The organism is Mycobacterium sp. (assembly GCF_004298145.1).
Classification (GTDB): domain Bacteria; phylum Actinomycetota; class Actinomycetes; order Mycobacteriales; family Mycobacteriaceae; genus Mycobacterium.
Genome location: NZ_SCRH01000039.1, coordinates 1 through 57,671, shown reverse-complemented (window position 1 = coordinate 57,671; position 57,671 = coordinate 1). Strand labels below are relative to the sequence as shown.

The 57,671-nt window shown below is 68.4% G+C and carries 36 protein-coding genes and 2 pseudogenes (1 of these 38 running past the window's edge); 29 read left to right on the top strand and 9 right to left on the bottom strand.

All coding sequences use genetic code 11. The annotated features are described in order from the left end of the window. Together uvrB and EPN51_RS15645 are read left to right on the top strand one after the other, a co-directional pair. On the top strand, nt 1-1,111 hold the 3' portion of the coding sequence (gene uvrB, locus EPN51_RS15650) for an excinuclease ABC subunit UvrB (RefSeq protein WP_293044176.1). It extends 1,061 nt beyond the left edge of the window; only the last 1,111 of its 2,172 coding nucleotides appear in the window; its start codon lies off the left edge, out of view; it ends in the stop codon at nt 1,109-1,111. Between the two features lie 57 nt (nt 1,112-1,168). Then, on the top strand, nt 1,169-2,590 hold the full coding sequence (locus tag EPN51_RS15645) for an MFS transporter (protein WP_293044175.1): 1,422 nt from the start codon (nt 1,169-1,171) through the stop codon (nt 2,588-2,590). 59 nt (nt 2,591-2,649) lie between these two features. Here EPN51_RS15645 and EPN51_RS15640 read toward each other — a convergent pair whose 3' ends face one another. Beyond that, nucleotides 2,650-4,227 (bottom strand): hypothetical protein, encoded by a 1,578-nt coding sequence (locus EPN51_RS15640; protein WP_293044173.1) that lies wholly within the window; start codon nt 4,225-4,227, stop codon nt 2,650-2,652. 284 nt (nt 4,228-4,511) lie between these two features. Here EPN51_RS15640 and EPN51_RS15635 point away from each other — a divergent pair, with 284 nt between their 5' ends. Further along, on the top strand, nt 4,512-4,955 hold the full coding sequence (locus tag EPN51_RS15635; RefSeq protein WP_293044172.1) for a universal stress protein: 444 nt from the start codon (nt 4,512-4,514) through the stop codon (nt 4,953-4,955). A 20-nt stretch (nt 4,956-4,975) separates the two neighbouring features. Here EPN51_RS15635 and EPN51_RS15630 read toward each other — a convergent pair whose 3' ends face one another. Next, the gene (locus EPN51_RS15630; protein ID WP_293044171.1) at nt 4,976-5,674 is read right to left on the bottom strand and encodes an MBL fold metallo-hydrolase; all 699 of its coding nucleotides are present in this window, start codon (nt 5,672-5,674) and stop codon (nt 4,976-4,978) included. 134 nt (nt 5,675-5,808) lie between these two features. Between EPN51_RS15630 and uvrA the strand changes: the two genes are divergently transcribed. Together uvrA and EPN51_RS15620 are read left to right on the top strand one after the other, a co-directional pair. Further along, nucleotides 5,809-8,727, top strand: a complete 2,919-nt coding sequence (gene uvrA / locus EPN51_RS15625) for an excinuclease ABC subunit UvrA (RefSeq protein ID WP_293044169.1) — start codon at nt 5,809-5,811, stop codon at nt 8,725-8,727. A gap of 101 nt (nt 8,728-8,828) precedes the next feature. Next, on the top strand, nt 8,829-9,200 hold the full coding sequence (locus tag EPN51_RS15620; protein WP_293044167.1) for a PaaI family thioesterase: 372 nt from the start codon (nt 8,829-8,831) through the stop codon (nt 9,198-9,200). A 52-nt stretch (nt 9,201-9,252) separates the two neighbouring features. On the opposite strand, the gene EPN51_RS15615 is transcribed toward EPN51_RS15620, so the two are convergent. After that, nucleotides 9,253-9,498 carry a hypothetical protein gene (locus tag EPN51_RS15615; RefSeq protein WP_293044165.1) on the bottom strand — a complete coding sequence of 82 codons (246 nt, stop codon included), beginning with the start codon at nt 9,496-9,498 and terminating at the stop codon, nt 9,253-9,255. Nucleotides 9,499-9,871: 373 nt separating this feature from the next. Between EPN51_RS15615 and EPN51_RS15610 the strand changes: the two genes are divergently transcribed. Further along, nucleotides 9,872-10,588, top strand: a complete 717-nt coding sequence (locus tag EPN51_RS15610) for a hypothetical protein (RefSeq protein ID WP_293044163.1) — start codon at nt 9,872-9,874, stop codon at nt 10,586-10,588. 118 nt (nt 10,589-10,706) lie between these two features. Continuing rightward, nucleotides 10,707-10,796: pseudogene (locus tag EPN51_RS15605) on the top strand (SAM-dependent methyltransferase); the annotation flags it as partial. Nucleotides 10,797-10,854: 58 nt separating this feature from the next. Here EPN51_RS15605 and EPN51_RS15600 read toward each other — a convergent pair. The 5 genes from EPN51_RS15600 to lysX form a co-directional block, all read right to left on the bottom strand. Further along, nucleotides 10,855-12,768: an EAL domain-containing protein gene (locus tag EPN51_RS15600; protein WP_293044161.1), complete on the bottom strand. Its 1,914-nt coding sequence runs from the start codon at nt 12,766-12,768 to the stop codon at nt 10,855-10,857. Nucleotides 12,769-12,871: 103 nt separating this feature from the next. Then, complete coding sequence (locus tag EPN51_RS15595) at nt 12,872-14,998, bottom strand: Rv1355c family protein (protein WP_293044159.1); 2,127 nt, start codon at nt 14,996-14,998, stop codon at nt 12,872-12,874. A 104-nt stretch (nt 14,999-15,102) separates the two neighbouring features. After that, on the bottom strand, nt 15,103-15,768 hold the full coding sequence (locus EPN51_RS15590) for a helix-turn-helix domain-containing protein (RefSeq protein WP_293044338.1): 666 nt from the start codon (nt 15,766-15,768) through the stop codon (nt 15,103-15,105). A 249-nt stretch (nt 15,769-16,017) separates the two neighbouring features. Further along, entirely contained in the window at nt 16,018-17,502 is a 1,485-nt protein-coding gene (locus EPN51_RS15585) for an alpha/beta hydrolase-fold protein (RefSeq protein WP_293044157.1), read from the bottom strand. A 78-nt stretch (nt 17,503-17,580) separates the two neighbouring features. Continuing rightward, complete coding sequence (lysX, locus tag EPN51_RS15580; protein ID WP_293044155.1) at nt 17,581-20,895, bottom strand: bifunctional lysylphosphatidylglycerol synthetase/lysine--tRNA ligase LysX; 3,315 nt, start codon at nt 20,893-20,895, stop codon at nt 17,581-17,583. Between the two features lie 505 nt (nt 20,896-21,400). Between lysX and infC the strand changes: the two genes are divergently transcribed. The 4 genes from infC to EPN51_RS15560 all read left to right on the top strand — a co-directional run bounded on the left by infC (nt 21,401) and on the right by EPN51_RS15560 (nt 23,546). Further along, the gene (gene infC / locus EPN51_RS15575) at nt 21,401-22,009 is read left to right on the top strand and encodes a translation initiation factor IF-3 (protein ID WP_293044336.1); all 609 of its coding nucleotides are present in this window, start codon (nt 21,401-21,403) and stop codon (nt 22,007-22,009) included. Between the two features lie 36 nt (nt 22,010-22,045). Further along, nucleotides 22,046-22,240 carry a 50S ribosomal protein L35 gene (gene rpmI, locus EPN51_RS15570; RefSeq protein ID WP_293044153.1) on the top strand — a complete coding sequence of 65 codons (195 nt, stop codon included), beginning with the start codon at nt 22,046-22,048 and terminating at the stop codon, nt 22,238-22,240. A gap of 88 nt (nt 22,241-22,328) precedes the next feature. Next, nucleotides 22,329-22,724, top strand: a complete 396-nt coding sequence (gene rplT / locus EPN51_RS15565) for a 50S ribosomal protein L20 (RefSeq protein ID WP_293044151.1) — start codon at nt 22,329-22,331, stop codon at nt 22,722-22,724. Between the two features lie 30 nt (nt 22,725-22,754). Beyond that, a complete protein-coding gene (locus EPN51_RS15560; RefSeq protein ID WP_293044149.1) occupies nt 22,755-23,546 on the top strand; it encodes an RNA methyltransferase in 792 nt (263 codons plus the stop codon). On the opposite strand, the gene EPN51_RS15555 is transcribed toward EPN51_RS15560, so the two are convergent. Next, the gene (locus EPN51_RS15555; RefSeq protein ID WP_293044147.1) at nt 23,533-24,600 is read right to left on the bottom strand and encodes an oxygenase MpaB family protein; all 1,068 of its coding nucleotides are present in this window, start codon (nt 24,598-24,600) and stop codon (nt 23,533-23,535) included. The genes EPN51_RS15560 and EPN51_RS15555 overlap by 14 nt on opposite strands. A gap of 208 nt (nt 24,601-24,808) precedes the next feature. Between EPN51_RS15555 and EPN51_RS15550 the strand changes: the two genes are divergently transcribed. The 18 genes and pseudogenes from EPN51_RS15550 to EPN51_RS15465 all read left to right on the top strand — a co-directional run. Continuing rightward, a complete protein-coding gene (locus EPN51_RS15550; protein ID WP_293044145.1) occupies nt 24,809-25,729 on the top strand; it encodes an adenylate/guanylate cyclase domain-containing protein in 921 nt (306 codons plus the stop codon). A 9-nt stretch (nt 25,730-25,738) separates the two neighbouring features. Then, the gene (locus EPN51_RS15545; RefSeq protein ID WP_293044143.1) at nt 25,739-26,566 is read left to right on the top strand and encodes a rhomboid-like protein; all 828 of its coding nucleotides are present in this window, start codon (nt 25,739-25,741) and stop codon (nt 26,564-26,566) included. 162 nt (nt 26,567-26,728) lie between these two features. Continuing rightward, nucleotides 26,729-27,772, top strand: a complete 1,044-nt coding sequence (pheS, locus tag EPN51_RS15540; protein WP_293044141.1) for a phenylalanine--tRNA ligase subunit alpha — start codon at nt 26,729-26,731, stop codon at nt 27,770-27,772. Then, a complete protein-coding gene (pheT, locus tag EPN51_RS15535; RefSeq protein WP_293044139.1) occupies nt 27,772-30,258 on the top strand; it encodes a phenylalanine--tRNA ligase subunit beta in 2,487 nt (828 codons plus the stop codon). The genes pheS and pheT overlap by 1 nt, the downstream gene beginning before the upstream one ends. A 46-nt stretch (nt 30,259-30,304) precedes the next feature. Beyond that, a complete protein-coding gene (argC, locus tag EPN51_RS15530) occupies nt 30,305-31,348 on the top strand; it encodes an N-acetyl-gamma-glutamyl-phosphate reductase (protein ID WP_293044137.1) in 1,044 nt (347 codons plus the stop codon). Next, nucleotides 31,345-32,565 carry a bifunctional glutamate N-acetyltransferase/amino-acid acetyltransferase ArgJ gene (argJ, locus tag EPN51_RS15525; RefSeq protein ID WP_293044135.1) on the top strand — a complete coding sequence of 407 codons (1,221 nt, stop codon included), beginning with the start codon at nt 31,345-31,347 and terminating at the stop codon, nt 32,563-32,565. The genes argC and argJ overlap by 4 nt, the downstream gene beginning before the upstream one ends. Next, on the top strand, nt 32,562-33,512 hold the full coding sequence (argB, locus tag EPN51_RS15520) for an acetylglutamate kinase (protein ID WP_293044133.1): 951 nt from the start codon (nt 32,562-32,564) through the stop codon (nt 33,510-33,512). Before argJ ends, argB begins: the two co-directional genes overlap by 4 nt. After that, nucleotides 33,509-34,711, top strand: a complete 1,203-nt coding sequence (locus EPN51_RS15515; protein ID WP_293044131.1) for an acetylornithine transaminase — start codon at nt 33,509-33,511, stop codon at nt 34,709-34,711. The genes argB and EPN51_RS15515 overlap by 4 nt, the downstream gene beginning before the upstream one ends. Further along, nucleotides 34,704-35,630: an ornithine carbamoyltransferase gene (gene argF / locus EPN51_RS15510; protein WP_293044129.1), complete on the top strand. Its 927-nt coding sequence runs from the start codon at nt 34,704-34,706 to the stop codon at nt 35,628-35,630. Before EPN51_RS15515 ends, argF begins: the two co-directional genes overlap by 8 nt. Continuing rightward, nucleotides 35,627-36,121, top strand: coding sequence for an arginine repressor (locus EPN51_RS15505; protein ID WP_293044127.1), 495 nt, complete (start codon nt 35,627-35,629; stop codon nt 36,119-36,121). Before argF ends, EPN51_RS15505 begins: the two co-directional genes overlap by 4 nt. A gap of 26 nt (nt 36,122-36,147) precedes the next feature. Next, nucleotides 36,148-37,353 carry an argininosuccinate synthase gene (locus EPN51_RS15500; RefSeq protein ID WP_293044125.1) on the top strand — a complete coding sequence of 402 codons (1,206 nt, stop codon included), beginning with the start codon at nt 36,148-36,150 and terminating at the stop codon, nt 37,351-37,353. Nucleotides 37,354-37,424: 71 nt separating this feature from the next. After that, complete coding sequence (gene argH, locus EPN51_RS15495) at nt 37,425-38,855, top strand: argininosuccinate lyase (protein ID WP_293044123.1); 1,431 nt, start codon at nt 37,425-37,427, stop codon at nt 38,853-38,855. A gap of 111 nt (nt 38,856-38,966) precedes the next feature. Continuing rightward, the gene (locus EPN51_RS15490) at nt 38,967-40,028 is read left to right on the top strand and encodes a 3-oxoacyl-[acyl-carrier-protein] synthase III C-terminal domain-containing protein (protein WP_293044121.1); all 1,062 of its coding nucleotides are present in this window, start codon (nt 38,967-38,969) and stop codon (nt 40,026-40,028) included. 139 nt (nt 40,029-40,167) lie between these two features. After that, nucleotides 40,168-46,584, top strand: a complete 6,417-nt coding sequence (locus tag EPN51_RS15485; protein WP_293044119.1) for a type I polyketide synthase — start codon at nt 40,168-40,170, stop codon at nt 46,582-46,584. After that, on the top strand, nt 46,565-53,008 hold the full coding sequence (locus tag EPN51_RS15480; RefSeq protein ID WP_293044334.1) for a type I polyketide synthase: 6,444 nt from the start codon (nt 46,565-46,567) through the stop codon (nt 53,006-53,008). The genes EPN51_RS15485 and EPN51_RS15480 overlap by 20 nt, the downstream gene beginning before the upstream one ends. A 1-nt stretch (nt 53,009) precedes the next feature. Continuing rightward, on the top strand, nt 53,010-56,117 hold the full coding sequence (locus EPN51_RS15475; RefSeq protein WP_293044117.1) for an acyltransferase domain-containing protein: 3,108 nt from the start codon (nt 53,010-53,012) through the stop codon (nt 56,115-56,117). 160 nt (nt 56,118-56,277) lie between these two features. Further along, nucleotides 56,278-57,339 (top strand): 3-oxoacyl-[acyl-carrier-protein] synthase III C-terminal domain-containing protein, encoded by a 1,062-nt coding sequence (locus EPN51_RS15470; RefSeq protein ID WP_293044115.1) that lies wholly within the window; start codon nt 56,278-56,280, stop codon nt 57,337-57,339. 171 nt (nt 57,340-57,510) lie between these two features. After that, nucleotides 57,511-57,671 (top strand): annotated as a pseudogene (locus tag EPN51_RS15465) (hypothetical protein); the annotation flags it as partial.

Below are 57,671 nucleotides of genomic sequence, written 5' to 3'. Positions count from 1 at the left end.
CTTCCCGGAAGACTTCCTGATGGTCATCGACGAGTCGCACGTCACCGTTCCGCAGATCGGCGGCATGTACGAGGGCGACATGTCGCGCAAACGCAACCTGGTCGAATACGGGTTCCGGTTGCCGTCGGCGTGCGACAACCGCCCGCTGACCTGGGAGGAGTTCGCCGACCGCATCGGACAGACGGTGTACCTGTCGGCCACCCCCGGCCCCTACGAACTCAGCCAATCCGGCGGCGAGTTCGTCGAGCAGGTCATCCGGCCCACCGGCTTGGTGGACCCGAAAGTGGTGGTCAAGCCGACCAAGGGGCAGATCGACGACCTGATCGGCGAGATCCGGAAGCGCACCGAGGCCGACCAGCGGGTGCTGGTCACGACGCTGACCAAGAAGATGGCCGAAGACCTCACCGACTACCTGCTCGAGATGGGAATCCGGGTGCGCTATCTGCACTCGGAGGTCGACACGCTGCGGCGGGTGGAACTGCTGCGCCAGCTGCGGCTCGGTGAGTACGACGTGCTGGTCGGCATCAACCTGCTGCGTGAGGGTCTAGACCTGCCCGAGGTGTCGCTGGTCGCGATCCTGGATGCCGACAAAGAGGGCTTCCTGCGGTCGTCGCGCAGCCTCATCCAAACCATCGGGCGCGCGGCCCGCAACGTCTCCGGCGAAGTGCACATGTACGCCGACAGGATCACCGAGTCGATGAAGGAGGCCATCGACGAGACCGAACGGCGCCGGGCGAAGCAGGTCGCGTACAACGAGGCCCACGGCATCGACCCGCAACCGCTGCGCAAGAAGATCGCCGACATCCTCGACCAGGTCTATCGCGAGGCGGACGACAGCGAAACGGTGGAGATCGGCGGGTCAGGGCGCAACGCGTCCCGCGGCAGGCGCGCGCAGGGCGAGCCGGGCCGCGCGGTCAGCGCCGGTGTGTTCGAGGGCCGCGATACGGCCGGCATGCCCCGCGCCGAACTGGCCGACCTGATCAAGGACCTCACCGCGCAGATGATGGCCGCGGCCCGTGACTTGCAGTTCGAGCTGGCCGCGCGGTTCCGGGACGAGATCGCCGACCTCAAGAAGGAACTGCGCGGGATGGACGCCGCCGGCCTGAAATGAGTTTGCTGGCAACCGATCTCCGGCGGCTACCCCCGCGCCACCCCATACGGTAGAGGGGTGACCGACGCGGCGACTATCACCGGCGGCTGGCGAGAGCTGCTGGGCGCCAGGTATCTGAGGACGTCAATCCTGCTGGCCGGCGGAGTAGCGCTGTACGCCACAAACGAGTTCCTGACCACCAGCTTGTTGCCCAACACCATCTCCGAAATCGGCGGAAGTCGGCTCTATGCCTGGGTGACGACGTTGTATCTGGTCGGGTCGGTGGTCGCGGCGACGATGGTCAATCCGATGCTGCTGCGCATCGGGGCGCGGTCGTCATATTTGTCCGGACTCGCCGTGTTCGGCGTCGCCAGCCTGGTTTGCGGTGCGGCGCCCAACATGCACGTTTTGATCGCCGGGCGCGCGATGCAGGGGGTGGCCGGCGGCCTGCTGGCCGGGCTGGGCTACGCCGTGATCAACTCCGCCCTGCCCCGCTGGCTGTGGACGCGGGGCTCGGCGCTCGTGTCGGCGATGTGGGGAGTCGCGACCGTGGTGGGGCCCACGACGGGCGGCCTGTTCGCACAGCTCGGGATTTGGCGGTGGGCTTTTGTCGTGATGGCCGTTCTGACCGCCTTGATGGCCCTGCTGGTGCCGGTCGCGCTGGCCCGTGTCAACGACCCGACGAACGGCATCCCCAGGATGAAGGTGCCCGTCTGGTCGCTGCTGATCATCGGTGCCGCCGCGTTGGCGGTCAGCGTCGCGCAGATTCCGCGCAACACCGTCGCGACGTATGGGTTGCTCGCGGCCGGCATCGCGCTGGTCGGCCTGTTCGTGATCGTCGACTGGCGCATGCACGCGGCCATCCTGCCGCCCAGCGTGTTCTCTCCGGGGCCGTTGAAATGGATCTACCTCACCATGGGCGTCCTGATGGGCGCCGCGATGGTGAACACCTACGTGCCGCTGTTCGGGCAACGGTTGGCCCACCTGACGCCGATCGCGGCCGGCTTCCTGGGCGCGGCGCTCGCCGTCGGCTGGACGGTCAGCGAAATCGTCAGCGCGTCGCTGGAAAACCCGCGAACGATCGGGCGGGTGGTCATGGTGGCGCCGCTGGTGGCCGCGTCCGGCCTGGCGCTGGGTGCCGTGGCCCGGCACGGTGCCGGGTCCGCCTTGACCGCCGCGTTGTGGGCGGTGGCGCTGCTGGTCGCCGGCACCGGGATCGGGATGGCCTGGCCGCACCTGTCGGCCCGCGCGATGGCCTGCGTCAACGACCCGGCCGAGGGCGGCGCCGCTTCGGCGGCGATCAACACCGTCCAGCTGACCTCCGCGGCGATCGGCGCCGGGCTGGCCGGTGTCGTCGTCAACACGGCCACCGGTGGCGAGGACGTGGCGGCTCACCTGCTGTTCACGGTGTTCACCGCGTTGAGCGCCGCCGGTGTGGCGGTGTCGTACGCCGCGACCCGCGCCACGCGCCAGGCGCAGCCGGTCGCCAACGTGGCCTGAGCGGCCGGGCCGTCCAGCGTCGGGCGCCCTGCGCGGTCGGTCATGGCGCCCGTACGCGATTACCGCGTGGACTTGACGACCTGCGAGTAATGGAATTGCCAACGCTCGACAATGTGGAAGCCGAGGTAGCCCGGGAATCGGTATGCCGGGGCGCGCCCGAATGCGCTTCCGGGCGGCAGCCGTTGTCCCGATTGATGGTCGGGCAATGAGTTGTCTTTATTGGTAATGGTCCAGATTGTGGAGCATTTGTTGATTTTGGCCGTGGTCAGCCATACGGCGACGTGGCCGTCCCACAGCGATCCGACCTTCGGGCCGTAGACGCCGCGTTCGACGTCGATCAGCGACCGGAAGGCGGCCGGCCGGGTGGCCAACAGCGCGCGGATCGGCCCGGGCCTCCAGGGCACGGTGTTGTCCACCATCAGACAGTCGCCGGGGGCGGCGTGCGAGCTGATCAGATCGGCGACCTGGCTGTAATCCCACCCCTCTTTGGCATACGGCCAGCGCTGGATGAACAGGTAGTTCGGCATCGCGGCGATGCCGAACAACAGCACCGCGCCGGCGATGGGCCAGGGCCGGCGGGCGAGCGTGACGATGCAGACGGCCAGGACGACGGCCATCGCGGGCGCGGTGAAGATCAGATAGCGCGGGTAGTAGATCGGTTCGTTGACGGCCGAATAGATGACGATCACCGCGGTCGGGATGACCATCCACGCCGCACAGATCGTCAACAACCGGCGCAGGTCGCCGGCGGGCACACCGACCAGCCGGGTCACGACCGCCGCGACGATCAGCACGGCGCTCAGGATGGCGAAGCCGACGCTGTGGTCGAAATACTGCCGCAGGACGATGTCGAATGCGTAATGCCAGCTCACCGGGTAGATCCAGTTGACCTGCCACACCTGGCCATGGGCAAACAGGAGGAACGGCGTCATGGCCCCGACCGCGACGGCCGAACTGGCGGCCCACCACAAGACCGGAGACCGGCGGGAGCCCGCGGGGACCAGGAGCGGCAGCATCGCGCCATAGACCGGCACCAGCAGGACCAGGTTGAGGTTGAGCAGGATCGACAGCATCAATCCCAGCGCGTACCAAACCCACCAGCGCGGCCTGTTGCGCCGGACGGCGGCGACGAACAACACCGTCAGCCAAACGGACGCGGCCGCCACGAAGGCGTACGAACGCGCTTCCATCCCCGCCCACGTCGTGCGGGGCAGGATGGCGAAAACGGCACCCGCGCACACCGCTGTCGGCCGCGTCGCGAACTGCTTGGTGAACACCGTGACCCCGGCGGCGGCGGCGCCCACGGCCAGGGCGCTGGGGAACCGGGAAAAGAACTCGGTTGGCGGAAACAGCGCGAACCAACCGTGCATCACCAGGTAATACGCCCCGTGTACGGCGTCGATGTGGCCCAGCAGCCGCCACAGCTCGGGCAACGTCCGGCTCGCCGCAGCCGAGATCGTGGCCCCCTCGTCGAACCACAGCGACGGCCGGCAGGCCCACGCCGCGCTGACCACGGTGGCGAACAGGGCGATCGCCCACGGGTCGAGCAATCTGCCGCGCGGGCGCGCGGCTACGGGCTCGTCGACGACATCCCCGGCGCGCGGCTGGAAAATCGGCTCGAGGGTGGGCATGGACATGATGCTTGTTACTGTAGGACCCGGTCGGTCGAACCGGTCACAAACAGCACCCGACGCATTCGCGGTTCCCGCCCATATTCGCGAAAAGCCGCATAATGCAATGCTTTCCGTCGTCACCCCGAGCAGCTGATTGTTTTGTCATTCTCGATATTGTCGGTTCGGTCAGCCAGACGCCGCAAATTGCGGGTGCGCCACGCCACACTGTGTCGCTGATCTAACTCCTCTGCATCGAGCAAACGCGATACTGTCTTGGGTTGGCTGACCAACCGAAACTGGGAGGGTAAATGGGCGCGTATCGAACTGTGGTGGTAGGAACCGATGGCTCGGACTCGTCTATGCGGGCGGTGGAGAAGGCGGCGCAGATCGCCGGGCCGGACGCCAAGCTGATCGTGGCCTCGGCGTACCTGCCTCAACATGAGGACGCCCGGGCCGCCGATGCCCTGGGGGATGAAAGCTACAAGGTTTCGGGCACCGCGCCGATTTACGCGATTCTGCGCGACGCCAAGGACCGCGCCCTTGCTGCCGGCGCGCACAACATCGACGAGCGCCCCATCGTGGGGGCGCCGGTCGATGCGCTGATACACCTAGCCGAGGAAGAGCAGGCCGATCTGCTCGTGGTCGGCAACGTCGGCCTGAGCACCATCGCCGGCCGGCTGCTGGGATCGGTGCCGGCCAACGTCTCGCGGCGGGCCAAGACCGACGTCTTGATCGTGCACACCACGACGTAAAAGCTCGACCTGCTGCGCCGCTACCAGCCCCGCTCGCGCCATTCGCTCAGGTGGGGGCGTTCGGCGCCTAACACCGTGTCGTCACCATGGCCGGGGTAGATGACGGTGGCGTCGTCGTACACGTCGAACACCTTGGTTTCGAGGCCGCTCATCAACGAATCGAAATCTTCGGGGCGTGTTGTACGGCCAGGACCGCCCGGGAACAGGCAGTCGCCGGTGAACAACTGGGTGACCCCGCCCGTCGCGGGCCCGTCCAGGGCCAGTGCGATCGACCCGGGGGTGTGCCCGCGCAGGTGGATGACGTCGAAGCTCAGCTCGCCGATCTGCACGGTGTCCCCGCCCGCCAGCAAACGGTCCGGTTTGAGGGGCAGCGCCTCCGCGTCGATCTCGTTGGCGGCGGTCGGCGCCCCGGTGGCCTTCGCGACGGCCTCGAGCGCCTGCCAGTGATCGAAGTGCTGATGGCTGGTCACGATCAGCGACACCTTCGGTGCGTGCTCCCGGATCAGGGCGATCAGATCGTCGGCGTCGTTGGCGGCGTCGATCAACAGTGTTTCGCCGGTGGCGGAACACGTCACCAGATACGCATTGTTGTCCATGGGGCCCACCGACGCCTTTATGATCGTGGCGCCGGGCAGGGTCCGGCGGGCCGCGGTACCAGGGTCGACGTGTCCGGTGTAGTTGTCGACCAGCTTGACAGTGGGGCCGTCCTGGGCAGTCATACCGGCCACGTTACTGGTCAGAAGTTGCTTGTCGGTACGGGCACATAGCATGGAATGCGCCGTGCGCAATTCTGATCTCGGATGCGCTTTGCGGCTACGGAGAAGTTGCCGGATCGTTCCTGAGAGGGGCAGCGTTGGCTGACCGTCTGATCATCAAGGGCGCCCGCGAGCACAACCTGCGCGGCGTCGATCTCGACCTGCCGCGCGACGCGTTGATCGTGTTCACGGGGCTATCCGGATCGGGTAAGTCCTCGCTGGCGTTCGACACGATTTTCGCCGAGGGGCAGCGGCGCTACGTGGAGTCCTTGTCGGCCTACGCCCGCCAGTTCCTCGGGCAGATGGACAAGCCGGACGTGGACTTCATCGAGGGTCTCTCCCCGGCGGTGTCCATCGACCAGAAATCCACCAACCGCAACCCGAGGTCGACGGTCGGCACCATCACCGAGGTCTACGACTATCTGCGCCTGCTCTACGCGCGCGGGGGCACCCCACACTGCCCGGTGTGCGGCGAGCGGATCGCCCGTCAGACACCGCAGCAAATCGTCGACCAGGTGCTGGTCATGCCGGAAGGCACCCGATTCCTGGTGCTCGCCCCGGTGGTGCGCACCCGCAAGGGGGAGTTCGCCGACCTCTTCGAGAAGCTCAACGCCCAGGGTTACAGCCGGGTCCGGGTCGACGGTGTCGTGCACCCACTGACCGATCCGCCGAAGCTGAAGAAGCAGGAGAAGCACGACATCGAGGTGGTGGTGGACCGCCTCACCGTGAAAGCCAGCGCCAAACAGCGACTCACCGACTCGGTGGAAACCGCGCTCAAGCTGGCCGACGGCATCGTCGTGCTGGAATTCGTCGATCACGAACACGACGCGCACAATCGCGAGCAGCGGTTCTCCGAGAAGCTGGCCTGCCCCAACGGGCACGCGCTGGCCGTCGACGACCTGGAACCCCGGTCCTTCTCGTTCAACTCGCCGTACGGCGCCTGCCCGGAGTGCAGCGGTCTGGGCATCCGCAAGGAGGTCGACCCCGACCTGGTCGTGCCCGACCCCGAGCGCACCCTGGCCGAGGGCGCGGTGGCGCCGTGGTCGACGGGCCACACCGCCGAGTACTTCACCCGGATGATGGCCGGGCTCGGTGACGAGCTCGGCTTCGACGTCGACACCCCGTGGCGCAAACTGCCGGCCAAGGCCCGCAAGGCGATTCTCGAGGGATCCGACCATCAGGTGCATGTGCGGTATCGCAACCGGTACGGCCGGACCCGGTCGTACTACGCCGATTTCGAGGGTGTGCTGGCGTTCCTGCAGCGCAAGATGGCGCAGACCGAATCCGAGCAGATGAAGGAACGCTACGAAGGCTTCATGCGCGACGTGCCCTGCCCGGTCTGCGAGGGCACCCGGCTCAAGCCGGAGATCCTGGCGGTGTCGCTGGCCGCGGGGGATCGCGGCAAGAAGTCCATCGCCGAGGTCTGTGAGCTGTCGATCTCCGACTGCGCCGACTTCCTCAACACGCTCACCCTGGGGCCGCGCGAGCAGGCGATCGCCGGGCAGGTGCTCAAGGAAATCCAGTCGCGGCTGGGCTTTTTGCTCGACGTCGGGCTGGAGTATCTGTCGCTCTCGCGCGCCGCGGCCACCCTGTCCGGCGGTGAGGCGCAACGCATTCGGCTGGCCACCCAGATCGGGTCCGGTCTGGTGGGTGTGCTCTACGTGCTCGACGAGCCGTCCATCGGGCTCCATCAGCGCGACAACCGTCGCCTCATCGAAACCCTCACTCGTCTAAGGGGTTTGGGCAACACGCTGATCGTCGTCGAGCACGATGAGGACACCATCGCGCACGCCGACTGGATCGTGGACATCGGCCCGCGGGCCGGCGAGCACGGCGGTCAGATCGTGCACAGTGGCACCTACAGCGAGCTGTTGGCCAACAAGGACTCGATCACCGGCGCCTACCTGTCGGGCAAGGAAAGCATCGAGATGCCGGCGATCCGGCGTCCCGTCGACCGGCGCCGGCAGCTCACCGTCGTCGGCGCCCGCGAGCACAACCTGCGCGGCATCGACGTCTCGTTTCCGCTCGGCGTGCTCACGTCGGTGACCGGCGTGTCCGGTTCGGGCAAGTCGACTCTGGTCAACGACATCCTCGCGGCGGTGCTGGCCAACCGGCTCAACGGCGCCCGGCAGGTCCCGGGTCGTCATACCCGGGTCACCGGGCTGGACCACCTGGACAAGCTGGTGCGGGTGGATCAGTCGCCGATTGGCCGCACACCGCGGTCGAACCCGGCCACCTACACCGGCGTGTTCGACAAGATCCGCACCCTGTTCGCCGCCACCACCGAGGCCAAGGTCCGTGGCTACCAACCGGGCCGGTTCTCGTTCAACGTCAAGGGCGGCCGCTGCGAAGCGTGCACCGGTGACGGCACCATCAAGATCGAGATGAACTTCCTCCCCGACGTGTATGTGCCCTGCGAGGTGTGTCATGGCGCCCGCTACAACCGGGAAACCCTCGAGGTGCACTACAAGGGCAAAACCATTTCCGAGGTGCTGGACATGTCCATCGAGGAAGCGGCGGAGTTCTTCGAGCCGATCACCGGCATCCACCGCTATCTGCGCACCCTGGTCGACGTCGGCCTGGGTTATGTGCGGCTCGGCCAGCCGGCGCCGACGCTGTCCGGCGGCGAGGCGCAGCGCGTCAAACTGGCCGCCGAACTGCAGAAGCGCTCCACCGGACGCACCATCTACATCCTGGACGAACCCACCACGGGCCTGCATTTCGACGATATCCGCAAGTTGCTCAAGGTGATCAACGGCCTTGTCGACAAAGGCAATACGGTCATCGTCATCGAACACAACCTGGACGTCATCAAGACCTCGGACTGGATCGTCGACATGGGGCCGGAAGGCGGCGCCGAGGGCGGAACGGTTGTCGCGGAAGGCACTCCGGAGGACGTCGCGGCGGTGCCGGAGAGCTACACCGGGAAGTTCCTCGCCGAGGTCATCGGGCGCGGCGCGGCGGCAACAAGTGCTCCCGTGCGCCGATCGGGCCGGCGCCGCAAAGCCACCGCCTGACCCCGCTTCGCGATACTCTCCGGGCTATGTGCCCCTCTTTCGAGCCCCGTGATGCGGACTACCGGCAGCGAGTGCGGGAAAGCTTCGCGCGGCAGGGGATCATGGCCACCTTCGGTGCTGAACTTCGAAGCGTTGAGCCGGGTTCGGTCGAGATCGAAGTGCCCTTCGTCCCGGGTCTGACCCAGCAAGACGGGTTCTTCCACGCCGGGGTCGGCATCGCGATTCTCGACAGCGCGTGCGGCTACGCGGCGTTCACGCTCATGGCGCGGGGGATGGCCGTACTGACCGTGGAATTGAAGGTCAACCTGCTCGATCCCGCCGTCGGCGATCGCCTGCGGGCGCATGGCGAGGTCCTGCGCCCCGGTCGAAACCTCACCGTCTGTCGAGGTGATGCCTATGCCGTCACCGGAGAAAATTCCACACACGTGGCCACCATGCTCGCTACGATGACCGCCATCAAAAAAGCCGAGTAACCTTGTCGGGCAAGAACTCTGGTAGGCCCTGAAGGATGACGACGTGCGCCGCTCAGGTATCGTGGCCCGGTTGCATCGACTCGCGGATCTGGGCCAGCCGCTCGGCGGCGGCGCGCCGGCGTTCGTCGTACTGTTCCTCGGCCGACCGGCCCTCGGGTGACTCCGCATCGAGCTCGGCGGCGCCCTGCGCCGTCGCGTACCGAGCCTCGATCTTGTCGCGCACGGACTCGAACGTCGGCACTCCGGCGTCGTCGTATCCGGAATCGGTGGCGCCGGGCGCGGTCGGTTCGTCGGGCATGCCGTCACGTTACTGCGCCTGGCGGTCGGAATAGGCAACATCCGTTGTCAGTGTTCGGCATCCATATTCGCTGCACCGAGATTGCGGCGGATTCGTCGCTGCACGTCGCATTTCCCGTGCTTGAGCGCGGACGGACGTTAACCATAAACCGGGCACCGGCCGTGGTTACTGAAGAGTAGCCGCGCTATTCGCCAAATCCCATGCGCCGCTGCCCAAACGCGATTTGCAAGTTTCTGCCGCGCTGCGGGCTCGCAATTTGCTACTTATGTCACAATCACCATGGTTATTTGTCGCGAGTCAAATTACGAGATGATTCACGACCCGTAGAAAACAATTAGCTTGGATCGCGCGGTAAATGAGTGGAGGTACACCAATGGAAGCGGCTCAGCTCGACGCAAGAGTGTTTGGCGACCCGTGGTCGGAGAGCGGGTCCGGCTGGCGCGACCACGCGACGGGATGTTGGGTGGTCGCGGCCACGCCGAAGGCGGAACCTGATCTGTGGAATCAATACCTCGAGGGCGCGCTACACAGCTATCGAAGGCACGGGTTGGATTGGGTGCTCGACGTCGACGCTATCCAGGATGGTGTCGACACGGCGCTGTTCTTTGCCGCGCTCGACCCGCAGGGGCGCGTGGTCGGGGGGACCCGTGTCGTGGGGCCCTTGCGCACGCCGGAGGATTCCCACGCTCTCGTGGAGTGGGCGGGTAACCCGGGCCTTGCCCTGCTTCGGCATATGATCGCCAACCGGCTTCCCTTCGGTGTCGTGGAGGTGAAAAGCGCCTGGGCCGATTCCCGCGAATACGGCAATCAGTCGCTCTCTCGAGTGCTGGCCCGCACCGCCCTGCCGACGATGACGCTGCTGGGTGCTCAATTCGTGATGGCAACCGCGGCGGCCCATGTGCTCGAGCAATGGCAATCCTCCGGAGGCGTCGTGGCCGCACGCGTACCGGCAGCGGCCTATCCCAATGAGAACTACCGAACCAAAGTGATGTGGTGGGATCGTCGCACCCTTTCCACCCATGCCGAGCCGGGACAATTCAAGCTGATGTGCGCCGAGAACGCCGAAATCCTCAACCGCATTTCGGCTTAGGAGAAATCACGTCGATGCGGCGGCAGTCACGCGAACCGTCACCGATGAAGTCGTCTCGTGCGAGATGATGTGGAAGCAGCGAGTCGAGTCGCCGTCTCGCCGCGTTCCCTCCCGGGACAGGCTAGGCGTGCCGGGCATCGACTACACCGCGTTGGAACGACGATTCACCCCAAGCTGGACGCTCGTGTCCAGCGGTGACGAACGGTAGCTCGACAACAAGACTCCGTCGTACTAACACCTGTTTCAAGGCTGCCCGTAAGCGCCGATTACAGCCTTCGCTGCCCGCGGATCTGAACCACCTTCTCTCCCGTAGGCCCATTGTCCGGTGGCGCGGCCGGCCCGTCGGAGAAGTCCATGGGTATGACGCGTCGCGCGAGCAGCGCCTCCATTGCCGCGCTGTCTAGCGAGCGGGACAGCAGAAAGCCTTGCGCCCGATAGCACCCCAGTTCGAGCAGCATCTTGGCCGCCGCTACCGTTTCGACGCCTTCCGCGACGGCGTTCAGGCCGAAGGCGTCCGCTAGGGCCATAGTGGAGCGTACGATCGCCAGATCGCCGGCGTTGGTGTCGAGATTGAGGACAAAGCCCTTGTCGATCTTGAGTGTGTCGACGGGGAGCGATTTCAGATACGTCAGCACACTGTAGCCGGTACCGAAGTCGTCGATGGCTATCTTTACCCCAATGTCCTTCAAACCGAAGAGCGTTCTACGTGTGGCGTCGATGTCCTGGACCACAACGCTTTCGGTGATTTCTAGACATACCGAGTTGGGATCGAGGCCGAACTCGTCGAGGGTTGTCGCTACCGTGTCGACGATGCCATCGGTGACGAGTTGCACGGGCGAGACGTTGATACGCAGCACCGTGCCGTGCCCGACGCCGTGTGATTGCCACAGCGCAAACTGCGCACACGCCGAACGCATGATGTGGCGGCCGAGTTTGGCACCCAAATTGACGGATTCGACCACGGGGATGAACGAATCGGGCATCAGTAGGCCGAGATTTGGGTGTTGCCAACGGATTAATGCCTCGGCGCCGAGGATCTCGCCGGTGCGCATGTCGAACTCCGGGAGGTAATGCAGCATCAGGGCGCCGCTGTCACCATCGATCATCCCTTGCAGATGCAGCTCGATGTCGTTGCGGATCGTATCTGTTCGAGACATTCCCGGGCTGAACGTTGCGACCTTGTTTCCGCCGGAACTCTTGGCGGACCGGGTGGCCAGATCGACTCGGTGGAGTAGATCCGAAGTGCTGTCATGTCCCGGTAGACCCGCGGCGACACCGATACTGACAGTGCGACTGAGCATTTCACCGTCGATCATGACCTGCTGGTCGACTCGTCTGTGTAGCGACCGAGCGAACACTTCGGCAGCTTCGACATCCATCGATGCGGCTGGCAGGACGACGAATTCATCACCGCCGAAGCGGGCGATGACGGAGGGAACATCGGTGGCCTCACGCAGCATTTTGGCAAAAGTCTCGATGAACCGGTCGCCGGCGTTTTGACCAAGGTGATCGTTGATGACCTTGAAGCGGTCCAAGGCAAGGAACACTACCGAAACCGAGCCGGGCTGCCCCTCGGCCAGCCGCTGGTCCAGGTACTCGATCAGCGCCCTGCGGTTGAGGAGGCCGGTGAGGTCATCATGTTGTGCGAGATAGTGGAGTCGCTCTTCGGCGACGGTGCGGCCCTGCAGTTGCGCGAACAGCGCGGCAATCGCCTGCAGCGCGTTGAGTTCTTCTGGAAGCCATTCGCGGTCTCCGAGCTTGACGAAGGCCAACGTCCCGGTGGTGATGTCCCCCGACACTAGCGGTACGGCGGCCAGGGTGACCGCAGGAAACCCGGTGCCCTCTTCGATATTGCGTTGATAGTCGGCAGTTTCCGGCTCGGGACGTACAACCTCGGGCACTTTGAGGTGTTCGGCCCTGGCGAAGACCGAGTCGGCGCCGGCGAAATAGACAACACCGATCGGGTCGGGCTCCGGAACATCCGGGCGCTGCGGCCATTCGGCGACGAGCACCGTCGCGTGGATCGCGTGATCGTTGTGGCGCAGGAAGCTGAAGTCCACCCCGAAGTGGCTGACCAAGTCGTGGAGCACCCGTTGACTGATCGCTGCAGAGTCAGCTGCGGTGGCCGCCATCAACTCGGCGGCGGCCGCAGTGACCAGGTGGTCCAAGGTGCCCGACATTGCCCTTACCGTAGCTGTAAAGGGCCCTGATGGCGCGCATTGCGTAGCGCGTCAAGCATCTTCGCCGGACTACATCGGCAGGACGATCCAGAAAACGAACCACTCAACTCTGCACCCGGGCCCGATCAAGGCTGCGGCGGCTCGGCACGGATGCGGGTGGCCCGGCAGCCATCCGCAATATCAGCACGATTGAATCACCGGCAGGTGTGTTGGTCAGAGTTCGGAAGTCGCGCTGCAACTGTGCTAACGGGTCGGCGAAGCGGGGTGACAATTCATCGAAATCGGGGCGGCTGTGGGCGTAGAGGAAGGCCGGCGAGACCGGTTGAACCGATAGCCCTTGTTTTTGGGCGAGGATCCAGACCAGCTCGACGGCCGACCCGCCCTTGGCGTAGTGGCGAAGGCCATGACCAGGCACGCTGATAACGGCCAGCGCCGAACTAGCGAGTATGCGGTCGCGGGTGGGCTCGCCTAGCGCGCTGCCCGCGTCCCATTGGGTGAGCTGGGCCATGACGTCGGGGCGGCGCAGGATGCCGAGTACGGCCAATTCGCCGGCTTCTAGCTCGAGACTGCGGATGTCGATGCCCGTGTCGGGATCTGAGTCGCCGGGCCAGCGTAATTCGGAGATCATTTCTTTGTGCAGGTGCGGTGTCAGGTAGCGGATGCGATCGGATGCGGCCAGGACCTTTGCGGCGTCTGCGATGTCGTTTCTGTCGGTGAGCAGGTGCAGTCGGGCGCCTTCTTGTTGTGCTGCGGCGCTGAGGGCTGCGATCGCGGCGGCGTCCATGGGTTCGGGACTTCCCTGGTGGCGGTTGGTTTCGCGATCAAGCATTGGTTGATAGAGCTCGGCGAGTTTCGGGTTGGTGCCGTCGCTGAGTTTCAGGGTGGCACGCAACGGCGATCCGCCGATGTGATCGGCGACGGTGGCAGGCCCCAGAACGTGGTGAGCAGCAGCAGCGATTCTGGCGTTCAACAACGCGGCGCCAACAGCCACGGCGCTGGCGCGGAATGCGACGTCCATCGTTGAAGTGTGTTGGACGGCAACCTCGATGGTGACGTCGGTGGGCGTGGCGTTGATATGCCATGGCTGTACGTTTCCGCCGGATGGGGCTCGCACGGCCGCTGCGGCGATGACACCGGGTATCCCCGCTAGCTGCGCTGTTTCATGGCGCTCTGTCGGCGGGGGGCGGTGCTCGTCCATGGTGGGTTCGTCGAGTTGGTTCAGTGCCCAGCCGATATCGATACGGGTGCGACCGGAGCGTAGTGATTCGCCGAGCCCGATCCTGCGTACGGCCTCTGCAAGGGCCGCCGCGCCCAACACGACATCTGAGGCCAGTTGTGGCCAGGTTGTCAGTGAGCGGTCGACCTCAATCAGTGACGCCGCCCCGCGAGGCGACAATCGTTCAGCCTCAAGGAGCCTCAGGACGTGTCGAACTTTTTCACCACTGCTCATGCCTGGAAGCAACCCGAGGTCGAGATCGCTCAGGAGACCATGCAGAAGGGGGCGCAGCGGCTCTTTGTCGAAGCGTTCGACATCGACGAGTCCACGATCGCTGGTAGCCATCAACACCGGAATGCCGCGGGCACGGGCGGCCTGGCGTAATGCGGCCTTCATATCAAGCGAATCGCACTCCTCAATGACGATGTCCAGGCCTTCGACGAACACATCGACGGTGTCTACCGTGAGGCCGGCATCGAAGACCTCGAGGGTCAGATAGGGATCGAGCTCGGCGACCCTACGCGCCGCCACATAGGCCTTGTTGATCCCGAGGTCGAACACGGTGGCTGGCACCCGATTTAGGTTCGATAGTTCGAGGTGATCGAAGTCGGCCAGACGAAGGTGGCCGCACAATCCCTGGGCAGCCAGCGTGTGCACTATGACGTGCCCAACGCTGAGGCCAGCGACGCCGATGCGGAGTGCGGAAAGTCGGGCCTGTTCTTGCGCGGTGATGTTATTGCGATTTCGGTCCAGGCGTACCGTGCGGTAGCCCTGCGGGCCCAGCACTGCTACGACTGCCCGCCGCCAGGGATAGTTCGCCCACCGGGCCCTTTCGCCGAGGAGCTTAGGATCCGGTGGTGGCCGAAGGCTGTGCAGGCTGGCCAATTGCGCGTCGAGCTGGTCGATGACCGCGATGTTGGGATCGGCTCGTAGCCGCTGCAACGCCACCCTGTCGTCGGACTCATCGGGGTCGAGAACCTGCGCGGTGTAGGCGGTTACGTCAGGCTTGTCCATGGTGTTTCGTGTATAGCACCTGACCGGCCGGCGGGTGGGTCAGCCGGAGCGCTCAGGCGAAAATTCCGATGTCGTCGGCGTCCGGCATCCCCGACGCCCATCAGTCACCAGGCAATGATGTCCCCGTCCGTGGGTTCCGCCTGCTCGACGAAGTGTCCTCGGCGTATCAGGCTGGTGACGGCTGCATCCCAGCGCCGCAACTGCGACTCGGTGAAGAACGACTTGCCTAGGTAGAGCTCGATGTACGGATGCAAGATGATGGCGCCGACGCGCAGAATAATCGGGTTCAGCATCGCCCAATCAAGGTCAAGGTCGGGTCGGGCGTTGCCCTGCCTCACGAACTGGTCGCCCTGGCCTGAACTGATGCCCACCAGGCCATTAAAGATGACCGACCCGAACGCGCTACCCTCGGCGAGCGCGCGCCCGAGGTAGGTGATTACGTCGGTGCGTTCGGCCATCAGTGCGGTCAGTCGGTACCCGGCTTCGTCCAGCGCGTCGGATGGCGGCTCGGGTAGCGCTGTCGACTCCAGTGCCTTACTAAGCACCTGTAACACGTACTGATCGACGGCGGCGATTAGGGCGGCCTTGGTGTGGAAGTGATGCTGCACGAGCCCGATTGACACTTCGGCCGTCTCGGCGACCGCGCGCAGCGGCGTGGCGGCGATGCCGCGAACAGCGAAGCAGCTCAAGGCGGCGTCGCGGATCCGCTCCTTGGGTGACGGCTCGGGCGGAGGGGGCGGTTCATAGGGAAACAGCCGGGGAGGATCCACGGCGGACAATATACCGACATCGCGCTGCGATACGGCGTTATCGGTTTGCCATATTTGCGTATCGTCCCGCCCGTCTGCGCTCCGTCTGAGCGCGCGGTGGTCGAACCGATACTTGGGGAGGCCGCGACATGGTGATGTCATTTATCTGGGCGCCGCGCCGGTATGGCCTATTCCACACCGCAGGCGGAGGACGCCTGGCAGCGGATCCTGACCTTCTTCGACGCGCACCTCAGGTAGCGCTGATGGCGCCTAACGCCTCGAGGTGTTGGAGTCCTTGGCCGCGACGATCGCCGGGGCACCGGGGGCGGTCGCGGATGGGGCGGGCAACGGCGTCCGCGAAACCCCCGGGGTGCCCAGCGCGCCCGCCAGCCAGGGCAGCGCCGCCGTGAACACCCGGTCCGCGAACGGCCAGTCGTGCCTGCCGGGCTGCGGGACCACGGCGCAGTCGATTCCGTTGGCGCGGCCGAGCGCACAGAGCGAATAGGCGGCCGCGGTCTGATTGGCGGGGTTGGCGGCCGCCTCGCGTCCGGCCAGCCGGATGGCGCCGCTGTCGGTCAGCTGGACGTCCCGGTGTGCTCCACGCGGGCCGTCCGACGAAATCGCGAACCACCCGGCCACGTCGCGGTACGGTCCGTGCCGGCTGATCACCGTGGTCGGATCGAAAGCCGCCCAGGCGTCGGCGTTTCCGCCGAACAGCCTGGCGATCGTTTGGGCCTTGTTGCCGGCGTTCGGGAAGAAGTCGCCGGCGACATCGACGAACGCGCTGAACATGTCGGGATGCATGACGGTCAAATCGACGGCGCAGGTCCCACCCATGGACCAGCCCGCCACACCCCAGTTGGACCGGTGCGGGCTGACGCCGAAAGCCGAAACCATATAAGGCACGACGTCTTTGGTGAGATGGTCGGCCGCGTTGCCCCGAACCCCGTTGACACATTCGGTGTCGTTGTTGAAGGCGCCGCCGGAGTCCACGAACACCAACACCGGCGCCTTACCGTCGTGCGCGGCCGCGAAATCATCGATCGTCTTGACCGCGTCGCCCGCACGCGTCCAGTCCGCCGGAGTGTTGAACTGCCCGCCGATCATCATCACGGTCGGCAACGGTGGCGGCGGGGTAGTGGCGAACCATTCGGGCGGCAGGTAGACGAGCTCGCCGCGGTGCTTGAAGTGCGACCCGTCCGAGGGGATCGCGACGGGTACCACGGTGCCGTGGGGTGGTCGGGTTCCCTTGGCGGCCATCGCGGTAACGGTCGCCTGGTCGGTCTGGTCGGGCAGCGGGCCGGACGTCAGCTGGCTCCACGCGGACTGGACGGTGGGGAAGTAGCCCACCCACAGGTTGAGCACCAGTGCCGCGCTGAGCAAGCACAACGGCACCGCCAGCACCGCCGCGCCACGCCGCCAGCGGCGCGCGCTGCCCCATCCCAGAACCAACACCGCCGCCGCCGTACCCGTCAGTGCGATCCACAGCCACAGCGCCGCCGGCGCCGGTTCCTCGGAGAGCCCGTGGTCGACGATGTACCAGTGCGTCAGGTAGGCCGCGGCTCCGCCGATCAGCGCGGCCGCGGGCATCCGCACCGTCCGCCAGCGACGCGACCGCCAGCCGGCCGCCAGTATCAGCACGACGGCGGCCAGCACCTGGATCACCGTCGGCACCCAGCCATGCATCAGCGAGGTGTGACTAAGCGCCAGGAACTGCGCGGGGGCACCGTTCGTCGAGGCTGTCACGTCACTCATTGTGATCTATTGTTAACCGGCCTGGAACCTATTCACCGAATGTTCGCCGACGACGGACTGAATCTTCCCGGGCCTCGATTAATGCGGTTTGGCCAGCGGAAACGGCAGCGTCTCGCGGATGCTGCGGCCCGTTATGAGCATGACGAGTCGATCGACGCCCATTCCGAGCCCGCCGGTGGGCGGCATCGCGTATTCCATCGCCTGCAGGAAGTCTTCGTCGAGCTCCATCGCCTCGGGATCCCCGCCGGCGGCCAACAGCGACTGCTCCTGCAGGCGGCGGCGCTGTTCGACCGGATCGGTGAGCTCGCTGTAGGCGGTGGCCAGCTCGACACCCCACGCCACCAGGTCCCATCGCTCGGCGACTCCCGGTTGGCTGCGATGCGGCCGGGTCAGTGGCGACACCGACGTCGGAAAGTCGATATAGAACGTCGGTGCCTCGGTCCGGTCCTCGACCAGGTGCTCGTACAGCTCCAGCACCACAGCGCCGGCATCCCAGTGCGCCCGATACGGAATGTGCACGGCATCGGACAGCTTGCGCAGGGTGGGCAGTGGCGTGGCGGGGTCGATGTGCTCGCCGAGCGCTTCGGATACGGCGTCGTACACGGTCTTGACCGCCCAGGCGCCGGAGATGTCGACAGGTTCCAGGCGGCCACCGGTGCCTTGGCCGCCGTCGCGTTGCCGCATCACGGTCTGCTCGCCGTGGGCGGCCTGGGCGGCGTTCTGGATCAGCTCACGGCACCCGTCGATCCACACCTTGTAATCGGCGTGTGCCTGGTAGGCCTCCAGCAAGGTGAACTCCGGGTTGTGGCTGAAGTCGACGCCCTCGTTGCGGAACGCACGGCCCATCTCGAAGACTCGCTCGACGCCGCCGACGCACAACCGCTTGAGGTAGAGCTCCGGCGCGATGCGCAGGAACAGGTCCATGTCGTAGGTGTTGATGTGCGTGACGAACGGCCGGGCGGTGGCGCCGCCGTGGATCTGCTGCAGGATCGGGGTCTCGACTTCGATGAATCCCTTGGCGAACAGCGTCTGCCGGACCGAGCGCAGCACCTCGCTGCGTACCTTGATCACCTCACGCGACTCGGGATTGACCGCCAGGTCGACGTAGCGGGTCCGCACCCGGGCCTCCGGGTCGGTCAGCCCCTTCCACTTGTTCGGCAACGGCCGCAGGCATTTCCCGATCATCCGCCAGTCGCCGGCGATCAGCGAGCGGGTTCCCTTGTTGGAAAAACCCATGTGGCCGGAGACCTCGACCAGGTCGCCGAGGTCGATGGCCGCCGTGAAGTCGGCCGTCCGTCCGCGCTGCAAGCGCGAATTGTCCAGCAGCACTTGCATTTCTCCAGACCAGTCACGCAGCTGGGCGAACAGCACTCCGCCGTAGTCGCGTATCCGCAGTATCCGGCCGGAGACCGTGATTCTTTCCCGGTCGTCCGCATCGAGCGCTGCGGCGACGGTGTGGCTGGGCGGACAGCCCACCGGATACGCGTCGATGCCGTTGCGCCGCAATGCCTTCAGCTTGGCCAGGCGCACCCGAACCTGTTCGGGCAGCCGGGCTCTCGCCTCTTCTTCGTCGGCCGACGCCTGGCGTCTCTGCAGCGCGCTGACATCCGGCGCGCTCCCGTCGTGATGCAGCAGGCCGGACTGGGCCAGCCGGGCCGGGACGGCCGGGTGGTGACCGGTGTGCGGCTTGCGCCGGCCGAAAGGCAGGACCAGGAAGCCCTCGGCGAGGGCCGAGGCGACGCCGACCCGCGGGATCAGGCGGGCATCCTCGTAGCATGCATAGCGCGGCACCCAGTCGGGTTGGTATTTCATGTTGGAGCGATACAGCGTCTCCAGTTGCCACCACCGCGAGAAGAACAACAGGAACCCGCGCCACAGCCGGGCGACGGGACCGGCGCCGAGTTGGGCACCCTGCTCGAATGCCGACCTGAACATCGCGAAGTTCAGTGAAATACGGGTGATGCCAAGGGCTTCCGCGTTGAGGGCGAGATCGCTGACCATCAGCTCGATGGTGCCGTTGGGGGAGTTCGGCGAGCGGCGCATCAAGTCCAGGGAGACGCCGGTGGTCCCCCACGGAACCAGCGACAGCATCGCGACGACGGCGCCGTCTCGATCCAGCGCTTCGACCAGCAGGCAGTCCCCGTCGGCGGGATCGCCGAGCCGGCCCAACGCCATGGAAAAGCCGCGTTCGGTTTGAGTATCGCGCCAGGCGTCGGCGCGGGTGATGGTGTCCGCCATCTCGTCGGGGTCGATGTCGCGGTGCCTTCGGATCCGCATGGTCAGCCCCGCCCGCCGGGCCCGGGTCACGGCCTGGCGGACCCCGCGCATATCGGGGCCGGACAGCTTGAAGTCGGCGGTCCGCAGGATGGCCTCGTCGCCGAGCTCCAGCGCGTTCAGGCCGGCTTCGCGATATGCCCGCGCGCCCTGGGTGCTGGCGCCCATGACACCGGGAGCCCAGCCGTAGGTCTGGCACAGGCCCAGCCACGCATCGGCGGCCTGAGACCATGCCCTGGGGTCGCCGATCGGGTCACCGCTGGCCAGGCAGACGCCGACCTCGACCCGGTAGGTGATGGCGGCGCGCCCGCTCTGGGCGAAAACCACGGACTTATCGCGGCGGGTGGCGAAGTAGCCCAGGGAGTCGTTCTTGCCGTACAACTCGAGTAGCCCGCGGATGGCCGATTCGTCCTCGCCGGTGAGCGCGTTCTCCGCGCGCTGGGATTGAAAGAGCACGATGGTCGCCATGATCAGCGCGAGCGCGCCGAACAGACCGAAGATCGCGTTGAGCAACACGTGTGGCCGGCCGCTGAACAGGTCCGGATCCGCGAGCGCGAATCCGACCACCCGGTTGGCCACATACGGCAGGCGGTCCTGGCGGGCCAGCGTTCCGGGGAACAACTCGACCAGGCCCCAGGACACTCCGATCCCCACCACATCCCCGGCCACCAGCACCCCGGCCGCCTTGACCAGCGCGCCTTTGCGGACCTTGGCCCAGAACTCCCGATAGGCCAGCACCAGCAGGACGATCGCGACGATGTGCACGGCGAACCCGAGGTTCTCGCCGAAGATCTCGGCGGCGGTGTTGTCACCGGCGGCGATATCGGCGGCGTTCAGGGCGGCGGCGAGAATCATGTTGCCCAGCAACAACAGCCAGGCGATCCGCTTACGCGCGGTCAAGGCCGCGGCCAACAACGCCAACACGAACGACCACGCGATGCTGGTGTCGGGGAAGTTGAACAGATAGTCGTTGATGAACTCGCGCGGGACCCTGATCAGATAACGGATCAGCGGGGACACACTGCCCAGCAACGAAACGGTGGCGATGACACCCACGGTCCATCCGGCCGCTGCCGGCACCCAGCGATACCGCGAGTTCGACCGGCTACGAGGCCCCAAGCGCGGCCCCGAACGAGGACCCGAACGAGGAGAAGCGAGTGTCACAGACCGCGAGGATATTCCCTCAATCCGTGAAAAGCTTGCGGAAGCGCTCAGAGTGGCGGGCACTAGTTTGCACGCGTTTTCGGGCCTGGTTGATGGCCGCTGCTGCGCCGGCGTCCGGCCGAAGTGCTAAAAGGCACCTCAAGGCTGCTAAACTAGCGCCTGCGACCATCCCGGCGAATGCCAGGAACAGTTAAGTGGAGTCCCACTCCCACCGCGAGCCGATGAGATCCCTGTGCGGATCTTCCGAAGGTTTGGCGGTCCGGTCACAGGCAACGTGTATGCCTGTTCCGCGTGCAGCGCGGGCGGCCCGAGTAGACCTCGGCCGCGATCGGTCGGCATTGGGCCCTGCTTGTGCAGGGCTTTTTTGCTAGTGGTGTGGTGTCTCCGCCGCTGATTCCCGACGGACCCGGGCAACCGGTCGTCATCGCAGGACATACAGAAGCCCAACAAGGGAGGCCCCATCAGCACTGAGACCCGCGTCAACGAGCGCATCCGCGTACCTGAAGTCCGATTGATCGGCCCAGGGGGAGAGCAGGTAGGCATAGTGCGCATCGAAGACGCACTGCGCGTCGCTGCGGACGCCGATCTCGACCTTGTCGAAGTTGCCCCGAACGCCAGGCCACCGGTCTGCAAGATCATGGACTACGGCAAGTTCAAATACGAAGCGGCGCAAAAGGCGCGCGAATCCCGCCGGAACCAGCAGCAGACCGTCGTCAAGGAACAGAAGCTGCGACCCAAAATCGACGATCACGACTACGAGACCAAGAAGGGCCACGTCATCCGCTTCCTGGAGGCGGGATCGAAGGTGAAGGTCACGATCATGTTCCGCGGACGTGAGCAGTCGCGGCCCGAGCTGGGCTATCGGTTGCTCCAGCGCCTGGGAGGCGACGTCGCCGAATACGGTTTCGTGGAGACGTCCGCCAAGCAGGACGGCCGCAACATGACGATGGTGCTGGCACCGCACCGCGGCGCGAAGACTCGCGCCAGGGCGCGGCATCCCGAGGAAGTGGGGACCGACTCCGCGCACGACGCCGACGAAAGCGGCGACACCGCTGCTTCACCGAACTGACCTAACAGCGAGAACCAAGCGAGAACCAGAGGAAACATGCCCAAAGCCAAGACCCACAGCGGGGCTGCAAAGCGCTTCCGGCGTACCGGAACCGGCAAGATCGTGCGGCAGAAGGCCAACCGCCGGCACCTGCTCGAGCACAAGCCGTCGAAACGAACCCGGCGGCTCGACGGTCGCACCGTCGTGTCGGCCAACGACACCCAGCGTATTAACCGCCTGCTGAACGGCTGACCACCGCGCCGGCCAGACCCGCATCGCGAGCTGGCACGGCAGACCCATTTATCGACCCATTACGCATGAACGAGAGTAGGAACATCCAATGGCACGCGTGAAGCGGGCGGTCAACGCCCACAAGAAGAGGCGCAGCATCCTGAAGGCCTCGAAGGGCTATCGCGGCCAGCGATCCCGGCTCTACCGCAAAGCCAAAGAGCAGCAACTGCATTCGTTGAACTACGCCTACCGCGACCGTCGTGCCCGCAAGGGCGAGTTCCGCAAACTGTGGATCTCGCGCATCAACGCGGCGGCGCGCGCCAACGACATCACCTACAACCGGCTGATCCAGGGCCTCAAGGCCGCCGGTGTGGAGGTGGACCGCAAAAACCTGGCCGACATCGCGGTCGCCGATCCGGCCGCCTTCACCGCGCTGGTTGACATCGCCCGCGCGGCGCTGCCCGCGGACGTCAACGCCCCCTCGGATTCGGGAGAAGCCGCCTAACCGGTCCTCACCGGCGAGGTGGACCGGCAGGTGCTGACCGAACGTTCGGCCAGGGTCGCTGCGGCGGTCAAGTTGCATCGCCACGTCGGCCGCCGGCGGGCGGGGCGCTTTCTCGCCGAAGGACCCAACCTGGTCGAGGCCGCCGCCCGTCGCGGGTTGGTCCGCGACGTCTTTGTCACCGAAACCGCGCAGCAGCGCCATGCGTCGCTGCTGGCGGCCCTGGATTGCCCGGCCCACCCGGTCACCGAGCGCGCCGCCAAGGCCCTCTCCGACACCGTCACCCCGGCGGGGCTGGTCGCGGTGTGCGACCTGCCGACGACTCGCCTCGACGACGTGCTGTCCGGCTCGCCTGCGCTGGTCGCGGTCGCCGTGGAAATCAGCGAACCGGGCAACGCCGGCACCCTGATCCGCCTCGCCGACGCGATGGGCGCGGCCGGCGTGATCCTCGGTGGCCACAGCGTCGATCCGTACAACGGCAAATGTCTGCGTGCCTCGGCCGGCAGCATCTTCTCGGTCCCGGTCGTCGCCGCCCCGGACGTCCTCGCCGCCGTCGACGCGTTGCGTGCCGCGGGTCTGCAGGTGCTCGCCACCACCGTGGACGGCGCGCAACGGTTGGACGAGGCCGGCGAACTGCTCGGCAAGCCGACCGCCTGGCTGTTCGGTCCCGAATCGCACGGCCTGCCAAGCGAAATCGCGGCCGCGGCCGACCACCGGCTGCGCATCCCGATGTCCGGCGGTGCCGAGAGCCTCAATGTGGCGTCGGCCGCGGCCATCTGTCTGTATCAGAGCGCGCGGGCACTGAACCTGCCTACGCGGCCTTGACGGGTCGCTTCGGGCGGCCCCGCCCGGCCCGCAGGCCGGCCAGCGACAACGTCGTGTGCACCAGCGACCCGGCGCGTTCCAGCAGCGCCCGAGCGGGTGGCGGGACGGGGTCGAATGGCAGCTTGGGCGGCGGCGGAAAGTAATGCATCGGCAGTCCGCGGCGGTCGCGCGGCGGCGCCATGAACGGCGGGGCCTCCACCAGCGGCGCGTCGCTGGGCAATCGTCCCTCGGCGCGGCGGTAGCCGGCCAGGGCACGCGGGTGCAGCCGGATCTCGTCGGGCACCGCCAGGAAAGCGAGCTCGACGACCTTGCCGAACAAGCGCAGCAACACCTCGTCACCCGGCGTCCAGTGCATTCCGGCCTTCTCGCGAACCGCGGGCTCGAAGAGCCCCGCGGCGATCCAGCGCTGGCCGGCCACCAGCGGCCTGAACACCTGATCCCAGACCGGTGTCGGCACCAACACGAATTTCGGCTTCGGGATACGCATTTGGAAGATGTCCAGCGTCGCCCGGTTGATCTCCAGGACCTCGCGACCGGTCCGCTCCCAGTACTCCTGGAATTCGTCCCATGATTCGGGCACCGGCCGCATGCTCATCCCATACATCCGGTACCACTGCACGTGCTCGTCGAACAGTTGCCGCTTCTCGGCCTCGGTCAAGCCGCCGCAGAAGTACTCGGCCACCTTGACGATCAGCATGAAGAACGTGGCGTGCGCCCAGTAGAAGGTCTCCGGATCGAGTGCGTGATAGCGGCGCCCCTGGGCGTCGACCCCTTTGATCGTGCGGTGGTAGTCCTTGATCTGCTGTCCGGTCTGGGCCGCCCGGTCGCCGTCGTAGACCACGCCCATGATCGGGTAGACCGACCGGGCCACCCGCTGCAGCGGCTCGCGCAGCAGGATCGAATGCTCCTCGACCGCCGCGCCGAGTTCGGGGTACATGTTCTGGATCGCCCCGATCCACACGCCCATCATTCCGGTGCGCAGATCGCCAAAATACTTCCAGGTCAGGGAATCTGGTCCCAGCGGATCAGCGGATGTAGTCGATCTGCCTGTCATCGCGGCCTCCTGAACCGATTGGCCTCACGATAACTTTGACAACGCGCGTTGTCTACGATTTCGGCGATGTGTCGGATGGGTGTTATCGAGCTTCCACGCCGGTGTGGCACCACCGTGATCGGGCGTCAGGTGCGACTTGTGACACACATCGCAGGACCGGCCGTAACAGTCGTTGCCTGCCTCTGACGAAACCAAATAACCTGGCCAGGTGGAACTCGCGCGTCGCGATCTGGACCCGGGCGAGCCCGAAGAATCCTCGGTGGCGCAATCCGCTCCGCGGCGTTCGCCGCTGTCGGTGCATAACGCGACGCAGTGGCTGCACGGCCGAAATCACAGCCCCGGGGCGGTGGCCTTGGTCCGGCGTGCGCGGCGGCTGTTGCCCGGGGACCCCGAGTTCGGCGATCCGCTGTCCACGGCCGGCGACGGCGGTCCGCGCGCCGCCGCGCGCGCGGCCGACCGGCTGCTGGGGGACCGCGACGCGGTATCGCGCGAGGTCAGCCACGGGGTGCTGCAGGTGTGGCAGGCGCTGACCGAGGGGGTTTCCCGACAGCCGGCCAATGCCGAGGTGACGCTGGTGTTCACGGATCTGGTCGGCTTTTCGACGTGGTCCTTGCAGGCCGGCGACGACGCGGCCCTCACCCTGCTCCGGCAGGTGGCGCGGGCCCTCGAGCCGCCGCTGCTCGACGCCGGCGGGCACATCGTCAAACGGATGGGCGACGGGCTCATGGCCGTGTTCGGCGATCCCATGGTCGCTGTGCGGGCCGTGCTGGCCGCCAAGGAGGCGCTGAAGTCGGTCGAGGTTCAGGGCTACACACCGCGGATGCGCGTCGGAATCCACACCGGACGACCGCAGCGCCTGGCCTCGGATTGGCTCGGTGTGGATGTGAATGTCGCCGCACGAGTCATGGAACGGGCCACCAAAGGTGGAATCATGGTGTCGAGTTCAACGTTGGATCTCATACCGCAAACCGAGTTGGATGCGTTGGGGGTCGAGGCCAAACGCACCCGCAAACCGGTTTTCGGGCCGAAGCCCGCGGGCATGCCCGCAGACTTGGCGATATATCGCCTCAAGACTTTAAGGGAGTTGTCAGGCGCTGATGACACAGCCGAAGCAAAACTGCAGCCATAATGGATGCCAATGATCGGGGGCATCGTGTCCCGGCTCGCCCGGGTCCAGTTCACCATGGCGTATGCGGCGCTGCTGCTCGCCATCAGCTGCGCCATCCTGGCGCTGGGCCCGGATGCGCATGACGTCATCGTCGCGCGTGCCAGTACCAACCTGCACAACCTGAGCCACGGGCATCTGGGCACGCTGCTGGGCAGCGCGCTGGTCGTCGACGCCGGCCCGCTGTACTTCTGGCTGCCCTTCCTGACCTGCCTGCTGGCGCTGGCCGAGCTGCATTTACGCACCGTCCGGCTGGTGGTCGCGTTTGTCGTCGGCCACATCGGCGCGACGTTGCTGGTGGCCGCCGCCCTGGCCGGGGCGGTCGAGTTCGGCTGGCTGCCCGTGTCGATCACCCGGGCCAGCGATGTCGGGATGAGCTACGGCGCGTTGGCGGTGCTCGGCGCGATGACGGCGGTGATCCCGTCGCGCTGGCGGGCCGCCTGGGTCGGCTGGTGGGTGGCGGCGGGCATCGCATCGGCCATCGTCGGCGGTGACTTCACCGACGCGGGTCATACCGTCGCCGTGATCCTGGGCGTGCTCGTGTCGGCGCGGTTCCAGCAACCCATCCACTGGACGCCGGCCCGATACCTGATGCTGGCGGCCTCCTCGGGCTTCGGTTTCCTGATGCTGGCCCACCACTGGGGGACCATGGCGGCGACGCCGGTGTTCGGTCTCCTCGGTGCGTTTGTCGCCTACGCCGTTGTGAAATTCGTCACCGGCCGGGGCCGCGCGGTCGCGCCGCTGGATGGCTTGGATGGCGATGACACGCTGCCCGGTCCGCAGCCGGCCGTCGCCGGCTGAACCGGCGAGCGGCCATCTGCGGACCCGCACCGGGCAACTGCCCAGCGCCCGCCGGGCGCCGTGCGTCGAATCACTATGATCAGCATTCGGCCCGTGCCGCGCGGAAAGCACCATCGATGCGGGCGGCCCTAACAGCCTCGTCAGCAAGGAGAATGTCGCCGCGTGGGTGATCAACCCGTCGACCTGTCGCCGGAAGCGTTGACCGAGGCGGTCAACGCCGCCCGGCAGGCCTTCACACTGGCCGACGATCTCGACACGCTGGCGCGCGTCAAGACCGAGCACCTCGGTGACCGCTCACCGCTGGCGCTGGCGCGCCAAGCGCTCCGAAGCGTTCCCAAAGACGAGCGCGCCGATGCCGGCAAGCGGGTCAACGCCGCACGGGGCGAGGCCCAGCAGGGTTACGACGAACGCCTGGCGGCGCTGCGCGCCGAACGTGACGCCGCGGTGCTGGTCGCCGAAGGCATCGACGTCACGTTGCCGTCGACCCGGCAGCCGACCGGGGCGAGGCACCCGATCACGATCCTGGCCGAACACATCGCCGACACCTTCATCGCGATGGGGTGGGAATTGGCGGAGGGGCCGGAGGTCGAGACCGAACAGTTCAATTTCGACGCGCTCAATTTCCCCGCCGACCACCCCGCGCGCAGCGAACAGGACACCTTCTACATCGCGCCGGAGGATTCCCGGCAACTGCTACGCACCCACACCTCGCCGGTGCAGGTGCGCACGCTGCTCGAGCGGGAGCTGCCCGTCTACATCGTCTCGATCGGCCGCACGTTCCGCACCGACGAACTCGACGCCACCCACACGCCGGTCTTCCATCAGGTCGAAGGCCTGGCGGTGGACCGCGGCCTTTCGATGGCGCATCTGCGGGGAACGCTGGATGCGTTCGCGCGCGCCCAGTTCGGCCCCGAGGCGCGGACCCGGATCCGGCCGCACTTCTTTCCGTTCACCGAGCCGTCCGCCGAGGTCGACGTGTGGTTCGTCGGCAAGAAGGGCGGCCCCGGCTGGGTGGAGTGGGGCGGCTGCGGGATGGTGCATCCAAACGTGTTGCGGGCCGCGGGTATTGATCCGGAAGACTACTCCGGCTTCGCGTTCGGCATGGGTTTGGAACGAACGCTGCAGTTCCGCAACGGGATTCCGGACATGCGCGACATGGTGGAGGGCGACGTCCGGTTCTCGCTCCCGTTCGGGGTGGGTGCCTGATGCGCGTTCCGTACAGCTGGCTACGCGAGGTGGTGGCGGCCGGCGCGCCGGACTGGGATGTGGCCCCCGCCGAGCTCGAGCAGACGCTGGTGCGCATCGGCCACGAGGTCGAAGAGGTGATCCCCCTCGGCCCGGTCCACGGCCCGCTGACGGTGGGCCGGGTGACCGACATCGAAGCGCTGACCGGTTTCAAGAAGCCGATCCGGTTCTGCCGCGTCGACGTCGGTGAAGGAAAAGGCCGTGAGATCGTCTGTGGCGCAACGAACTTCGTCGTGGGAGACCTCGTCGTCGCGGCGTTACCGGGCACCACGCTGCCCGGCGGATTCACCATCACCGCGCGCAAGACCTATGGCCGCAATTCCGACGGAATGATCTGCTCGGCGGCCGAACTCGGTTTGGGCGCCGAGCATTCCGGAATCCTCGTGCTGCCGCCGGGCACCGCCGAGCCCGGCGCCGACGGCGCCGAGGTACTGGGACTCGACGACGTGATCTTCCACCTGGCGCTCACCCCCGACCGCGGTTACTGCATGTCGCTGCGGGGTCTGGCCCGCGAGATCGCCTGCGCCTACGACCTGGACTTCGTCGACCCGGCGGACGTCGAGCCGTTGCCGGTGCTCGGCGAGGCCTGGCCGCTGACGGTGCAGCCCGACACCGGCGTGCGGCGGTTCGCGCTGCGCCCGGTCACCGGTATCGACCCCACCGCCGTGTCGCCGTGGTGGCTGCAGCGCCGGCTGCTGCTCTCCGGCATCCGCGCGACCTCGCCGGCGGTGGATGTGACGAACTACGTGATGCTGGAACTCGGTCACCCCATGCACGCCCACGACCGCAACCGGATCACCGGCGGCTTCGGGGTGCGATTCGCCCGGCCCGGCGAGACCGTCGTCACGCTCGACGACATCGAGCGCAAACTCGAACCGGCCGATGTCCTGATCGTCGACGACACGGCGACGACGGCGATCGGCGGCGTGATGGGCGCGGCGAGCACCGAGGTGCGCGCCGATTCCACCGACGTCCTGCTCGAGGCCGCGGTCTGGGACCCCGCCGCGGTGTCGCGCACCCAGCGCAGGCTGCACCTGCCCAGCGAGGCCGCCCGCCGCTACGAGCGGGGAGTGGATCCCGCCATCTCCGTGGCCGCGCTGGATCGGTGCGCCACGCTGCTCGCCGACATCACCGGCGGGGCGGTGTCCGAGGCCTTGACCGATTGGCGGGGCGACCCACCGCGCGACGACTGGCACCTGCAGCCGATCGACATCGCCGCCGACCTGCCGGACCGCATCGCCGGTGTGGCCTATGCCCCGGGCACGGCCGCGAAGCGGTTGTCCCAAATCGGTGCCGTCGTCGTGGAAAACGGGGACGCGTTGACGGTGACCCCACCCGGCTGGCGGCCCGATCTGTTGCAGCCGGCCGACCTCGTCGAGGAGGTGTTGCGGCTCGAGGGGCTGGACGTCATTCCATCGGTGTTGCCGTCGGCGCCGGCCGGCCGCGGCCTGTCCGCCGTGCAACAACGCCGCCGCGCCATCGGCAAGTCACTGGCCCAGTCCGGTTACGTCGAGATCCTGCCGACACCGTTCCTGCCGGCGGGCGTATTCGACCTGTGGGGCCTGCCGGCCGACGACCCCCGCCGCGCCACGACCAACGTGCTCAACCCGCTCGAGGCCGACCGCCCGCGGCTGGCCACCACGCTGCTGCCGGCGTTGCTGGAAGCCTTGGTGCGCAACGTATCCCGCGGCCTGGTCGATGTTTCGCTCTATGCGCTGGCCCAGGTGGTGCAGCCGACCGCCGAGACTCGCGGCGTGACGCTGATCCCCGTCGACCGCAGGCCCACCGACAGCGAGATCGCCACGCTCGACGCGTCGTTGCCGCGGCAACCGCAGCACGTCGCCGCGGTGCTGACCGGGCTTCGTGAGCGGCGTGGCCCCTGGGGGCCGGGCCGCCGCGCCGAAGCCGCCGACGCGTTCGAGGCGGTGCGAATCATCGCCCGCGCCGCCGGAGTCGACGTGTGGTTGCGGGCGGCGCAGCACCTGCCGTGGCATCCGGGCCGCTGCGCCGAAGTGCTCGTCGGCGACACGACGGTGGGGTACGCGGGCCAGCTGCATCCCGGTGTGATCGAGCGCTCCGGCCTGCCGAAGGGCGCCTGCGCGCTCGAACTCAACCTCGACGCGATGCCCATCGCCGCGGCGCTGCCCGCGCCCCGGGTGTCGCCGTTTCCGGCGGTCTTCCAGGACGTCAGCCTGGTGGTGCCCGCGGACATACCGGCCCAGGCGGTGGCGGACGCCGTGCGCGAAGGCGCGGGGGAACTGCTCGAAGACCTGCAGCTGTTCGACGTCTTCACGGGCCCGCAGATCGGCGCGGACCGCAAGTCGCTGACCTTCGCGCTGCGGTTCCGGGCGCCGGATCGCACGCTGACCGACGACGACGCCACCGCGGCTCGCGACGCCGCGGTGCGCCGGGCCGCGGAGGCGGTCGACGCCGAGCTCCGCACCTGACGGAATGGATTTGCAAAGTACTGCATAACCATGCAGAATCGTCGAAATGGCCGACGTGATGAAGGTGGCGGTTGCCGGTGCCAGCGGCTATGCGGGCGGTGAAATCCTGCGCCTGTTGCTCGGGCACCCGGCCTACGCCCAGGGGCGCCTCTCGATCGGTGCGCTGACCGCCGCGACCAGCGCCGGCAGCACCCTCGCCGAGCACCATCCGCACCTGACGCCGCTGGCCCAGCGCGTGGTCAAGCCGACCGAGGCCGCCGCGCTCGCCGGCCACGACGTCGTGTTCCTGGGCCTGCCGCACGGTCATTCGGCCGCGCTGGCCGAACAGCTCGGGCCCGACACCCTGATCATCGACTGCGGCGCCGACTTCCGGCTCACCGACGCCGCGGCATGGGAGCGGTTCTACGGCTCCCCGCACGCCGGCAGCTGGCCCTACGGGTTACCGGAGCTTCCCGGCGCGCGCGAGCGGCTGCGCGGCGCCCGCCGCATCGCGGTTCCGGGCTGCTACCCGACCGCGGCGCTGCTCGCGTTGCTGCCCGCGGTGGCCGAGGACCTCATCGAGCCCGCCGTCACGGTGGTCGCCGTCAGCGGCACTTCGGGGGCCGGGCGGGCCGCCAAGACCGACCTGCTGGGCAGCGAGGTCATCGGATCGGCGCGGGCCTACAACATCGCCGGGGCGCACCGGCACACCCCCGAGATCGCCCAGGGTCTGGGGGCCGTCACCGGCCGCGACGTCACGGTGTCGTTCACCCCGGTCCTGATCCCGGCGTCGCGCGGGATCCTGGCCACCTGCACGGCCCGCACCCGCGCGCCGGTGTCCCAACTGCGGGAGGCATACGAAAAGGCTTATGACACAGAGCCTTTCATCTATCTGATGCGCGAGGGGCAACTGCCCCGCACCGGGGCGGTGATCGGCAGCAACGCGGCGCACATCGCCGTCGCGGTGGACGAGGCGGCCCAGACATTCGTGGCGATCGCCGCGATCGACAACCTGGTCAAGGGAACGGCCGGGGCCGCCGTGCAGTCGATGAACCTGGCGTTGGGTTGGCCGGAGACGGAAGGCCTTTCGGTGATCGGGGTGGCGCCGTGACTCGCACCGGCGAGACCGCTGCGGCCCGGTTGCTGCGCGAGCAGGGCGTCACCGCGCCGGCCGGGTTCCGGGCCGCCGGCATCGCCGCCGGGATCAAGGCCTCGGGTAACCGCGATCTGGCCCTGGTCTTCAATGAGGGGCCCGAGTACGCGGCCGCCGGGGTGTTCACCCGCAACAGGGTCAAGGCCGCGCCGGTGCTCTGGTCCCAGCAGGTGCTGACCATGGGAGCGCTGCGCGCGGTCATTCTCAACTCCGGCGGCGCCAACGCCTGCACCGGGCCGGGCGGGTTCCAGGACACCCACGCCACGGCGGAGGCCGTCGCGGCCGCGTTGTCGGACTGGGGGACCGAGACCGGGGCCATCGAGGTCGCGGTGTGCTCCACCGGGCTGATCGGTGACCGGCTGCCGATGGACAAGGTGCTCGCCGGGGTCCGCGCGATCGTGCAGGACATGGCCGGCGGCCTGTCCGGCGGCGACGACGCGGCCCAGGCGATCATGACCACCGACACCGTGCCCAAACAGGTTGCGCTGCACCATCCGGGCAGCTGGACGGTCGGCGGGATGGCCAAAGGCGCGGGCATGCTCGCGCCGTCGCTGGCGACGATGCTGTGCGTGCTCACCACCGACGCGGCCGCCGACGCCGCGGCGCTGGACTCCGCGCTGCGCCACGCTGCCGCGCGCACCTTCGACCGGCTCGACATCGACGGCGCGTGCTCGACCAACGACACGGTGCTGCTGCTGGCCTCGGGGGCCAGCGGGATCACCCCGAGCCAGGCCGATCTCGACGACGCCGTGCTGCGCGTCTGCGACGACCTGTGCGCTCAGCTGCAGGCCGACGCCGAGGGCGTCACCAAGCGCGTCAACGTCACCGTCGTCGGAGCGGCCTCCGAGGACGACGCCTTGGTCGCCGCGCGGACCATCGCCCGCGACAGCCTGGTCAAGACGGCGGCATTCGGCTCGGACCCGAACTGGGGCCGGGTGCTCGCCGCCGTCGGCATCGCGCCCATCGCCCTGGATCCCGATCGGATCACCGTGTCGTTCAACGGTTCCGCGGTGTTCGCCGACGGGGTCGGCGCGCCGGGCGCACGCGAGGTGGATCTCTCGGCAGCGGACATCGACATCACCGTCGACCTTCGGCTCGGCGATGGCCGGGCCACGATACGGACCACCGACCTGTCCCACGGCTACGTCGAGGAGAATTCGGCCTACAGCTCATGAGCTCCTCCATCGAAGCGCTGCCCACCGCGGCCAAGGCGCAGGTGCTCGCCGAAGCCCTGCCCTGGCTCAAGCAGCTGCACGGCAAGATCGTCGTCATCAAATACGGCGGCAACGCGATGACCGACGACACGCTGCGGCATGCGTTCGCCGCCGACATGGCGTTTCTGCGCAACTGCGGCGTGCACCCCGTCGTCGTACACGGCGGCGGCCCGCAGATCAGCGCGATGCTGCACCGGCTCGGCATCCAGGGTGACTTCAAGGGCGGATTCCGTGTCACCACACCGGAAGTGCTCGACGTGGCGCGGATGGTGTTGTTCGGCCAGGTCGGCCGCGAACTGGTCAACTTGATCAACGCGCACGGGCCGTATGCCGTCGGCATCACCGGCGAGGACGCCCAGCTGTTCACCGCCGTGCGGCGCAGCGTCACCGTCGACGGCGTGGCCACCGACATCGGCCTGGTGGGAGACGTCGAGCGGGTCAACACCGCCGCGGTGCTCGACCTTATTGCCGCACGCCGTATTCCGGTGGTGTCGACGCTGGCGCCGGACGCCGAAGGCGTGGTGCACAACATCAACGCCGACACCGCCGCGGCGGCGCTGGCCGAAGCGCTGCAGGCCGAGAAGCTGTTGATGCTCACCGATGTCGAAGGCCTGTACACGAGTTGGCCCAACCGCGATTCGCTGGTCAGCGAAATCGACACGGCCACACTGTCGCAACTGCTACCCACGCTGGAGGCGGGCATGATTCCCAAGGTCGAAGGGTGTCTGCGGGCCGTGACCGCCGGCGTTCCCAGCGCACACGTCATCGACGGGCGGGTCGAACACTGTGTGCTGGTGGAGCTTTTCACCGACGAGGGCACCGGCACCAAGGTGGTACGCGCCGGCGACGATAAACGGAGCAGTGCGATCGGAAACGCTGAGGAGGAGCGGCGCAGGTGGAAAGCGTGACGGTCCAGACGAACACCGAAGCGATCAAGCGGCGGTGGGAAGCCGTGATGATGAACAACTATGGCACCCCGGCGATGGCCCTGGCCAGTGGCGACGGGGCCGTGGTCACCGACGTGGACGGAAAGAGCTACCTCGATCTGCTCGGCGGCATCGCGGTCAATATCCTGGGCCATCGCCACTCCGCGATCATCGAGGCCGTCACCCACCAGATGGCGACGCTGGGTCACACGTCCAATCTGTATGCCACCGAACCCGGTATCGCGCTGGCCGAAGAACTGGTCGCCCTGCTCGGTGCGCCCGAAGACTCGCCGGCGCGGGTGTTCTTCTGCAACTCCGGCACCGAGGCCAACGAGGTGGCGTTCAAGCTATCCCGGCTCACCGGACGCACGAAACTGGTTGCCGCGCAGGAGGCTTTTCACGGCCGGACCATGGGCTCGCTGGCGCTGACCGGTCAGCCGAGCAAGCGGGCGCCGTTCGCCCCGTTGCCCGGGGACGTCAGCTTCGTGCCGTACGGCGACGCCGAGGCGCTGGCCGCGGCGGTCGACGACGAAACCGCGGCGGTGTTCCTGGAACCGATCATGGGGGAGAGCGGCGTCGTCGTCCCGCCCGAGGGATATCTGGCCGCCGCGCGCGATATCACGGCGCGGCACCACGCGCTGCTGGTGCTCGACGAGGTGCAGAGCGGGATGGGCCGCACCGGAACGTTTTTCGCCCACCAGCATGACGGCATCACCCCCGACGTGGTCACCCTGGCCAAGGGGCTCGGCGGCGGACTGCCGATCGGCGCGTGCCTGGCCGTCGGGCGGGCCGCCGAGTTGATGACCCCCGGCCTGCACGGCAGCACCTTCGGTGGCAACCCGGTCTGCACCGCCGCGGCGCTCGCGGTGCTACGGGTGCTGGCGTCCGAAAACCTGGTCCGCCACGCCGAGGTGCTGGGCAAGTCGCTGCGCCACGGCATCGAGGACCTCGCCCATCCGCTCATCGACCACGTGCGCGGGCGCGGACTGCTGTGCGGCGTGGTGCTGACCGCCCCGCGGGCCAAGGACGCCGAGGCCGCCGCGCGCGAGGCCGGGTTCCTGGTGAACGCCGCCGCGCCCGACGTCATCCGGCTGGCGCCGCCGCTGATCATCACCGAAGCCCAGCTCGACGGCTTCGTCACCGCGCTGCCGGGCATTCTCGACGAGGCCGCGCATGGTTAAGCATTTCCTGCGCGACGACGACCTGTCGCCCACCGAGCAGGCCGAAGTACTGCAGCTGGCCGCCGAACTGAAGAAGGACCCGCTGCGCGCCCGCCCGCTGGAGGGGCCGCGCGGGGTCGCGGTCCTCTTCGACAAGAACTCCACCCGCACCCGGTTCTCGTTCGAGATGGGCATCGCCCAACTCGGCGGGCACGCCGTCGTCGTCGACGCCCGCAGCACCCAGCTGGGCCGCGACGAGACCCTGGAAGACACCGCGCGGGTGCTGTCCCGCTACGTCGAGGCCATCGTCTGGCGGACGTTCGGGCAGGAGCGCCTCGAGGCGATGGCTTCGGCCGCGACGGTGCCGGTGGTCAACGCGCTCTCCGACGAGTTCCACCCCTGCCAGGTGCTCGCCGACCTGCAGACCATCGCCGAGCGCAAGGGGTCGCTGCGTGGTGTGCGGATGACCTACCTCGGCGACGGCGCCAACAACATGGCGCATTCACTGATGCTCGGCGGGGTCACCGCCGGCGTCCACGTCACGATCGCGGCCCCGGACGGCTTCGCCCCCGCCCCGGCGTTCGTCGCCGCGGCGCGCCGGCGCGCCGAAAACACCGGCGCCACGGTCACCGTCACCACCGACGCCGAGGCGGCCGCGCGCGGCGCCGACGCGCTGGTCACCGACACCTGGACGTCGATGGGGCAGGAGGACGACGGCCTGGACCGCCGCACACCGTTCCGGCCCTATCAGGTCAACGCCGACCTGCTGTCCCTGGCCGACCCGGAAGCCGTTGTGCTGCACTGCCTTCCGGCCCACCGCGGCGACGAGATCACCGACGAGGTGATGGACGGCCCGGCCAGCGTGGTCTGGGACGAGGCCGAAAACCGGTTGCACGCCCAGAAGGCGCTGCTGGTGTGGCTGCTGGAGCGGCGCTCATGACCCGCTCGAAAACCACCCCCGAGACCACCCGGGCCGGCCGGCAGGCCCGCATCGTGGCGGTCCTGTCGTCGGCCGAGGTGCGCAGCCAAAGCGAACTGGCGGCGCGCCTCGCCGACGAGGGCATCGACGTCACCCAGGCCACCCTGTCGCGGGACCTCGAGGAGCTGGGTGCGGTGAAGCTGCGCGGCGCCGACGGCGGCGTCGGCGTCTACATGGTCCCCGAGGACGGCAACCCGGTGCGCGGCGTGTCCGGCGGGACCGCGCGGCTGTCCCGGCTGCTGAGCGAGCTGCTCGTTTCGGCCGACGCCAGCGCGAACCTGGCGGTGCTGCGCACGCCGCCCGGCGCCGCCGACTATTTGGCCAGCGCGATCGATCGCGCGGCGCTCCCGTACGTCGTCGGCACCATCGCCGGCGATGACACCGTCTTCGTGGCCGCTCGAGAGCCGATGACCGGCGCCGAACTGGCCAGCACTTTGGAACAACTCACATAAGCGTTTCAACCTAAGGAGATTGGTTCATGTCAGAACGCGTCATCCTGGCGTATTCCGGCGGTCTGGACACCTCGGTGGCCATCAGCTGGATCGGCAAGGAGACCGGCCGTGAGGTCGTAGCGGTGGCGATCGACCTCGGGCAGGGCGGCGAAGACATGGAGGTCATCCGCCAGCGGGCCCTGGACTGCGGGGCGGTGGAGGCCGTGGTCGTCGACGCCCGCGACGAATTCGCCGAGGGCTACTGCCTTCCCACCATCCTGTCCAACGCCCTCTACATGGATCGCTACCCGCTGGTTTCGGCGATCAGCCGACCGCTGATCGTCAAGCACCTGGTGGCGGCGGCCCGCGAGCACGGCGGTAGCATCGTCGCACATGGCTGCACCGGCAAGGGCAACGACCAGGTCCGGTTCGAGGTCGGATTCGGTTCGCTGGCACCCGATCTCGAGGTGCTGGCGCCGGTCCGCGATTACGCCTGGACGCGGGAGAAGGCGATCGCATTCGCCGAAGAGAACGCCATCCCGATCAACGTGACCAAACGCTCGCCCTTCTCCATCGACCAGAACGTGTGGGGACGTGCGGTGGAAACCGGCTTCCTGGAACACCTTTGGAACGCCCCCACCAAGGATGTCTACGCCTACACCGAAGACCCCACCCTGAACTGGAGCACCCCCGACGAGGTGGTCGTCGGATTCGAGCGCGGTGTCCCGGTGACGATCGACGGCAAACCGGTGTCGATGCTGGGCGCCATCGAGGAACTCAACACCCGCGCCGGCGCCCAGGGCGTCGGCCGGCTCGACGTCGTCGAGGACCGGCTGGTGGGCATCAAGAGCCGGGAGATCTACGAGGCGCCCGGCGCCATGGTCCTCATCACCGCGCACACCGAGCTCGAGCACGTCACGCTCGAGCGTGAACTGGGCCGGTTCAAACGGCACACCGACCAGCGGTGGGCCGAGCTGGTTTACGACGGGCTGTGGTACTCGCCGCTGAAGGCCGCGCTGGAGAGCTTCGTCGACAAGACCCAGGAGCATGTGTCGGGGGAAGTCCGAATGGTGTTGCACGGCGGCCACATTGCGGTCAACGGGCGGCGCAGCGCCGAATCGCTGTACGACTTCAACCTGGCCACCTACGACGAGGGCGACAGCTTCGACCAGTCGGCCGCAAAGGGTTTCGTCTACGTGCACGGGTTGTCGTCGAAGATCGCGTCCCGCCGGGACCAGGCCACCGAGGCGTGACTGTGAATTCCACGACGCGACACGCCGTCGAGCCGTCGCACGATTCACACTCGCGGCGGAGGAGCGGGTAGGTGAGCACTCGCGAGGGATCACTGTGGGGCGGGCGGTTCGCCGACGGCCCGTCGGACGCGCTGGCCGCACTGAGCAAGTCCACCCACTTCGACTGGGTGCTGGCCCCCTACGACATCGTCGCCTCGCGGGCCCACACCGTGATCCTGTTCCGGGCCGGGCTGCTGACCGAGGAGCAGCGCGACGGGCTGCTGGCGGGCCTGGACCAGCTCGCCTCCGACGTCGCCGACGGCAGCTTTTCGCCCCTGGTCACCGATGAGGACGTGCACGCGGCGCTGGAACGCGGACTGATCGACCGGGTCGGGCCGGACCTGGGCGGTCGGTTGCGGGCCGGCCGCTCCCGCAACGACCAGGTGGCCACCCTGTTCCGGATGTGGCTGCGCGACGCGGTGCGCCGCGTCGCCGCCGGGGTGCTCGACGTCGTCGAAGCGCTGGCCGCCCAGGCCGCCGCCCACCCGCACGCCATCATGCCCGGCAAAACCCACCTGCAGTCCGCCCAGCCGGTGCTGCTGGCCCACCACCTGCTCGCGCACGCCCACCCGCTGCTGCGCGACGTCGACCGCATCGCCGACTTCGACAAACGGGCGGCGATCTCCCCCTACGGCTCCGGGGCGCTGGCCGGATCCTCGCTGGGACTGGACCCGGACGCCATCGCCGCGGAGCTGGGCTTCGCGGCCGCCGCCGACAACTCCATCGACGCGACCGCAGCGCGGGATTTCGCGGCGGAGGCGGCGTTCGTCTTCGCCATGATCGGCGTCGACCTGTCCCGGCTGGCCGAGGACATCATCCTGTGGAGCTCGACGGAATTCGGCTACGTCACCCTGCACGATTCGTGGTCCACCGGCAGCTCGATCATGCCGCAGAAAAAGAACCCGGACATCGCCGAGCTGGCGCGGGGCAAGTCCGGGCGGCTGATCGGAAATGTGGCCGGCCTGCTCGCCACGCTGAAGGCGCAGCCGCTCGCCTACAACCGCGACCTGCAGGAAGACAAGGAACCGGTGTTCGATTCGGTGGCCCAGCTGGAGCTGGTGCTGCCGGCGATGGCAGGGCTCCTGCGCAGCCTGACGTTCGACGTCGACCGGATGGCTGCGCTGGCCCCGGCCGGGTACACGCTGGCCACCGACATCGCCGAATGGCTGGTGCGCCAGGGGGTACCGTTCCGATCCGCGCATGAGGCCGCCGGGGCCGCCGTGCGCGCCGCCGAGCAGCGCGGGATCGGACTCGACGAGCTGACCGACGACGAGCTGGCCGCCATCAGCGGTGACCTGATTCCGCAGGTTCGTGAGGTTTTGACGATCGAGGGCTCGGTGGCCTCACGGGACGCGCGCGGCGGCACCGCGCCCGTCCGGGTCGCCGAACAGATCGAAAACGTCCTGGCCAGCGCCGCACGGCTGAACGACCGGCTCAAGGACCGGGCACGTGGGGGCGGTTGAGATGAGATCGGTTTGGCTGCCCTGCCCTGCCACGGCGACTAGACTGCGGGTTCATAGTGATCCGGATGAACGTTCGGGGCCGGATCCCCGTGACCAAGGGGTGGGAAAGCAATGAGCGTCGTCGCCGGCGTCTTCGGTGCGTTGCCGCCGCACCGGTATTCACAGTGTGAGCTCACCGATTTCTTCGTCAGCATTCCCGAGTTCAAGGACTACGAAGACATCGTCCGGCAGCTGCATGCCAGCGCCAAGGTCGGCGGCCGTCACCTGGTGCTGCCGCTGGAGCAGTACCCCGCGCTGACCGACTTCGGCATGGCGAACCGGATCTTCACCGAGCACGCCGTGAACCTCGGCTGTGAGGCGCTGTCCGGCGCGCTCGACGAGGCGGGACTGCGGCCCCAGGACGTCGACGTGCTGATCACGACGACGGTCACCGGCCTGGCGGTGCCCTCGGTGGACGCCCGGATCGCGGCGCGGCTTGGCCTGCGCGACGATGTGCGACGGGTGCCGCTGTTCGGCCTCGGCTGCGTGGCCGGGGCGGCGGGTGTGGCTCGCGCGAACGACTATCTGCGCGGCGCACCCGACGCCGTCGCCGCCCTCGTCTCGGTCGAGCTGTGCTCGCTGACCTATCCCGGATACAAGCCGTCGCTGGCCGGCATGGTCGGCAGCGCCCTGTTCGCCGACGGCGCGGCGGCGGTGGTGGCCGTGGGCGACCGGCGCGCCGAACAGCTCGCGGCCGGCGGGCCCAGGGTCCTCGATTCGCGCAGCCATCTCTACCCCGATTCGCTGCGCACCATGGGCTACGACGTGGGCGCAGGAGGCTTCGAGCTGGTGCTGTCGAAGGACGTCGCGGCCGTCGTGGAGCAATACATCGAAGACGACGTCACCCAGTTCTTGGGGGCGCACGGATTGACCACGACCGACATCGGCGCGTTCGTCAGCCATCCCGGCGGCCCGAAGGTCATCGAGGCGATCAACGCGGCGCTCAGCCTGCCGCCGGAGGCCCTGGAACTCACCTGGCGTTCCCTCGGCGAGATCGGCAATCTCTCGTCGGCGTCGGTGTTGCACGTGCTGCGCGACACCATGGCCAAGCCGCCGCCGAGCGGAAGCCCCGGTTTGATGCTCGCGATGGGGCCGGGATTCTGTTCCGAACTGGTGTTGTTGCGTTGGCACTGATGGTCGCCCGTGTACTTCCGTTCCTACCCTAAGGCGTTCTTTTTGGGCGGTGCGGAGTTGTTGGCAATGGGGGCCGGTCGGCGGGGGGCGGACCGCTTGCCGGAAGTAGCGCTGTGAACGACACGAAAGGCCGCGTTCGATGAACGGCAACACCGACGAGCTCGTCCTGGCCCTTCGTCAATCACTGAAGGAAAACGAGCGGCTCAAGCGCGAGAACCGCCAGTACCTCACCGCCACCACCGAACCCGTGGCGGTGGTGGGCATGGGCTGCCGCTATCCCGGTGGTGTGGACTCGCCAGAGGCCTTGTGGGAGATGGTGGTTGAGGGTCGCGATGTGGTCTCGGATTTTCCGGCGGACCGCGGCTGGAGCTTGGCCGGGCTGTTCGATGCGGATCCCGACGCGGTCGGAAAGTCGTATGCGCGGTGCGGTGGGTTCCTCTCGGACGTGGGCGATTTCGATGCCGCGTTCTTCGGGATCGCCCCCAGCGAGGCGCTGGCGATGGACCCGCAGCAACGTCTGCTGCTCGAGGTGTCGTGGGAGGCGTTGGAGCGGGCGGGAATTGATCCCGTCGCCCTGCGCGGTTCGTCGACCGGCGTGTTCGCCGGGATATTCCACGGGTCCTACGGCGGCCAGGGCCGGGTGCCCGGACACTTGGAGCGATACGGGCTGCGCGGCTCGACGCTGAGTGTGGCGTCGGGGCGGGTGGCCTACTCGCTGGGCCTGGAAGGCCCGGCCGTCTCGGTTGACACGGCCTGTTCGTCGTCGCTGGTGGCCCTCCATCTGGCGGCGCAGTCGCTGCGTTCCGGCGAGTGCGATCTGGCGCTGGCCGGCGGCGTGACGGTGATGGCCACACCGGCGATGTTCATCGAATTCAGCCGGCAGCGAGCGCTGGCCGCGGACGGCCGCTGCAAGGCCTACGCGGGCGCCGCCGACGGCACCGGGTTTTCCGAAGGCGTCGGCGTGCTGGTGCTGGAACGGCTGGCCGATGCGCGCCGACTGGGGCATCCGGTGCTGGCCGTCGTCCGGGGCTCCGCGGTGAACCAGGACGGCGCATCCAACGGGCTGGCGACACCCAACGGGCCGTCACAGCAACGGGTCATCCGGGCGGCGCTGGCCAATGCGCGGCTGGGCACCGCGGACGTGGATCTGGTGGAGGGCCATGGGACCGGCACCACGCTGGGGGATCCGATTGAGGCCCAAGCGCTTCTGGCGACCTACGGGCAGGACCGGCCGGCGGATCAGCCGCTGTGGTTGGGGTCGATCAAATCCAACATGGGTCATACCTCGGCCGCGGCCGGCGCCGGCGGGGTGATCAAGATGGTGCAGGCGATCCGCCACGGGGTGATGCCCAAGACGTTGCACGTGGATGAGCCGACGCCGCACGTGGATTGGTCGGCCGGGGCCGTGTCGCTGCTGACGGATCCGCGGCCCTGGCCCGCGGTGAACCGGCCGCGGCGCGCGGGTGTCTCGTCGTTCGGCATCAGCGGCACCAATGCGCACGTCATCGTGGAGCAATACTCACCGGAGCCCGAAAGCGCCGGGCGCTCAGGCGATGACGTGGTGGTGCCGTGGGTGATCTCGGCCCGGTCGGCCGAGGCGCTGGCGAACCAGGCGTCGCGGCTGCTGGCGCACGTGAAGGCCGATCCCGGTGTGCGGGTGGTGGACGTGGGCTGGTCGCTGATCTCGACCCGGTCGCGCTTCGAGCACCGGGCGGTGATCGTGGGGGCCAACGGCGCGCAGTTGCTGCGCGGGCTGTCGGAGTTGGCGGCCGGGAAGCAGGACGCCGGCGTCGCGGTGGGCCGGGCGCAGCCGCCGGGCAAGACGGTATTCGTGTTCCCCGGCCAGGGATCGCAATGGGCCGGTATGGGCGCCCAATTGCTGGACAGCTCAACGGTATTCGCCGATCATATGAACCGGTGCGCTCACGCGCTCGCCGAGCACGTCGAATGGTCGCTGATCGACGTCATCCGCGGCGCGCCGGGCGCGCCCGGGCTGGACCGGGTGGACGTCGTGCAGCCGGCGCTGTGGGCGGTCATGGTGTCGCTGGCCGAGTTGTGGCGCACGGTGGGCGTGGTACCCGATGCGGTGATCGGTCATTCGCAGGGCGAGATCGCGGCGGCCTATGTGGCGGGGGCGCTGTCGCTGGAAGACGCCGCCCGGGTGGTGGCGTTGCGCAGCCGGCTGCTGGTGGGGTTGTCGGGCCGGGGCGGCATGGTCTCGCTGGCCTGCGGCCTGCCCCGCGCCGAACAGCTGATCGCGGCGTGGGGTGAGCGATTGAATATCGCCACGGTCAACGGTGTTTCGGCGGTGGTGGTGTCCGGCGAGGTGGACGCGCTGACCGAACTGATGCAACGCTGTGAGGCCGACAACATCCGCGCCCGCCGTATCGACGTCGACTACGCCTCGCATTCGGTTCAGGTGGACGCGATCCGGGATCCTCTCACCGAGGCGCTGAACGGCCTTGCGCCGCAGTCGTCCTCGGTCGCGTTCTTCTCCACCGTGACCGGTGAGCTCATCGACACCGCGGGCCTGGACGGCGACTACTGGTTCCGCAGCATCCGGCAAACCGTGCAATTCGAGCGGGCGATACGCAGCGCCTGCGACGCGGGCTATCGGGCATTCATCGAATCCAGCCCGCACCCCGTACTGATGGCCGCCATCGAAGAGACGGTGTCCGACAGCGAGCAGGCTTGCGTCATCCCGTCATTGGGCCGCGATGACGGCGGCCTGGACCGCTTCTGGCTTTCGGCCGGGCAGGCCTTTGTGGCGGGTGTGGGTGTGGACTGGCGTGCCGTATTCGCCGGCCTCGGCGGCCGGCACGTCGACCTGCCGACATACGGTTTTGTACGGCAACACTTTTGGCTGCCGGGCGGGTCGACAGGATCCTACGATGTCGCGACCCTGGGGGTGGACGGTGCCGAGCACGGGCTGCTCGGTGCGGTGGTGCCGCGGCCCGACTCCGGTGGCGTGGTGTTGACGGGCCGGTTGTCGACGGCCGCCCATCCGTGGCTGGCCGATCACGCGGTGGGCGGGACGGTGTTGTTCCCGGGCGCGGGGTTCGTCGAGATGGCCATCCGCGCGGGTGACGAGGTCGGCTGCGGCGTGCTCGAGGAGTTGACGTTGTCGGCGCCGTTGGTGTTGTCCGCCGCCGACGGTGTGCAGGTGCAACTGGTGGTCGGCGCGGCCGACGAGTCGGGTCAGCGACGGTTGTCGGTGTATTCGACTGCCGCGCAGCCGGGTTCGGAGTGGGTGTTGCATGCCGAGGGTTTGTTGCGGCCGGGGGCGGTGACGCCGGGCGCGGACCTGTCGGTGTGGCCGCCCGTCGGGGCGACCGCGGTGGACGTCTCCGGCGCCTACGCCCGGCTCGCGCAGCGGGGCTACGAATACGGCCGGGCATTCCAGGGTTTGCGGGCGATGTGGCAGCGCGGCGATGAGCTCTTCGCCGAGATCGCGGTACCCGACCCCTCCGCACCCGACGCCACCGTGGCCGACGCCGGCTTCGGAATCCATCCCGTGCTGCTGGACGCCGCGCTGCACGCGATCGGTGTCGCCGGCGGGCAAGACCAGACCGTGTTGCCGTTCTCCTGGCAGGGCGTGTCGTTGCACGCGTCGGGCGCTGCGCGGGCGCGGGTCCGGATCGCGCCGGCCGGCGCCGGGGCGGTCTCGGTGGAGTTGGCCGACGGTGCGGGGTTGCCGGTGCTGTCGGTCGGGACATTGGCCATGCTTGCGGTCTCACCCGAACAGTTGACGGCCGCGGCGGCGCCGGCGCGGCGCCCGCTCGCACCGGGATTGCTCGACGTGACCTGGTCACCGATCTCCCTGGGCAGCGACCAGGGCCGTGACGACGGCGGCGCCGAGGTCACGCTGTTCGAGGTGGTGAATCGCGGTGGCGACGTGGTGCGGTCGGTGCACGCGGCGGCCGGCGAAACCTTGGAAGTGCTGCAAGCGTGGTTGCGCTCCGACGGCGCCGGGATGCTGGCCGTGCAGACCCGCGGGGCGGTCGCGCTTGCCGGTGAGGACGTCTCGGACCTGGCCGGCGCCGCGGTGTGGGGCCTGGTGCGGTCGGCACAGGCCGAGCATCCGGGCCGCATGGTGCTGATCGACTCCGATGGATCGCTGGATGCCCAAGCGGTAATCCCTTGCGGCGAAACGCAAGTAGTGGTCCGTCGGGGTGTGGCCTACGCGGCCCGGCTGCGGCCGGTGCGAGCGGACTCGGCGATCAGTCTGCCGGCCGGTGGCTGGCGACTGGACGCCGGCGGCGAGGGCACACTGGAGGACCTGGTGGTGAGCCCGTCCCCGCGGGTGGAACTGGCCGCCGGGCAGGTGCGGGTGGCGGTGGCCGCGGTCGGGGTCAACTTCCGCGATGTGCTGGTGGCCCTGGGCATGTATCCCGGCGGCGGCCAGTTGGGCGCCGAGGGCGCCGGCGTGGTCGTCGAGGCTGCACCCGACGTGACCGGGCTGGCGGTCGGTGATCCGGTGATGGGGTTGCTGGGGGTCGTCGGCTCCGAGGCGGTGGTGGATCAGCGATTGGTGACGCCGGTGCCGCAGGGGCTGTCGCTGGTGGCGGCCGCCGGTGTGCCCGTGGTGTTCCTGACCGCGCTGTACGGGTTGTCGGTGCTGGCGGGGCTGCGCGCCGGGGAGCGGGTGTTGGTGCACACCGCCACCGGCGGAGTGGGCATGGCCGCGGTGCAGCTGGCGCGGCACTGGGGCGCGGAGGTATTCGTCACCGCCAGCCGTGGCAAGTGGGATACCTTGCGCGCGATGGGATTCGACGACGACCACATCGGTGATTCGCGCACCTTGGATTTTGAGGAGAAGTTCTCTGCGGTGGCGGGCGACCGTGGCTTCGACGTCGTGCTCAATTCCCTGGCGGGCGAATTCACCGACGCCTCGCTGCGGCTGTTGGCCCCCGGCGGGCGATTCATCGAGATGGGCAAGACCGACGTCCGCGATCCGCACGTCATCGCCGAACAGTATCGGGGCGCCCAATACCGGGCCTTCGACCTGTTGGAGGCCGGCCCGGACCGCACCGCGGCCATGCTGGCCGAGATCGTGGGGTTGCTGACGGGCGGGGCCTTGACACCGTTGCCGCAGAAGACATTCGACGTTCGATGCGCCTCGGCGGCCTACCGGTATGTCAGCCAGGCGCGCCACATCGGCAAGGTCGCGCTGACCGTTGCGTCGGGGCCCGGCGAGGTGCTCAGCGGGTGCGGCGGCGGACTGGCGGGGGCCACCGTGGTGATCACCGGCGGCACCGGGATGGCCGGTTCGGCGCTGGCCCGCCACCTCGTCGACCGCTACCGGGTGGCGTACGTGGTGCTGGCCAGCCGCGCCGGCGCGGACGCGGCCGGGGCCGAGGAACTCGTGGACGCGCTGCGGCAGGCCGGCGCTCACGCGTCGGTGGTGGCCTGCGATGTCGCCGACCCCGAAGCGGTGTCGGCGATGCTGGCCCGGATACCGGCGCGGTATCCGCTGCGCGGCGTCGTGCATGCCGCCGGGATCCTCGACGACGGGTTGATCTCGTCGCTGACCCCGGATCGGGTGGACGCGGTGCTGCGGGCCAAGGTGGACGGGGCCTGGAACCTGCACCAGCTCACCCGGCACCTGGATTTGTCCGTGTTCGTGGTGTTTTCATCGATGGCCGGGATCGTCGGCACTCCGGGGCAGGCCAACTACGCGGCGGCCAACAGCTTCCTCGACGGGCTGGTCGCCCACCGGCGCGCCCATGGGCTCGCGGGTCTGTCGCTGGCCTGGGGCCTGTGGGAGCAGGCCTCGGCGATGACGGCGCACCTCGGTGACCGGGACAAGGCCCGGATGAGCAGGCTCGGGCTGGCGCCGCTGTCCACCGAGCAGGCGTTGGCGGCGTTCGATGCCGCCATGCTGGTCGACAGTCCGGTGTTGGTGGCTGCCCGCCTGGATCGGTCCGCGCTGTCGGAGAACGTCGCCGCCCTGCCCCCACTGTTGTCCGAACTCGCCGCCGGCCCGACCCGGCGCGTGGTCGACGACACGGACGCCACCGCGTCGATGACCGGCCTCACCGCACGCCTGCACGGCCTGAGCCCTGAGGCCCGACAACGCGAGTTGGTCGACCTGGTTCGCGGCAACGCCGCGATGGTGCTGGGCGTGCCGAACCCGGCCGACATCAACGCCGGCCGCGCATTCCAGGAGCTCGGCTTTGATTCGCTGACCGCCGTCGAACTGCGTAACCGCCTCAAAAACGCGACGGGGCTTACCCTTTCGCCGACGCTCATCTTCGACTACCCCACACCGATAGTGCTGGCCGGACACCTGGACACGCAACTGGCCGGGACCGACACCGACGTCCAGCCGAACCTGATGGCCCGCGTCAACGACATCACCCGCGAACTGCAGGCGCTGCTCAGCGCGCCCAACTGGAATGCCGACGACAGGTTGGTGCTGCGGGCCCGCATCCACACCCTGCTCAACGCGCTTCCGCCCAGCGATCCGACCGACTCCGAACACCTCGACGATGACCTCGATGCCGCCACCGAAAGCCAGCTCTTTGCGATCCTCGATGAAGAACTCGGCCGCTGAGACCCCACAAGGAGCAACGATGCCGGGCACCGCGCAGCACGTCGACTACCTGAAACGCCTCACGGCGGATCTCAGGCGGACCCGGCGGCGCGTCGCTGAGCTGGAGGGCCAGCTGTCCGAGCCGGTGGCGGTGGTGGGCATGGCCTGCCGCTATGCCGGCGGGGTGGACACGCCGGAGGCATTGTGGGACTTGGTGGTTGAGGGCCGGGACACGGTGTCGGACTTTCCGCTCGATCGCGGCTGGGACGTCGAGGGCCTGTACGACCCGGATCCCGACGCGAAGGGAAAGATGTACACCCGGCAGGGCAGCTTCCTGCGGGACGCGGGTGACTTCGACGCCGGATTCTTCGGCATCGGGCCCAGCGAGGCGCTGGCCATGGATCCCCAGCAGCGGATGATGCTGGAGATCTGCTGGGAAGCGTTGGAGCGGGCGGGCATTGACCCCTTGGCGTTGCGCGGCACAGCGACCGGAGTGTTCGCCGGCGTCATCCACGCCGGGTATGGCGGCGAGGTGAAGGGCGAGCTGGAGGGCTACGGGCTCACCGGCTCGACCCTGAGCGTGACCTCGGGCCGGGTGTCGTATGTGTTGGGGCTGGAGGGGCCCGCGGTGTCGGTGGACACCGCGTGTTCGTCGTCGTTGGTCTCCATGCATCTGGCCGCGCAGTCGTTGCGGTCCGGGGAATGCGACCTGGCGCTGGCCGGTGGCGTGACGGTGATGGCCACCCCCGCGGCGTTCGTCGAGTTCAGCCGGCAGCGGGCGCTGGCACCCGACGGCCGCTGCAAGGTGTATGCCGGTGCGGCGGACGGGACTTCGTGGTCGGAAGGCGCGGGTGTGCTGGTGCTGGAGCGGTTGGCCGACGCCCGGCGCCTGGGGCATCCGGTCCTGGCGTTGCTGCGGGGCACGGCGGTGAACCAGGACGGCGCGTCCAACGGTTTGACCGCGCCGAACGGCCCGTCGCAGCAGCGGGTCATCCGTTCGGCCTTGGCCAGCGCCGGATTGACGGCCGCGGACGTGGATGTGGTGGAGGGCCACGGGACCGGGACGGTGCTCGGGGACCCGATCGAGGCGCAGGCGCTGCTGGCCACCTACGGGCAGGATCGCCCGGCGGACCGGCCGCTGTGGTTGGGGTCGATCAAATCCAACATCGGTCACACCTCGGCGGCGGCGGGGGTGGCCGGGGTGATCAAGATGGTGCAGGCGATGCGGCACGGGGTGCTGCCCCAGACGCTGAACGTGGATGTCCCGTCGCCGCACGTGGACTGGTCGGCCGGCGCGGTGTCGCTGCTGACGGAGCCGCGGCCGTGGCCGGATCATGGCGGGCTGCGGCGGGCGGGGGTGTCGTCCTTCGGGATCAGCGGCACCAACGCGCACGTGATCGTCGAGCAGGCCCCCTTTGAAGCGATCCCAGGACCGAGCCCAGAACCGCACGGAAAGCCCGCGTCGGATGACACGAATCCGGTTGTCCCATGGGTTGTTTCGGCGAGATCGACCGATGCGCTGGCCGGCCAGGCGCAACGGCTGCTGGACCATCTGGGCGCCAACGCGGGTGTGCCCGCGGTGGACGTGGGCTGGTCGTTGGCGACCACCCGGGCGGCATTCGAGCACCGCGCGGTGCTGGTCGGTGCCGATCGCGAGGACCTGATGGCGGGGCTGGCGGGGTTGGCGTCCGGTGCGCCGGGCCCCGACGTCGTCGCCGGGCGCACCCGCTCGGTGGGCAAGCGCGTGTTCGTGTTTCCCGGTCAGGGTTCGCAGTGGCTGGGCATGGGTGCGGCGCTCTACGAACGATTTCCCGCGTTCGCCCGGGCGTTTGACGAGGCGGTGGCCGCGGTGGACGGCCATTCCCGGCTCCCGTTGCGCGAGGTGATGTGGGGCGCCGACGCGGAGTTGTTGCAGAGCACCGAATTTGCCCAACCCGCGTTGTTCGTGCTCGAGATCGCGTTGGCCGCGCTGTGGGAATCCTTCGGTGTCACACCGGATGTGGTGATCGGCCACTCGGTGGGGGAGATCGCCGCGGCGTGTGTGGCCGGCGCGCTGTCGCTGCCCGACGCGGCGCGACTGGTGGCGGCCCGGGGCCGGTTGATGGCGCAGCTGCCGCCCGGTGGGGTGATGGTGGCCGTGACCGCGACCGAGGCCGAGGTCGCGCCCCTGCTGAACGGCGACGTCGGTATCGCGGCGGTCAATGGCCCGCAATCGCTGGTGCTTTCCGGTTCGGAGGCCGCGGTCACGGCGGTCGCGGAGCGGTTGGCGGACGGCGGCGCGCGGGCCCGGAAACTGTCGGTCTCGCACGCGTTCCACTCCCCGCTGATGGAACCCATGATGGAAGACTTCTCCGCGGTGGCCGCCGGCATGTCGGCAAGCGAACCGCGGATCGCGCTGGTGTCCAACCTGACCGGGCAACTGGCCGGCCCCGACTATGGGACGGTCGGATACTGGGTTGACCATGTACGCAGGCCGGTGCGATTCGTCGATGGTGTGCAGCTGGCCGAATCCCTGGGCGCCGGGGTGTTTCTGGAGGTCGGCCCGGGCGCGGCGTTGACGGCCGCGGTCGAGCGGTCCCTGACGACCGACCGCGCGATGTCGGTGGTGTCGATGGCCAAGGGACGCCCCGAGGTCGACTCGCTGCTGTTGGCGGCCGGACAGCTTTTCGCGACCGGTTCGGACGTGGAGTGGTCAGCGGCGTTCGCCGGCCTGAATGCCCGGCGAATCGAGTTGCCGACGTATGCCTTTGTGCGACGCAGGTTTTGGCTGTCGAGCGATTCGGTGGGTTCGGCGAACATCGCCAGTCTGGGGTTGGCCGAGGCCGAACATGCGTTGCTGGGCGCGGTCGTGGACCGGCCGGATTCCGGCGGTGTGGTGTTGACCGGCCGGCTGTCGACGGCCGCGCAACCCTGGCTGGCCGACCACGCGGTGACCGGCACGGTGCTGTTTCCTGGGGCGGGCTTCGTGGAGTTGGCGTTGCGGGCCGGTGATGAGGTCGGCTGTTCGGTGATCCAAGAGCTCACTCTGTCGGCGCCACTGGTGGTTCCGTCGGTGCCGGCCGGTGGCGTCGTGCAGCTTCAGGTGGTGGTGGACGCCGCAGACGCGGCGGGTTCGCGGCCGGTCGCCGTGTATTCGCGTGTCGCGCAAGCGGATTGGATGTTGCACGCCGAGGGTGTGCTGGGTGACGGCGCGGCCGCCCCCGTGTCCGATTTGTCGGTGTGGCCGCCCATCGGTGCGGACGTGGTGGACGTGGCGGGCGCGTATGAGGGATTGGCGGCCCGGGGCTATGGGTATGGTCCGGCCTTTCAGGGGTTGCGGGCAGTGTGGCGGCGGGGCGACGAGATCTTCGCCGAGGTCGAACTGCCGCAGAACGCGGGAGTCGCGACCGGTGGCTTCGGCATCCACCCGGTGGTGCTCGACGCGGCGCTGCACGCGCTCGGGGTCGCCGACGAGCGGATCGAGACCGTGCTGCCGTTCTCCTGGCAGGGGGTGAGCCTGCACGCCGCCGGAGCGTCGCGGGTCCGGGTGAGGCTGGCGCCGGTCGGCGCCGGTGCCGTGTCGGTGGAGCTGGCCGATTCGTCGGGCCTCCCGGTGTTGTCGGTGCGGGAGCTGGTGACGCGTGCCGTCTCGGCCGATCAATTGACCGCGGCCGTGGCGGCCCGCTCCGGCAGCGGCGAGCTCCTGGACGTGGTGTGGTCGCCGATCTCACCGCCGGTTTCGCCGCCCGGCAACGAAATTGGCGGCGATATCACCGTATGGGAGTCGCCGTCCGCCGATTCGGGCGCGGTCGCCTCGGTCTACGCGGCCACCCACGAGGCGCTGGGCGTGCTGCAGTCCTGGCTGGCCGGTGATGCGGGCGGGACGTTGGTGGTGCTGACCCGCGGGGCGGTGGGATTGGCCACCGAGAGGGTCGCGGACGTGGCCGACCTGGCCGGAGCGGCCGTGTGGGGGCTGGTGCGCTCGGCGCAGGCCGAGCACCCGGGCCGCGTGGTGCTCGTGGATACGGATGGATCGTTGGACATCGCGGCGGTGATCGGTTGTGGCGAACCGCAATTGGTGGTGCGTGCCGGTGTGGCCTATAGCGCCCGGCTGAAACCGGCCGGCCAGCGGGCGCTGTTGCGGTTGCCCGAGGCGCCGTCGGTGTGGCGGTTGGCCGCCGGCGATGCCGGGACGCTGGAGGATTTGGCGGTGCAGGAGTACCCGCCGGCGGAACTGGAAGCCGGTCAGGTGCGGGTGAGGGTGGCTGCGGCCGGGGTGAATTTCCGGGATGTGCTGGTGGCGCTGGGCATGTATCCGGGTGCCGCGCAGTTGGGCGCCGAGGGTGCCGGCATCGTGACCGAACTCGGTTCCGGCGTCACCGATGTTGCCGTCGGCGACGCGGTGCTGGGGATATTCGGGCTGGCGGGCTCGGAAGCGGCCGTCGATCGTCGGCTGGTGACCCCAGTGCCGCGGGGCTGGTCGATGGCTCAGGCCGCGGGCGTGCCGGTGGTGTTCCTGACCGCGTACTACGGGCTGTCGGTGCTGGCCGGATTGCGGGCGGGACAACGCGTGCTGGTGCACGCCGCCACCGGCGGCGTGGGTATGGCCGCGGTCCAGCTGGCCCGGCATTGGGGCGCGGAGGTGTTCGCGACGGCGAGCCGCGGTAAGTGGGACACGCTGCGCGCCATGGGGTTCGACGATGCGCACATCGCGGATTCGCGGACGCTGGAGTTCGAGAAGAAGTTCGCCACCGCCGGCGGGATGGATGTGGTGCTCAACTCGCTGGCCGGCGAGTTCAACGACGCGTCGCTGCGGCTGCTGGGCCCCGGTGGCCGTTTCATCGAAATGGGCAAGACCGATTTGCGTGATCCGCACGCCGTCGCGCACGCCCATCCCGGGGTGGGGTATCGCGCGTTCGATCTGATGGAGGCCGGCCCGGATCGCATCGCGGAGATGCTTGCCGAGTTGATGGAGTTGTTCGCCGGCGGGGTCTTGGCGCCGTTGCCCGTCAAGGCTTTCGACGCGCGTTGCGCCGCCGACGCGTACCGGTTTGTGAGCCAGGCCCGCCACATCGGCAAGGTCGTGCTCACCGTGCCGGACGGGCCGGCGGGGCTGGCTGGCGGGACGGCGCTGATCACCGGCGGCACCGGCATGGCGGGTTCGGCGGTGGCTCGTCACCTCGTCGAGCGGCACCGGGTGCCCCACGTGATGCTGGTCAGCCGCAGCGGGGAACAGGCGGCCGGAATGACCGAGCTGGCCGCCGAATTGCGCGACGCGGGGGCCGAGGTGTCGGTGGTGGCGTGCGACGTCGGCGACCGGGCCGCGGTGGCGGCCCTGCTGGCACGGGTGCCGGCCGAGTACCCGTTGCGGTCGGTGTTCCACGCCGCCGGGGTGCTCGACGACGCGGTGGTCGCGTCGTTGACCCCCGCGCGCATCGACACGGTGCTGCGGGCCAAGGTCGACGGCGCGTGGAACCTGCATGAGCTGACCAAAGAACTGGATCTGTCCGCGTTCGTGGCCTTTTCGTCGATGGCCGGAATCGTGGGCGCGCCGGGTCAGGGCAACTACGCGGCGGCCAACAGCTTCCTCGACGCGCTGGCGGTCCATCGCCACGCCCACGGACTCCCGGGGTTGTCGGTGGCCTGGGGGATGTGGGAAGAACCGTCGACGATGACGCGACACCTCGGTGACGTCGACAGGGCCAGGATGAGCCGGGCCGGGCTGAGCGCGCTGTCCACTCGGCAAGCGCTGGAACTGTTGGACGCCGCGCTGCTGGGCGAACAGCCCATGGTGGTGGGCACCCGCCTCGACAGGGCCGCGCTGGCCCACCACAGCGCCGCGCTGCCGCCGCTGCTGAGCCAGCTGGCCACCCGCCCGGCCCGCCGGGTCCTGGAGCACACCGACATGGTGTCCCTGACCGGGCTGCGGGCGCGGCTGGACGGCCTGAGTCCCGAACAACGCCACGCCGAATTGGTGGAGCTGGTCTGCGGCAACGCGGCCGCGGTGCTGGGGCACACCACCGCGGATGTCAACGCCGACGACGCGTTCGGCGACCTCGGTTTCGATTCGCTGACCGCCGTCGAGCTGCGCAACCGGCTCAAAATCGCCACCGGGCTGACGCTTTCCCCGACGCTGATCTTCGATCACCCCAGGCCTGCCGCCCTCGCCGAGCACCTCGGCACCGAGCTGGCCACCAACGCCGTAGCCGCCCCGGCCACCCCGCCCGATCGCATGGCCCGGTTCAACGACATCGCGCGGGAACTGCAAACACTGCTCAGCGCGCCCGATCTGAGCCCCGGCGACAGGGCGCAGCTCGTCACCCGGCTCGACGGCCTGCTGGCGTCATCGACCGGCCCGTCGCCCACCGCGCTGCCGGACCACCCCGAGGACGCGTTCGACGACGACCTCGCCACCGCCACCGAGAGCCAGCTCTTCGCGATCCTCGACGACGAAGTCGGCCCCTGAGGTGCCCTCGACAGACGTCGCGATCATCGGGCTGGCCTGCAAATTCCCCGGAGCGGCCGGCCCGGGTCCCTTCTGGCGTCTGCTGTGCGACGGGCACGAAAGCACCCGGTTCGCCGGCGATGCCGAGCAATTCGATGCCGACTTTTTCAACCTGTCGCCACGGGAGGCGTGCGCGATGGACCCGCGGCAACGGTTGGGCCTCGAACTGAGCTGGGAGTTGCTCGAAGACGCCTTCGTCGTGCCGGAAACGCTGCGCGGAGAACCGGTCTCGGTGTACCTCGGGGCGATGACGGATGACTACGCCGCGCTGACGCTGCGCGATCTCGCCGACAATCTCGACCACCACACGTTCACCGGCATCAGCAGAGCGATGATCGCCAACAGGATCTCGTATGTGTTCGGGCTGCAGGGTCCGAGCATGACCGTCGACTCCGGGCAGTCCTCTTCGCTGGTGGCGGTGCACCTCGGATGCGAAAGCGTGCGCAGCGGGCAGTCGCCGCTGGCCATCGCGGGCGGGGTCCACCTCAACCTGGCCGACGAAATCGCCATGCTGGAACGGGAATTCGGTGCCGTATCGGTGTCGGGTCACACCTATGCGTTCGATCGGCGGGCCGACGGCTACGTGCGCGGTGAGGGCGCCGGGCTGGTGCTGCTGAAGCCGTTGACCGCGGCCCTCGCCGACGGCGACCGCATCCGCGCCGTCATTCGGGGCAGCGCCGTGGGCAATGCCGGGCACAGCGCGGGCGGCCAGGCCGTGCCGTCGGCTCCCGGCGAGGCTGACGTGATCCGCCGTGCGCTCGCCGACGCCGGCCTGACGGCAGGCGACATCGACTACGTCGAGGCCCACGGAACGGGAACCAAGGTCGGCGACGCGATCGAAGCGCAGGCGCTGGGTGAGGTTTTCGGCGAGCGGGCGCAGGCTCCGGTGCGGGTGGGATCGGTGAAGGCCAATATCGGCCACGCCGGTGCCGCCGCGGGGGTGGCGGGCCTGCTCAAGGCCGTCCTGGCGATCCAGCATTCGACGATTCCGCCGACCCTCAATCATGCCGGCGCGGATCCCGAGGCCGACCTGAATCGCCTTGGACTGCAAGTCAATACCACGCCGGTGCCGTGGCCGTCCACCGACCATCCGCGACGGGCCGGAGTGTCCTCGTTCGGCATGGGCGGCACCAACGCGCATCTCATCGTGGAACAGCCGCCCGCCCAGCCCGATACGGCGCAACCGGACATGCGCACGGACGAAGTCGTCGCGGTGCCGTGGGTGCTGTCGGCACGGTCCGAACGCGCATTGACCAATCAGGCGCAACGATTGTCGGCCTTCGTGGCCGAGCGAGGGGATCTTGCTCCCCTCGACGTGGCCTGGTCGTTGGTCAGTACCCGGACCTTCTTCGAGCACCGCGCGGTGGTGGTGGGCGGCGATCCTGCGGGATTGGCGGCGTTGGCGGCGGGGGAGTCACATTCGGGTGTGGCGATGGGCCGGGCCACGGCGCCGGGCAAGGCGGTCTTTGTCTTTCCGGGCCAGGGGTCGCAGTGGCTGGGGATGGGGCGCCAACTGTATGAGCGGTTCGACGTGTTCGCCCGCGCTTTCGATGAGGCCGCCGCCGCGGTGGCCGGGCAGTTGCGGCTGCCGCTGCGCGAGGTGATGTGGGGTGCGGACCCGGAGTTGTTGCAGAGCACCGAGTTTGCCCAGCCGGCGTTGTTCGTGCTGGGGATCGCGCTGGCGGCGCTGTGGCAGTCATTCGGCGTCACACCGGATGTGGTGATGGGACATTCGGTGGGTGAGATCGCCGCGGCGTGTGTGGCCGGGGTGCTGTCGCTGCCGGATGCGGCGCGAATGGTCGCGGCCCGGGGCCGCCTGATGGCGGCGCTGCCGGCCGGCGGGGTGATGGTGGCGGTCGGAGCCGGCGAGGCCGAGGTGGTTCCCGCGCTGGACGGCGGGGTGAGCATTGCGGCGGTCAACGGCCCCCATTCGGTGGTGCTCTCCGGTGCTCACGCCTCGGTCGTGGCGCTGGCGGACCGGCTGGCGCAGGAGGGCCGGCGCGTGCATCGGTTGGCGGTGTCCCATGCGTTTCATTCGCCGCTGATGGAGCCCATGCTGGAGGAGTTTGCCGCGGTGGCGGCGGGTATCGAGCCGGGGCGCCCGCGATTGGGGCTGGTGTCGAATCTGACCGGGCAGCTGGCTGACGCCTCATACGGGTCGGCGCACTACTGGGTGGAGCACGTACGTCAACCGGTGCGCTTCTTCGAGGGAGTGCGCGCCGCCGAGGCGGCCGGTGCAGCGATCTTCCTGGAGCTGGGTCCGGGCGCGGCGTTGACGGCCGCCGTGGACCAATCGCTGAGCGCCGAGCGGGCGGTGTCGGTGGCCACCATGCCCAAGGATCGCCCCGAGACGGAATCAACTTTGGGCGCGGCCGGGCAAATGTTCACCCGGGGGCTCGACCTCGACTGGGCGGGCGTATTCGCCGGCCTGAACGTCCGGCGAGTCGAGTTGCCGACGTATGGCTTTGTGCGAGAGAGGTTTTGGCTGGGCGCCGGGCCAGGGGGAGCGGAGCCGGCAGCGGGGACGTCAGCTGCCACCGTCGCCCGCTCACCCGATTTGGCCCAACGGTTGCACGGACTGCCGCGCGAGGAACAGCAGCGTGTGCTGGTCGAGTTGGTGTGCGAGCACGCGGCGGCCGTGCTGGGGCATCCGGACGGCCAGGCCATCGACCACGACCGCGCCTTCGGCGACCTCGGATTCGACTCACTGGTCGGGGTGGAACTGCGCAACCGCCTCACCACCCAGACCGGGATGGCGTTGTCACGAACGCTGATCTTCGACTACCCGACCCCGGCCGTGCTGGCCGATCATCTCCGCCGGCAACTGCTTCATGACGAACACGAGGAATCCGACGACGAAAAGATATGGTCCGCGCTCAGGAAGATCCCCCTGCGCGAGCTTCGCCGAACGGGATTGCTCGACAAACTCCTATTACTCGCCGGTATGCCGGAAACGCCCGTCACCGATCAAAATGGTCCACGTGTTGCCGGTGACGACATCGACTCTTTGAGCCCCGACGCCTTAATTGCCATGGCGCTCAATTCGGCGGATGACGAAGACATCGGATGACGAATTCCCCGCTGTCGGGCCCGATTACGCGAACACAATGGCGCATCAATAAGACATGTGTTGAATACCTAAAACTTTTGCAAGACCCTACCGAACCGCATAAACTTCCGGTATTACGGGGAATCGTATTGAAGCTGGTTGGCAATCAAGAGAGTAGAGCATGAGCGTCATCGCGGGTGTGTTCGGTGCGTTGCCGCCGCATCGCTACAGCCAGGGCGAAATCACCGACCACATCGCCGAGTTCCCCGCGTTGAAGGAACACGAAGGGATCGTCCGGCGCCTGCACGCCGCCGCCAAGGTCAACAGCCGCCACTTCGTGCTGCCGCTGGAGCGGTACCGCTCGCTGACCGACTTCGGGGAGGCCAACGAGATCTTCATCGACAAGGGCGTGGAACTGGGCTGCGACGCACTGCTGGGCGCTCTCGACGAGGCGGGGCTGGACCCGCACGACATCGACATGATCGTCACCACGACCGTCACCGGTGTTGCGGTGCCCTCGCTCGACGCCCGTATTGTCGGGCGCCTCGGCCTGCGCCCGGACGTGCGCCGGGTGCCGCTGTTCGGGTTGGGCTGCGCCGGCGGGGCGGCGGGAGTGGGCAGGCTGCACGACTACCTGCGCGGCGCACCCGATGGCGTTGCGGCCCTGGTTTCCGTCGAGCTGTGCTCGCTCACCTTCCCCGCGGTCAGGCCCACCGTGTCGGGGTTGGTCGGGACGGCGATGTTCGGTGATGGCGCCGCCGCCGTGGTCGCCGTCGGCGACGGTCGCGCCGGGCAACTGAGTTCGGCTGGACCCGACATCCTCGATTCACGCAGCCGGCTGTATCCCGAATCGCTGCACATCATGGGCTGGAACGTCGGCTCGGCCGGGATGCAGCTGGTGATGTCTCCCGAACTGCCGAACGTCATCGACCGGTACCTGGCCGACGACGTGACCCGGTTCCTGGCCGCGCATCAGCTGACCAAGGACGACATCGGGGCCTGGGTGACTCATCCCGGCGGCCCCAAGGTCATCAACACCATCGCCAAGTGCCTCGGGCTGCCACCGCAGGCGCATGAGCTGACCTGGCGCTCGCTCGGCGAAATCGCCAACCTGTCGTCGGCGTCGGTGCTGCATATCCTGCGGGACACCATCGCCAAACCGCCGCCCGGCGGGAGCCCCGGGCTGATGCTCGCGACGGGGCCCGGTTTCGGTTCCGAGCTGGTGCTGCTGCGCTGGCACTGAGCGGGTAACTTCCGTCGAGGCCTTGTTTGACCAACGGCTTTCCTCAGAACGGCAATGCGTGGCCGACGTCGGTGCCCTGACTTGGCTCCCGGATCGGGATTTGCGGTGGTGGCCGCCGAAGCGGGGGTCGGGTGGCCCGGTGTTGTCGGTGGTGGCTGCGATGATGGCGTTATGTCGTCGATCGCATCTGCTGGCGCTGTGGTGGTGAGTCCTGGCGATCGTCTTGAGGTGTTGTTCGAGGAGTTGGCGGAGTTGTGTGGTCAGCGCAATGCGATTGATGGGCGCCTCGTGGAGATCGTGGCCGAGATCGATCGCGACCAGTTGTGCGGGGT

What these genes read in the sequence shown, in the direction of transcription:
- EPN51_RS15640 (WP_293044173.1), bottom strand. Translation starts at nt 4,227, where the DNA reads ATGTCCATGCCCACCCTCGAGCCGATTTTCCAGCCGCGCGCCGGGGAT.
- EPN51_RS15635 (WP_293044172.1), top strand. Translation starts at nt 4,512, where the DNA reads ATGGGCGCGTATCGAACTGTGGTGGTAGGAACCGATGGCTCGGACTCG.
- EPN51_RS15630 (WP_293044171.1), bottom strand. Translation starts at nt 5,674, where the DNA reads ATGACTGCCCAGGACGGCCCCACTGTCAAGCTGGTCGACAACTACACC.
- EPN51_RS15620 (WP_293044167.1), top strand. Translation starts at nt 8,829, where the DNA reads ATGGCCACCTTCGGTGCTGAACTTCGAAGCGTTGAGCCGGGTTCGGTC.
- EPN51_RS15615 (WP_293044165.1), bottom strand. Translation starts at nt 9,498, where the DNA reads ATGCCCGACGAACCGACCGCGCCCGGCGCCACCGATTCCGGATACGAC.
- EPN51_RS15610 (WP_293044163.1), top strand. Translation starts at nt 9,872, where the DNA reads ATGGAAGCGGCTCAGCTCGACGCAAGAGTGTTTGGCGACCCGTGGTCG.
- EPN51_RS15600 (WP_293044161.1), bottom strand. Translation starts at nt 12,768, where the DNA reads ATGTCGGGCACCTTGGACCACCTGGTCACTGCGGCCGCCGCCGAGTTG.
- EPN51_RS15595 (WP_293044159.1), bottom strand. Translation starts at nt 14,998, where the DNA reads ATGGACAAGCCTGACGTAACCGCCTACACCGCGCAGGTTCTCGACCCC.
- EPN51_RS15585 (WP_293044157.1), bottom strand. Translation starts at nt 17,502, where the DNA reads ATGAGTGACGTGACAGCCTCGACGAACGGTGCCCCCGCGCAGTTCCTG.
- rpmI (WP_293044153.1), top strand. Translation starts at nt 22,046, where the DNA reads ATGCCCAAAGCCAAGACCCACAGCGGGGCTGCAAAGCGCTTCCGGCGT.
- rplT (WP_293044151.1), top strand. Translation starts at nt 22,329, where the DNA reads ATGGCACGCGTGAAGCGGGCGGTCAACGCCCACAAGAAGAGGCGCAGC.
- EPN51_RS15555 (WP_293044147.1), bottom strand. Translation starts at nt 24,600, where the DNA reads ATGACAGGCAGATCGACTACATCCGCTGATCCGCTGGGACCAGATTCC.
- EPN51_RS15545 (WP_293044143.1), top strand. Translation starts at nt 25,739, where the DNA reads ATGATCGGGGGCATCGTGTCCCGGCTCGCCCGGGTCCAGTTCACCATG.
- pheT (WP_293044139.1), top strand. Translation starts at nt 27,772, where the DNA reads ATGCGCGTTCCGTACAGCTGGCTACGCGAGGTGGTGGCGGCCGGCGCG.
- argC (WP_293044137.1), top strand. Translation starts at nt 30,305, where the DNA reads ATGGCCGACGTGATGAAGGTGGCGGTTGCCGGTGCCAGCGGCTATGCG.
- argB (WP_293044133.1), top strand. Translation starts at nt 32,562, where the DNA reads ATGAGCTCCTCCATCGAAGCGCTGCCCACCGCGGCCAAGGCGCAGGTG.
- argF (WP_293044129.1), top strand. Translation starts at nt 34,704, where the DNA reads ATGGTTAAGCATTTCCTGCGCGACGACGACCTGTCGCCCACCGAGCAG.
- EPN51_RS15505 (WP_293044127.1), top strand. Translation starts at nt 35,627, where the DNA reads ATGACCCGCTCGAAAACCACCCCCGAGACCACCCGGGCCGGCCGGCAG.
- EPN51_RS15500 (WP_293044125.1), top strand. Translation starts at nt 36,148, where the DNA reads ATGTCAGAACGCGTCATCCTGGCGTATTCCGGCGGTCTGGACACCTCG.
- EPN51_RS15490 (WP_293044121.1), top strand. Translation starts at nt 38,967, where the DNA reads ATGAGCGTCGTCGCCGGCGTCTTCGGTGCGTTGCCGCCGCACCGGTAT.
- EPN51_RS15485 (WP_293044119.1), top strand. Translation starts at nt 40,168, where the DNA reads ATGAACGGCAACACCGACGAGCTCGTCCTGGCCCTTCGTCAATCACTG.
- EPN51_RS15480 (WP_293044334.1), top strand. Translation starts at nt 46,565, where the DNA reads ATGAAGAACTCGGCCGCTGAGACCCCACAAGGAGCAACGATGCCGGGC.
- EPN51_RS15470 (WP_293044115.1), top strand. Translation starts at nt 56,278, where the DNA reads ATGAGCGTCATCGCGGGTGTGTTCGGTGCGTTGCCGCCGCATCGCTAC.